Raw genomic sequence first — 56,212 nt, forward strand, 5'->3', positions numbered from 1 at the left:
CAAGTCCCTCGCCGACTACCTCACCAAGGTCACTCCACCAGCCAACGAGAAACACACAGATACTTAGCCCTTGGATTTCAGGCGCATGACACTAGTGTGCCGACGTGAATCTTCATGTGGTCATAGGATTCGGGCCCGCCGGGGCGGCCACCGCCCGGCTGCTGGCCGAACAGGGTCACTCGGTACGGGTCGTCACCGCGTCGGGCCGCAGCCCGGAGCCGGGCATCGAGCACGTCGCACTCGACGCGGCGGACAGCGAGCGGCTGACCGAGGCCGTACGGGGCGCGGCGGCCATCTACAGCTGTGGCACGCCGCCCCTCCACCGCTGGGCACGTGACTGGCCGCCCCTGACCGCGTCGGTCCGTACGGCGGCCGAGGCGAGCGGGGCCCTCCTGGTCCTGCTGGACAACCTCTTCGGGTACGGCCCGGTGGACGGCCCCCTCACGGAGGATCTGCCACTCGCCGCCACGGGGGCCAAGGGCCGTGTGCGCGCCGCCGCCTGGGAGCAGGCGCGCATCCTGCACGAGCTGGGCCGCATCAGGGCGGTCGAGGTACGGGCCTCCGACTTCTTCGGGCCCGGAGTGACCGGCGGCGGCCACCTGGCGGCGCGGGTCGTGCCGCCGCTGCTGCGCGGCAAGCCCGTCTCCGCGCTCGGTGATCCGCGGGCCCCGCACAGCTGGACGTACATCCCCGACGTGGCCAGGGCCCTGGTCGAGGTCGCGGGCGAGGAGCGCGCCTGGGGCCGCGCCTGGCACGTCCCGACGGCACCGGCCCTGTCCGTCCGGCGGATGGTGGACCTCCTCGCCGCGGAGGCGGGGACGGGCCCGGTCACGGTGCGCGGGCTGCCGCCGGCGCTGTGGGCCGTCGCATCGGTGTTCTCTCCGCTGATGCGCGAACTGCGGGAGGTCCGCTACCAGTTCGACCGTCCGTTCGTCGTCGATTCGAGCGCCTACGAAGACGCGTTCGCCGTACGGGCGACCCCCGTGGAGGAGCAGGTCAAGGCGACGGTGGACTGGTGGCGTGAGCGACTGGGCGCTGCCGGGTGACCTCGCGTGCGGGGGGTTTTGCTCGGGGCGTATGCCCGGTGAATCGGGCAAGATAGCGATTTGATGTCGACACGGCAACGCCCGGTTGCCGGGACTCCCCCGGCCGCGTTGACCGGACATGAACCCGACTTCGTACGCCGGCCTGTACGACGCCTACTGGCTCAGCACCGACAGCGAGTGCCCGTACTGCGTCCGGCTCGCCCAGACCATCGGCCAGCAGCAGCCCACCGCCCCGCCGACGCGGTCGCGGGAGGGCGGTGACGGGAATCCGGCCGGGGAGCAGGTGGGCGGGATGCGGGCGGTGGCGCTCGTCGTCTCGTTGTACCTCGTGCTGGCCGCCGCGGTGGTCACCCTCGCCTGACGGGCGGCCGGACATCGCGCCCATCGCCGAGTGAGTCGGACACCGCCGACGCGCACCCTCCGGTGTCCGGCGGGGCGGCACTCGCGCTGCCGCAGGGACGCCGCCGTACGCCCCGCCTCCGCGTCATCCCCGGCCGGACGGGCCCGCCCAGCTCGCCGGGACATGGGCGAGGCGGACGCGCTGCGGGTGGTCCCCGACGGCAACCGACACAGTCTTCTTCCCGGTGGCGAAGTCGATTGCGGTGACCTGGTCACTGCCGCTCTCGGAGACGACGCACGACTTCCCGTCCCCGCTGACCGTGGCCCAGTACGGCTTGGACGCGGGGACCAGGGGCCCCGCCTCCAGTGTGGCCCGGTCGACGACGGTGGCGTAGTCGTCCATGGTCCCGGCCACGCAGAGTTTGTCGCCCCGGGGGCTCATCGACATGCCGTGGTGGCGCGAGTCGTTGACCCAGCTGGTGCGGTCCTCGTTGGTTCCGGGGTTCTTCGGAAGTGTCTTGACGCGGGTGATGCGGTCACCGGCGACGTCGTACTCCAGGAAGCCGTTGAAGAAGGAGACCTGGAAGTACAACGTGGACTGATCGGGGCTGAAGGCCACCGGGCGCACGGCGTCGCTGAGGTCCTTGCGCCCGAAGGCGTCCAGCCGTGCCCGCATGTCGACGACCTTCACCTGCTGGAAGGTCTCGGCGTCGACGACGGTGATTCTGCGGTCGCCCTTCGTCCAGTCCAGCCAGGGGGCGTCGGTGTCGGTGTTCACCTCGCCGATGGACATGTTCCAGAGGTACCTGCCGCCGTCGGTGAACACGTTCTCGTGCGGCTTGTCGCCCGTCTTGAACGACCCGGCCTCCTTCCCGGTGTCGATGTCGAGCACGTGGACGGTGTTCGAGGTGGACGCCGAAACGGCCACGCGCTTGCCGTCGGGAGACACGGCCATGTGGTCGGAGCGGTAACCGGACACGGGGAAGCGCCACTTGACGGCCCCGCTCGCCAGGTCGATGGAGACGACGTCGGCGAAGCTGGGGCGTGAGACGACCATGGCCGTCCCGTCGGGGGTGGAGTACATGTCGTCGACGAACTGGTCGTGGCCTTCCCCCGGTCCGTTGCGGATGCCGAGGAAGTAGACGAGCTTCACGGGGTTGGTGTAGATCTCCGCGAGGCGCTTCTGCTTGTCGGGGACGACGTTGATCCGCCCGATCTTCGAAAAGGCCCCGCGGGACTCGATCACGTCGGCGGTACCGTCCCAGTTGTTGCCGACGAACAGCACCTCCCGCAGGGCCGACCTGTCCCGGGCGGGGTCCGGCCCGACGGCCGACGCGCCGGTCGCGGTGACCGCGACGAGTATCCCCGCGACGGCGGCAGGCACGAGCCTGCGCCTGCGGCGCGGTGCGCGCGCGGTGTCCGTCGTCCGTGCCGCGGACGCCGGTGTGTGCGCGCGACGGTTCCTGGCTTCGAGCATGGCTTCCTCCGCGGGGCGACTGCTGGGGCGGGTACGGCTATTGCTGTTCTGGGCATGACAAAAGGTCGAAGCGGATCGAGGCGTCCAACCAGCCACCGCCCGCCGCTCAATGTGAAAACGCCGCTCTTCACTTTCGGCTACTTGAAAGTAACGACGGGGCCCAGGTTCCTCAACCCCCGCGACAGGAGAAGATGGCCGGGGGCGCGAGGGAGGGGCATCTGTGAGGGAGCGGCTCAGGCAGTCGACCGGTCGGTACGCGGGCAAGACGGCCGTCGAGCGGCACGCCGAGCGGCGGCAGAGGTTCCTCGACGCGGCGCTGGAGCTCTTCGGCGCAGCCCCGGGTTACCGGGCGTCGACCGTCGCCGCCCTCTGCCAGACGGCCGGCCTCTCGACCCGACAGTTCTACGAGGAGTTCGGCACCCTCGAAGACGTGCTCGCCGCGCTGCACCTCCAGGTCAACGACTGGGCCGAGGACGCCGTTCTGCGCGCCCTCGCCGAGACCGACGGCCTGCCGCTCGCCGAACGCCACGGAGCGGTGTTCCGCGCGTACGCGGCGAGCATCGCCGTGGATCCGCGGCGCATCCGCATGACGTTCACCGAAATCGTCGGCGTCAGCCCCCGCATGGACGAGCAGCGGCTGACCCGCCGGGCGCGCTGGATCGACCTGATGTGCGCCGAGGCGGCGTCGGCCGCCGCGCGGGGCGAGGCCGCGGACCGCGACTACCGCATCGCGGCGGCGGCCTTCATCGGCAGCGTCAACGGCCTGCTGCACGACTGGGCCGCCGGCTGGGTGGACGCCACACTCGACGAGGTCGTCGACGAACTCGTCGGCGTACTGCTGGCGTTGCTGCGCCCAGCCTCCTGACGACGGCGGCCCCCGCATCCGGCGTCCGGCGACACCGCCAGGGTCCCGGCACTTCCTGAACGAGGCGATGCCCGGCCGCCTCTCGGCCTTCCCGTGCGTCACATTGCCGCACTTTTCTAATCTATCAGTCAACGAACGCTCGCGGCACTTACGAACGTAACAGGCTCGATAGTAGAGTGGTGCCCAGCAGACGGAAGACCGCAGCCGAACGAGGAGAAGCGGCCATGACCACTGACTCGACCCCTGACAGGCCCCCGGCCGACGACAGGGACGGGAGCCTCACCGAAGTCGGACCGGTGACCATTCGGCGCGGTGTCCCGGAGGGCGCCGAGGAAGAGGTGGCCGGGCTGTACTGGGAGGCGTTCGGCCGGAAGCTGGGCGCGGCCCTCAACCCCCCGGACGCCGGACGGCGCTTCATCGCCGCGCATCTGCATTCCGACCGGGCCGTGGTGGCGGTCGCCGGCGGTCGGGTGGTGGCCGTCGCCGGTTACCAGATCGACGGCCGGGGCCTGACCGGCGGAGGTGCTGCCGACGTCCTCTCGACGTACGGCCTTTTCAAGGGGATGCCACGGCTCGCGCTGCTGGCCCTGCTCGAACGGACTCCGGCTCCGGGCCAGCTCGTCATGGACGGCATCGCCGTCGCCCAGGGCCTCCGGGGCGCCGGCATCGGCGGTGCGCTGCTGAACGAGGTCTTCCGTGTGGCCGCCGAGCACCGCTGCGAACAGATCCGGCTGGACGTCATCGACGTCAATCCACGGGCCCGCGCCCTGTACGAACGCCACGGCTTCCGCGCGGTCCACACCGAGCAGACGCCGTTCCTGCGCCGCCTGATGGGCTTCGGCGCCGTCACCACCATGCACCGCCCGGTCGCCCCGCAGCCGGGTGCCCGGCCGTGACCGGTCCCGGGGCGCGCCGGCACCGCGCCTATGCTGCGTCCATGCCGGAGACCGCCACAGAGACCACCCCCGAGATCCCCACCCGCGTGCTCGTCCATGCCCTGGTCCGCGAGGACGGCACCGTCGACACCGGTGAGCTGTACACCGTCGCGGGCGCTCTCGGCATGAGCGACCAGCAGGTACGGCTGTGCATCAAACGGCTCGTGGCCGAAGGCCGCTTCACCCACGAGGGCCGGGGCCGCAAGGCGCTGCTGCACGCCACCGCCGACGTCACCGGAGCGCCGGCCCCGGAAGTGGAGTACGTCCGCTACGCCTACGCGCAGGACAGCGGGCACGCGCCCTGGGACGGTGTGTGGCATCTCTTCGCCTTCGCCGTGCCCGAGTCGGCGCGCGCGGCGCGCGACACGTTCCGCGACACACTCCTGAGCCTCGGAGCCGCCGCCGTCCAGGGCGGCCTGTACGTCAGCGCCAACCCGATCGGTGAACAGGTGGAGGCCCAGGCGCGGCGCCTCGGAATCCGCGACGCCCTCACCACGTTCACCAGCGGCGACCTGCGTGTCGGAGCACACCGTGACGCCACCGACATGGCCCGCGCACTGTGGCCGCTGGCCGAGATCGCGGACCGCTACGAACGACTGGCGGCCCTCGCCCAGGCCCGACTCGACCGCCTCGAAGGCGCTGCCGCCACGAACGACACCGACCGGCTGACGATCGCTGTCGAACTGGCCGCGCAGTTCACCCGCGCCATGGAACCCGACCCTCTCCTCCCGCCCGAGCTGCTCCCCCGGCCCTGGGCCGGCGCGCACGCGCGCCGGCTCACCGCCCGATGCTGGACCCAACTCCTCGAACACAGCGCGGTGTCGGGCGGGAACACCGCGAAACCGCGCCTTTTCCGGCTGTACGCCGGCGTGTTCGATCAGGGAACGCGGTGAGTGCCGGGTTTCCCCGGAAACACACCACCCCGTAGGCTGCCGCGCAATGGTCACTGACCATGTCACACCAGCAGTGAACCAGAGAGCGGAAAGGCACCATGATGAATTCCACTGCCACCGGCACACCGGACAGCATCGAAGCCACCACAGCACTCCTTGAGGCGGAGCTTCCCCGCCTGGAGGAGCAGCAGCAGTCGCTGGAGAAGGAACTCGCGGTCGTCACCGAACGGTTGGAGTCCGTCCGTACCGCGCTCAGCGCACTGAAGGCCCTGTCCCTCGCCCCTCTGGCGACGGTCGCCGGCGACGCGCCGGAGACCAGGCCGGCGCCGTCGGCCAGCACCGAGGCCGAGCTCGTCACGGGTCCCAAGGCCGACGCGCTCAACGCCCCGGACGCCAGCGGTGCGCCCGCGGACGAGGCGGCCGCGGAAGCACCCGAGGCCACTGTGGCCCCCACCCGCCGCAAGGCCCGCAAGGCGCCGGCCGGCAGCGCGCGCAAGGAACCGGCGGCCAAGGCGCGCAAGGCCCGCCCCGCCGAGAAGACCGACCGGCCGAAGAGCGCCGCGAAGGCCGGGTCCGCGAAGAAGGCGAAGTCGCCCGCCGCACCGGCCAAGGAGAGCGGCGGCCTGACCGAGCAGGTCGTGGCGATCCTCGCCGAGTCCGGCCGCACCCCCGTGCGGGCCCGCGACGTCGCCCAGGCCCTCGGCCGTGACGAGTCGAGCGGCAGCATCAACGCCGTACGCAGCACACTCGACCGGCTCGTCGCCACCTCCAGGGCTCAGCGCGCCGGCCGCGGCCTCTACCGGGCGCCCGCCAACTGAGCCGCCCCCTCACCGCCGCGCGCCCCCCGTCAGGACCCGTCCGTGCGCGGCACCGCCGCGGCGATCCGGCCCCCGGCGGTGAAGTGGAGGTGGTCGAGGCTTTCGCCGTACGGCCAGTCCTCGGCCCGGTGGAAGCACAGATCGGTGGGGATCGGCGCCCGGCGCAGGTCCGCGACGTGGGAGCCGGCCGGAAGGCCGGCGACCGCGGCCCGCAGCGGGTCCGTGGTGTCCGCCCACTCGTCGACCGGCGCCGGTCGGGTCCAGGGCTCACCGGTGTTCGGGAAGAACCAGGTGGTGGCCCCTGCGAGCGCGCGGCCGAAGTCGGGCGCGCCGGCCGCGTCACGCGCGAGCCGGGCGACGGTCAGCAGCAGGTGCGGAAGCGACTCGGCCAGCAGGGTGAGTTCCGGAAACTCCCGCAGGCCGTGCGGGTCGGTGGGTACCGACACGGCGTAGCCCCACTCGCCGGTGTCCGGGTCGACGCGGATCTGGGCGAGTGCGGTGTCACGGCCGTACACGACCCGGGCGACGGGCCAGTACGTACCGTCGCCGCCCATCATCCGGTGGACCTCGGGGTCCACGGTGTGTTCGGGCACTCCGGGCAGCAGCCGCAGCTCGGGCAGGCCCGCCATGCGCACGCCGCCGATCTCCCGCAGTACCTCGCGGACGTCGGCGGGGACGGGCACCGGCCAGGTGTCCATCTCGGCGTCGTCGCACCCGTCGTGGAGGACGACGAGGCCGGGCAGTTCGGCGGCCAGTGCGCGCAGCTCGGCCACGGCACGCGGGCCGGCGTCGTCGGGGACCCGGTGCCGGCGTGCCCCGCCCCGCAGGAAGTCGCCGCTGACGATGCTGCGGATGAGCAGCGCCCTGCCGCCGCCGGCCAGCCGGAATTCGACTTCGCTGCTGCCGGTGTCGGCGGTGTTGAAGTCCGTCGAGTGGTACGGCTCCCAGCCGACCCCGCACGGGTGGGCGGGCAGCGAGCGCAGGTCGACCACGTCGGTGAGCGAGTCCCCCCGGCCGACGAGAGCCAGCAGTTCGGCGTCCGTCCCGCCGTCCTCGGCGACCGCGACGGTCGGAACGGCCGCGACGAAGACGGCGGGGCGGGTGCGGTCCTCCGCCGCGCCCCCGCCGAGGAGCCGTTCGGTGAGGCCGAGGAGCCAGCCGGTGAACGCCGCGGCCTCCACCGTGGCCTCCGGTTCGCCGTACGGCTGGACCGCGACCACCGGGCCCCAGTCGGAGCGTGCCTCGCCGTCCACACCGACGAGCAGCGAGCCCTCCCCCCGGTACGGTTCGCCCAGGGTCCAGTGACCGTCCGCGAAGGGCCGCCGGACACGGGCACCGCCGCGCGGTCCGAACACGTACGGCAGCCCGTCCGCCTCCAGGCCCCCCGCCTCACGCAGCACCACACGAACCGCCTCCGGTACGGCAACGGGCCACACGTCCATTTCGGCGTCCGTGAACCCGCCGAGCAGTACGACGCCGTCCGGCCGCCGCGCCGCCAGTGCCTTCAGCCCCCGTAGGGCCGCCCGTGCCCGCTCGCCGCTGTCGTCGCTCATGCCGTCCCCGCCCCGTGTTGCCTTCGTTCCCGTCCCGCCCATGATGTGCCGGTCGATGATCAACGCCGACCGCGTCCCCTGTCCAACGGCCACGGCCACCGGCGGCTGTTCCTTCCGGCCGGTGGGCGGTGGCGCTGTCCGACATGCTCAGGTGCGTTAGGCCGGAAAGTCGCTGTGCGAACGGATCGGCGGCCCGTAGAAATGGCTCCTCGGCCTGACTGGCCGCCCGCGATCAGAAGGAGTCACCACAGATGCGTCGCCTTCGTTCCACCTGCATGGCCCTCGCCGGCACGGCAGCGATGTTCGCCCTGACCGCCGCGCCCGCCCAGGCCGCCCCCGGTGACGTCACCACCTCCTGCGCGAGCGTCCTCACACCGGCCGGCTACGTCGACGTCAGCTGGGGCTACAGCAGCAGTTGTGGCACACAGAGCTTCAGTCCGAACATCAAGCAGATAAAGCAGCTCACCGGGCTGCCGATCGGCACCGTGGTGAGCGCGTGCGCCTCGACGTACCAGCCCGCCGGCTGGGTGCAGACCAGCTCGTACTACAGCAGCAGCTGCCGGTACTCCTCGACCCCCAGCTTCAGCAACAACGCCTGGCAGCTCAAGCGCGTCTCCTGATCCAGCAGGGTGGCGCGGCCGCGGCCGGGAGTGTCGTACGGACCGACAGCGCACGACGGTCCGTACGGTACGTCCCGGTGCCCGCGCCGGATTCTCCTGGGCGGCGAGCGACGAGTTTCGCGCTCCGGTCCGGTCCACACTGGTGACGGCCCCTGCCGGGGCTCCTCCCGCCGGGTGGCCGCCGGGCCGGCACGGCCCGCAAGCGCGACGACCGTCCAGGAGGCGATCATGTTCGGTACGACGAAGGCGTTCAGCGGCTTCTCCGTGGACGACATCGAGGCGGCCAAGGCGTTCTACGGCGAGACGCTCGGCATCGGCGTCTCGGAGGAGAACGGCCTGCTCACCCTGCATGTCGCGGGCGACCGGGACATCCTGGTCTACCCCAAGCCCGACCACCGGCCGGCGACGTACACGGTGCTCAACTTCCCCGTGGACGACATCGAGGCGGCCACCGACGAGCTCGCCGCCCGGGGAGTGACCTTCCTGCGCTATGACGACCTGCCGACGGACGAGAGGGGGATCTTCCGCGGCGGAGGCCCCCTGATCGCATGGTTCGCGGACCCCGCGGGCAACGTCCTGTCCGTGCTCCAGGCCCCTTCCTGAGCCCACCCCGGCACGGCGGGAAGAACACTGCCGGTACCGCCCGGCACGTGAGCCCCTATGGCGCGATTACGCCTGTGCCGTCGCCCTACCCGCCCCTATCATCACCCGGATGAGCCAGACGGCGGTTCCTCCCCAGTCGGCGCATGCCCCGGATCCGCACCTGCTCGGCAAGACGCCGGTCGACCCCGCCGTCAGCGAGGCGGGCCGGCTGCTGTGCGCGGGAACGTATCTCGACCCCCGTTTCCGCGACCGGGTCATCGACGAGTTGTACGTGCACGATGAACGCGTCGTCGCGCCCAGCTACGGCATCGACGCGGCCCGCGTCCTCGCCCACGCGCTGCGGGCCCGGCGCGGCGAACTGGGCTGGTCGGCGGCCGTGGTGGGCGTGTGGGCGGGCGCCGCGCTCGCCACCGACGGCTGGTTCCCCACCCGCTGGCTGGTGCCCTGTCTGCTGCTCAGTGCGGCCGCGTGGGCCGTCAGGGCGACCCGCGCCTCCCCGGTACTGCGCGCGCCGGCCCGGCTGCTCCAGTTGTACGCCCGCCTGCTCCTCGGCTCTCTCCTCCTGACCACGGCCATGGCTCCGTTGATCCGCGCCAATCAGGGCGCGGCCGACAACTGGTTCGTGGAGTTCGTCCACGAGACCGTCCGGACGCTCGACCTCCAGTACCGGCTGCTGCCACCGGAATGGCAGTACAGGCTCTACTTCGAGACGTACAGCGACACCTGGCTCCAGTCGTCCTACGCGACCCTCGGGCTGCTCCTGCTGCTCGCGGTGATCGTGGGGCTGCGGAACGAACGGACGGCCAGGACCATGGCGGGGCCGCTCTCCCGTGAGCACTACGCGGACCTCGCCCGCGACCCGGCCGAGCGGTCCGCCGGCCCGCGCCTGCGGCTGCTGCGGGAGCTCATCCGCGGTGAACAGCACTGGCCGCTGGTGATGTACGCGACGGCGAAACCATTCTGCGGCGCGGGTATGCCCTTCCGGCCGTGGCACCTCTCGGTCGAGCTGCGGCCCCGCAGCGACCTCGGTCCCGAAGAGCCGCAGGCCGTGGGCAACGAGGAGATCCTGCGCCGTGTCATCCCGCTGGTGGAGGCGTTGCGCGTACCCTCTCCGCACGGTTCCCCGCGGGCCGCGGCGGCGGTCCTCGACCGCTTGCGCGAACTCGCCGTCGACGAGTGCGTGTTCCTGCCGGTCAGCGGTCTGCGGCGGCGGGAGGACGTGCCGTTCGGCGCCGCGGAGTTCGAGGAGCACCGGGCCGGCGCCGTCGAGGAGGGCGGCGAGAAGCGCCGGCACTTCCTGCGCATCCGGGTCGGCGGGTGGGACGAGGACATCGTCGTCACCGTCTTCGTACGGGTGCACACCCAGGGCGGCATGCTGATGCTGGAGGTCGCGCCGCACGTGCTGCGCCCCGTGCACAGGAAGTTCCAGGAGGCGGACGACACCGCCCCGCCCTTCGGCCGGGACAACGCCGTCGCCCTGTCGCTCCGGGCCCTGGCGGACACGCCGCAGGCCCTGGCGGCGGCCGTGGCGGCGCTCGCGCGCGGGGTGGTCAGCGGCTGGCGCGCGTTGACCGCCGGGTCCGCCCGCAAGCGCCCGGCCGGCCCCGAGACCGCTGTGCGGGAGCTGGGCGCGGACCCGGACGCCTCGCTCTTCCAGGCGATGGACGTCGACCGCTACCTCAAGACCATTCAGGACCGGGTGGCCCGCGGAGTGCAGCTCGCCCTGGACGAAGCCGGCTGGCAGACCGCCGAGTTCGAGCAGAAGGCCGTGCACCTGGGGCAGGGCGCGGTGTACATCGGGTCGGTGCACCACAGTGCCGTCGGGATCGGTGACGGCAACAGTGTCAGTGCGTCGGCCGGTGGAGCGGACGGAGAGAGGGGTCCCAAGCGTGCGAAGACCTGACAGCGAGCGGTGCCCTGGGCGCATGGGCCGCGCGGGGGCCCGGGCCGGCGGCGTGCGCGCCGCCGGACACTCCGCCGTACGGGGCGGCTGACGTGCCGTCGGCGGCCCGGTGGAACGCGGGTGACCAGCGCTGGGAGTTCCACGACCAGGACTCGGCGGCGGAGGCCGGGGGTCCGCCGCCGCAGGACCTCGCCGAGAGCGCGGGCCAAGCTTCGGCACCGTTACCGTCACCGGGCGCGGACGGCGGCCCCTCAGGAGCACGGCGGTCCCTGACCCGGCCGCCCGTACCGTGGCAGCCGCCGCCTCCGGTGCCGACCGGCCTGCGCGCGAGGCTCCGCGTTCCGCGCCCCCCGTTCGCGCGCCTGCCGCTGGCGCTCGGCACGGCGGTCCTCCTCGTCGCCGCCGGGCTGTGGTTCGTGTCGGGCGACGGCGACGGCGACGGACCGGGCGAGGCCGCCGGCACCTCACCGACCGCCTCCCTCACGGCTCCCGGCGGCTACCGCCTCGCCGCCGGCCCCGACGGTTCCGCCATGGCCGTGCCGGCGGAGTGGACGTCACGGCTCAGGGACGACACCCATGTCCACGCGAGCCGGGACTTCGACGCGTACGTCGAAGTCGGCCGCACCTCGGGCCTCCTGAGCAACCTCGACATGGCACGGGCGTTCTCGCAGGGCGTCCGCTCGGTGTGGCCCGGGTACGTCGAGAGGTCGCTCGCACCCGTCGGTGAAGGCCCCCGGGCGGCCGCCGAGGTCGACTTCGAGTACGACGACACCACCTCGGGGAGCAGGCGGCGCGGTCTCTACCGCGTCTTCACCGCGCCCAACGGCACGGCGTACGAGGTGCAGGCGGCGGGTCCGAGCACCGAATGGCCCCGCCAGCGTCAGGTCATGGACACGCTGCTGTCGACGTTCCACCTGCCGGCGGCCTCCCCGTCGCCGTGAGCAGCGGCCTGCCGTGCGGGTGTCGTGCGGGGGCCCGCAGGCCCCCGGTCAGGACGCAGTCCCGCATCGACACGCCCAAGCCCCTCGCCCGGCCGGGACCCGGAACGGCGGGTGCGCGGCACGGCACGTCGTCCGGCCGCGCACCCTGTTCATCCGGTGACTCAGACCTTGTCGGCCGCGATCAGCAGGTACTGGAAGCTGCCGTCCTTGTACGCGTCGAGGAACGCCTTCTCGATGCCGGTCGCCAGCGGGGACTTGGCGCGCAGTTCCCAGTAGGGGATCGTCGCGGCGGTCAGGTCGACGACGCTGACCGGGACGAGGCGGTTGGCGGCCATCTCCTTGAAGTAGCTGCTGCGGGGGTGGATGTTGCAGATGTAGTGGGCGTTGATCTCGCTCACGGCCCGGGACGGCAGGCCGTAGGCGTCGTTGTAGCACCCGGTAATGGTGACGTAGCGGCCACCGTGCTTGAGGAGCCTGGCGTACTCGGGGAACAGGACGGCCAGGTCGACGTACATGGTGCTCTCGTTGTTCCAGATGGCCTGGAGACTGTCACTCTCGAAGCCGGTGTGCAGCATGTTCTTCAGGTGGAAACGCACCTTGTCGTCCACGCCGCGTTCCTTGGCCTGGCCGTTGGCGAAGGCGACCTGCGTTTCCGAGATGGAGACGCCGTCGACCTGGCACCCGAAGCGGCTGTGGGCGACGAAGCTGCTGCCGCCGCGGCCCGATCCGGAGTCCATGACGCGGTCCTCGGGGGTGAGGTCGCCGAGGTGGCTCATCAGCAGGTCGGCCTGGGCGCATTCGAGCCGGTGGAGTTCGGCGGTGAGGCGCTGCTGACGGGTCTCCTCGGGGCCGTCGAGGACGGACCAGTTGACGTCACCGATGCCGTAGTGGTGGTGGTAGATGCCGTCGACCTCGCCGAGGCGGAGGTTGACGGGGTTTTTCTCCTGGTTCCAGTAGTTGGCGACGGACTTCTGGTAGAGGCTGCGCAGGGGGTGCGGGGCGGTCTGCTGAACGGTCACAAGTGTTCTCCTTCGTTACGGAATGCAGGACATTGCACGGAATGCACGGAACGTATGGGCTGTACGGGCCGCCGGAGCCCGGACCGGCCGGACGGGCGGGCATCGCGGGCGCGGGTGGTGTGGTGACACACCGTCAGGTGGCTTGGGTGTAGCGGGGGCTGGTGGCGTGCCACTGCTTACTGCCGCCCATCCACGCCCACAGACCGGCCAGGTAGCGGCGCAGTTGGGGGGAGCCGGCCGCTGCCAGCACGGCGCAGTCGGCCTCGACGGTGTGCATGAGTTCGTCGTGGATGGCGGCGGTGCGGTCGACGGCTTCCTGGAGGGAGCAGCCGTCCTCGGCGGCGATGAGGTTGGGCAGGTTCGTGTCGCCCGGGTCCTCCTTGGCCATCGAGTACACGTCGTTGAGCAGCACATTGGCCATGCCCGCGTAGAGGTAGGTGCGGCGCACGGTGGGATCGGCGAACTCGTGGGCCGGCAGTTCGTAGCCGCCCACCGGGTCGATCAGCACCATGCAGGGGTAGAAGGCGTTCTCGTACCGGTGCAGCAGGTACTCCCACACGGCGGGCCTGCGCTCGCTGCTGCGCCATTCGGCTTCCTGCCCGTACCCGACGAACATGACGGCCAGTTCGTGGCGCAGCCGGGCCATCTGCGTGGTGCTGGCGATCTCCGACAGATGGGCGAGACTGGAACGGAAGGCACGCAGGACGGGCTGCTGCCGGACGACTTCCTCGAACTGCGCGAGGTAGCGGGCGGGCAGCCGTACGGGGTCGACCACCGCCTGGGCCATGGCGAGCCGGGAGCCCAGGAGTTCCGGCTCGGTGTCGTCGCCCTCGTCGACCCAGTGGTCGTCTACGGACCATTCGGCCAGTCCGCAGCGGGCAGCGGCCATCAGGCGGTCGGGATCGTCGCAGTCGGGGTGCGCCAGCATGAACAGCTGCCCGAACTGGTGCGAGCGCAGGCGTTCCAGGCGGCCGGTGAAGATGCCGATCTCCTCCGCCCAGTCGACCAGGCGGTTGTTGACCTCCTCCCCCAGGGCCGGGTCGTCCCGCACCGCGTCGGGGCAGTACAGGGCCGGGATCCGCACCGCCGCCCCGTCACCGTCCGGGGACTCCCGAGGGCCGGACTCGGAGGGCTCCTCCGGCCGGGCGGGCCGTGCCGTTTGAGGGGCGTCGGCCGGTGCGAGCGAGCGGAAGGCGCGGGCGGCGGCCGTACCCAGTCCCGCCGGTCCTGCCAGCAGGCGTTCGAGCTCCGTGGGCGAGGGCGGCGCCGTCGGGAGGTGCTCGGTCGTACGGGGCGCCGGTGCGGCGGGCAGGACCGGTGGGCGGGCGGCCGGGGGCCCGTTCCACGTCCACGGAGGGACACCGGCGCCACTGGTTCGGGGCATGCGGGGAGTGCCTTTCGGGTCGGGTGGGCGCGAGCGCCTGCGGGGGGGGTGGGTGAGGCGCGCGGGAGATACCCGGCGTGGGGTCGTTCCCGGGCGCGGTGCGAACCGGTGGCCGGGGTGCGAACCGGTGGCGTCGGCGGCGGGCCCCGGTCGGTGCCTGCCGGTTTCCGTCAGCGCCAGCGGCCGACTTCGACGTTCTCCAGGACGCCGAGGGCGTCGGGCACCAGGATCGCGGCGGAGTAGTAGGCGGTGACGAGGTAGGAGATGATCGCCTGCTCGTCGATGCCCATGAACCGCACGGACAGACTGGGTTCGATCTCGTCCGGGATGCCCGACTGGCGCAGCCCGATCACGCCCTGGTCGTCCTCGCCCGTGCGCATGCACAGGATCGAGGTCGTACGGGCCTCGCTGACAGGGATCTTCCCGCACGGGTAGATCGGCACACCGCGCCAGGAGGGGATCCGGTGGCCCCCTACGTCGACCGGCTCCAGGAGCAGGCCGCGCCTGCTGCACTCGCGGCCGAACGCGGCGATGGCCCGTGGGTGGGCGAGGAAGAACTTGTTGCCGCGCCGCCTGGAGAGCAGTTCGTCCATGTCGTCGGGGCTGGGCGCCCCGTCGTGGGGCTGGATGCGCTGCGCGTAGTCGCAGTTGCTGAGCAGACCGAACTCGCGGTTGTTGACGAGCTCGTACTCCTGACGCTCGCGCAGCGCCTCCAGTGTGAGGCGGAGCTGCTGCTCGGTCTGGTTCATCGGGTCGTTGTAGAGGTCGGCGACGCGGCTGTGGACCTTCAGGACGGTCTGGGCGATGGAGAGTTCGTACTCGCGCGGCTCGGGGTCGTAGTCGACGAACGTGTGCGGTACGCGCGGTTCGCCCACGTGTCCGGCCGCGAGGTCGATGGCCGCCTCGCCGTGCTGGTTGGTGCGCCGGCGCGGGAGCGCCGCGACCGCGCGCAGGTGGCCGCCGAGCGACGGGCTGCGCGCGGCGAGTTCGTCGATGTCGCTCTTGGGGAGCACCAGCACGGTGCAGGCGGTGGTGGCGCGGAACGTGCACTCCCAGGCCGGGTCCTGTTCGGTCAGGCACCGGTCACCGAAGTAGGCGCCGTCGGCCAGGAATCCGAGCACCGAGTCCGCGCCGTACGGTCCGCTGCCCACCTTGTCCACGCGCCCGTGAGCCAGCAGGAAGACGCGGTCCTGGCGTTCGCCGGCCCGGGCCAGCACGGTGCCGGGCGCGCAGTCGATCTGCTCGCAGCGGCCCGCCAGTTCACCGAGCACCGCGTCGTCGTCGTAGTCCCTGAGCGCCGGCAGTTCTCCCAGTTCGGCCGGGATGACGGCGACCCGCCCACCGGTCTGCACGAACGTCACCCGCCCGTCGCCCACGGCATGGCTCAGCCGCCGGTTCACCCGGTAGGTGCCGGCCTGCACGTCCACCCAGGGCAGCATCCGCAGCAGCCACCGCGAGGAGGTCTCCTGCATCTGGGGAACGGACTTGGTGGTCGTCGCCAGGTTCCGCGCGGCGGCCGTCGCGAGGCTCTGCTGCGCGGGCGCCTGTGCCGGTGCGGCATCACGGTCGGCTTCAACGGTCATGTGCGATCCTCTGCTCACCAGTGGGTACGCCGACTTACACTCCCTGGGCAGCACTTCGTTTGTCATCACACGAAAGAAGGCGAATGTCCCCTTCCGTGTGGGGTAGCCGCACCGCCGTGTCGTTTCTTCGCACACATGTCCAGGTGTCGAGGGCCTTCCAGTCACCGGCGCGGGCCCGGTCCCGCCGCGTCCGCCGTCGCTAACGGCACCTTCCGCCCGGCATCGGTCAGGGACGCGGCCCGGGGTCGCGGCGTACGCTCAGGAGGTCCTGGGTGTGGGCGATGGTGTACGTGCCGTCCGGCCCGGCGAAGTGCCTGTCGACGTACGCGGCGAGGGCGGCCCGGGAGGGCAGCGGATCGACGTCGCGCAGCGTGGGGACGTTGAGCATGAACTCGGCCACGTCCAGGGCCTCGGCCGGGTGCGAGGTCCGGTAGTGGACGCGGAGTGTCTCGATGGTGCAGTCGACCGCCTGGTCGCCTCCGTGCTCCCTCAGCCGGTGGGCCAGGGGCCGCAGGTCGAAGCGCGCGCCGGTGAAGTGCTCGACCATGCGCATGCATCCGCTGCCGGGGTTCTGCAGCATGACCAGCAGTGTGCCGCCGGGCGCCAGCCACCCCAGCACGCGCCGCACCGTGGGCAGCCAGCGGTCCTGGGGCAGGTAGTACAGGACGTGGGAGAGGAGCGCGAGGTCCGCCTCCTCCCGGAAGTCGGCCCTTTCGACGGTCTCGGGCACGACGTGGGCGTACGCGCACGTCTCACGGAGCTTCTCGCCGAGCGCCGGGTTCGGTTCGACGGCGACTGTCCGCTCGAAGTGCTGCCCCACGTGGGCGGTGGTCACCCCCTCGCCGGCGCCGACGTCGAGGAACAGCCGTCGCCGCTCCAGGCCGGCGATGATTCCGGCGAGCCGTGCGTGCGTACGGCTCTTCTCGTCCGTCCCCGCCAGGAACAGTTCGAACGCCCGACGGTACGCGGCACCCGACACGTCCAGCACGTTCACGGGACGGGAGTCCGCGGACAGCAACGACATCGCACCGGCCCTGTCGGTCGTCGGTCACCACCTGGAGGGCCCACACCACCCGATCGTGGGACCGCGACGGAGGATTAACGTTCCTGTTCGCGTGTCGCGGCGGGCGGTGTGTCCGGCGCCTCCGCGGTGGCCCCGTGCGACGGCGGGCGCAGGAGGTGTTCTCCGGCGAGCTGGACGGCTTCGAGCCGGGTGTGCCCCGGGTGGTCCACGACCATGAAGTGGCGTCCGATGGCGAGCCCGAAGGCCAGGACGCTGCGCGCCTCGATGTCGTCCGGGTCGGTGAGGAAGGTGCCGAACATCTGCCGCAGGAAGTCCATGCGCTCGTTGTCGATGCGCCGCAGGCGCGCCGCGACGGACGGGTCGTGGCGGGCCCAGGCCCGGACCGCGAGGTCGATCCGGTGGAACTCCTCCGAGAACGTCAGCCGGCCGACGCGCCGGATGCGGTCGGCCGCGTCGCCGCCTTCGGCCCCGACCTGGGCGAGGATCTCCCTGGTGCAGCGGCGTTCCCACTCGTCGAGCATCTCCGTGAGCAGGGCGGGCCGGCCGTCGAAGTAACCGTAGAAGCCGCCCTTGGTGACGCCCAGCCGGGTGGCGAGCGTCTCGACGCGCACCGCGTCGGGGCCGCCGTCGGCGAGGGCTTCGAGGCCCGCTTCCACCCAGCGGCCTCGTGGTGTGCGGGGCACGGCAGGAATCTCGCCACCTCCGGTGTTCGATCCGACGTTTGTACGTTACCGTACACATCAAATGTACGGTGGCGTACAAACGAGGGGGCCGACCGTGACACGACTGGCGACATCAACCCACACCGAGCTTCCGTGGCGTATCCACGCCCTCACGGAGGACTTCTCCGTCGCGGACGTGTGGTCGTTCCGCACTCCCGGGGCCGGGCCGGACGACTTCCGCACGATGCTCGCGGCGATGCGGGCCGCCGGGAAGACCTCGCAGCAACCCAGCCCGGTGCGGTTCCTGTTCGCCGTCAGGTGGAAGCTGGGTGCGCTCCTCGGCTGGGACAAGCCCGCCGCGGGCGTCGGCGGACGCGTCGCCTCCCTCCGCGAGCGCCTGCCCGACGACCTCCGTGACGCTCCCCGGGGCCCGGACGACGAGAACATGCCCCTGAAGGCGGTGTACGAGCTCCCCACGGAGGCGGCCCGCGAGCTGGCGAACAGCACCGTGCACACCGTGATGCACCTCGGCTGGGTCCGGGGGCCGCACGGCGCTCACGAGTTGCGGATGGCCGTCCTGGTCAAACCCAACGGACGGTTCGGGCGGCTCTACATGGCCGCCATCGCGCCCTTCCGCCACCTCGTCGTCTATCCGGCCCTGACCCGGCAGTGGGAGCGCGCCTGGCGCGACCGCGGCCGGGTGAACCAGCCCTCGCCGGCAGCAGGCGGGAACGAGCCCGTCTGAGTCAGCCCTCCCCCGGCCCCGACGGGTGGGAATCGCGACCGCCGGCAGGTATCGGGCGGGCCAGTACGTGGAACTCGTGCGATGCGCAGCAAGCGCCCAGGATCGAGGAGGCCCACGTGTCGCAGAGTTCGGATTCCCTGTACGCCCGCATCGGGGAGGAGGTGGCCGCTCGCGCGGACCGGCTCTGGGACGTGAGCCTCGCCCTGCACCGGGAACCGGAGACGGCCTACGAGGAGCACCGGGCGGCCTGTCTGCTGGCGGGCGAACTCGAACGGGAGGGGTTCGAGGTGGAGCGCGGGGCGGCGGGCCTGCCGACCGCGTTCGTCGCTCGTACGGGCACGGCCGCCGTGCCGGGCACGGGGCCCCGTGTGGCCCTGCTGATGGAGTACGACGCGTTGCCGCTGCTCGGGCACGCGTGCGGCCACAACCTGATCGCGTCGGCCGGCCTGGGAGCGGCACTCGCCGTACGGGCCGCCCTCGGTGAGGTCGACGGCACGCTGCTGGCCGTCGGGACGCCGGCGGAGGAGCGCGGCGGCGGCAAGGTCGTGGAGGTGCAGGCCGGACTGTTCGACGGCGTGGACGCGGCGCTGATGTTCCACCCGGGCGTCTACGACTGGTCCTGGGCCCCGCTGACCGCCAGCGCGCAGGTCCGCGTGGGCTTCCACGGGCGCGCCGCGCACCCCACCGGCAGCCCGACCGAGGGGATCGACGCGCTGGGGGCCCTGATCCAGCTCTTCAACACGCTCGGCGTACTGGACCGGCGGCTGCCCGGCGGATCCCACATCCAGGGCATCGTGACGGACGGCGGCCGGGCCACCAACATCGTGCCGGAGTACGCGGAGGGCCTGTTCGGGCTGCGCGGAGCGACCACGTCGGCGCTTGAAGTTTTGGTGGAGGAGTTGCGCTCGTGCGCGCGGGGGGTGGCGCTGGCCACCCGTACACGGGTCGAGGTGACCGATGTCGGCGGCCGGTACGAGCACTTCCGGGACAACGACGTGCTGTCCGGACTGTTCACCCGCCACCTGGGCCGGGCCGGCATCCGGTTGTCGGAGCCCGAACCGGGTGTGTACCTGGGGTCGTCGGACATCGGGAACGTCAGCACGCGGGCGCCGGCGATCCACCCGTTCGTGGCGATCATGGGTGCGGACGGGTCCGACCACACCCCCGAGTTCGCGGAGGCGGCCGGCGGGCCCCGGGGGCGTCAGGTGATGCTGGCCGCCGCACAGGCCCTGGCGTGCACCGCGGCGGATGTCCTGCTGCGCCCGGACGTGCGGGAAACGGCCTGGGACTCGTTCCGGCGGAAGGCCGCCGCCGGGTTGTGACGACCGTACGCGCGGCCCGCCGCTGCCCGGGCCCCGGGCCGGCGGGCGTCAGTCCTCCGTCGAGACCCGGACGGTCTTGACCTCCGTGTCGGCCGCGTCCGGTACGACCATGCCGGCGTCGACGCCGCTGCGCAGATACCTCAGCACCTCGGAGTTGAGCTTCTCTCCGGGCAGCACCGCCGGGATGCCGGGCGGGTAGGGCGTGAGCATCTCCGCGCTGACGCGTCCGACGGCCTGCTCCACCGGCACCTGCTCGGCCCGCCCGAAGAAGGCGTCGCGCGGCAGCAGCACCTGCTCCAGGCGGAGTTCGGCCGGGTCCGGAACCTCGACCGGGGACGCGGGCCGCAGCTCGTCGGCGTGCTCGGCCACGTCGCGGAGCGCGGCGATCAGGGCCTCGGCGCTGCGGGCGTCGTCCGCGTGGGTGAGCTGGGCGCTGGTGCGCCGGTGGTCGGACAGGTGCAGGTTGATGTGGTGGTGCTCGCGGATCCAGTCGGCGATCCGGTAGCCCGTGGTGCCCAGACCGGTGACGTCCACGATGACCTGGAGCGGGTCGAGGTCGGCCGCGCGGCCCGGCCCGCAGAAGTCGTCGCGCCCGTGGACGTGCAGGCCGTCGATCTCGGCGATCTGCGCCCGTACGGTCTTGGCCAGGGCGAGCGCGTCGTCGTAGAGGGCGTGGCCGTGCTGCACCATCTGGCGGCGCCAGCCGTCGAGAGCCGCGTACACGAGCACGGAGGGGCTGGTGGTGCCCAGCAGGTCCTCGCGGTTCTTGAGCACCTCGGGCTGGATGAGGTCGCCCTGGAGGTGGAAGACCGAGCTCTGTTCGAGTCCGGAGCCCATCTTGTGCACGGAGGTGACGCAGACGTCCGCGCCGGCGTCCATGGCCCAGGTCGGCAGGTCCGGGTGGAACGGCAGGTGCGCGCCCCACGCCTCGTCCACGATGAGCGGCACGCCGTGTTCGTGGCACGCCTCGGCGATGGCGGGCAGGTCGGAGCAGGTGCCGTACGGCGTCGGGGTGGTGACCAGGGCGCCCCGCGCGTCGGGGTGCCGGGCGAAGGCGGCGCGGAAGGCGTCGGCGGACGGCGGGTGGGCGAGGTGGCGTTCCGCGTCCCACTGGGGGTCCACCCAGATCGGCACGATGCCGGCGAGCACGAGGCCGGACACGACCGACTTGTGGGCGTCGCGCCCCACGAGCAGCTTCTCGTGCGGCCCGGCCACCGACAGCATGGCCGCCTTGACCGACAGGGAGCTGCCGCAGGTCGAGAAGAAGGTGTGCTCGGCCCCCACGGCGTCGGCCATCAGCTCCTGGGCCCGGGCGAGGATGCCCTTGGACGACATCCGGTCGTCCAGGCCGCTGGTGGCGAGTACGTCGGAGCGGAACACGTCGTCGCCGAGGACCGCGCGCACGCGCGGGTCGGCGCCGCGCCCCTGCTTGTGACCGGGCGGGGTGAAGGGGGTCTGCTTCTCTGCGTGGTACGCGGCCAGCGCGTCGAGCACGGGTGCCTGTGAGTGGTCCATGGCACACCGGGTTCCCCCGGAATCGGGGCAAAAAACCCCGGTCGGCTGCTCGGGCGATGCCGTCGGCGCTTCGGCGTCAGTACCGCTGCGCCTTGGCGACCCGGGCGCGCAGGTCCAGGTCGGCGGGCTTGCGGCTGATGGCGAGCGGTTGCGCCTTCTCACCGGGTTCCAGCTCCCGCGCCCCGACAATCCTGCTCTCCCGCACCTCGCCGGAGGGGTCGGTGAAGTCGACCTGGACGGCGTACGACGCCTGCCGGTCGGAGCGGTTGGTGATGGTGACGACGACCGCGAGCAGGCCGCCGGTCTCGGCTCGCGGCTTGCCCCTGAGGGAGACGTCGGCCATCGCGTTGCCGCCGCCCTCGACCTTCTTCAGTTCGGCGGTGGCCTCCTGGTTCGCACGGGCCGTCTCGGCCGAGACGGACGCCTCGAAGGACGAGGCCGCAGCCGACGCGGACGACGCCGCCGCGGACGCCGAAGCGCGCGCGGACGCGTCGGCCGAGGCGAGGGCGGAGGGCGGTGTGCCCGTGAAGGAGGCGGTGTCCGGTGGCGTCGGGCGGGGGCTCGTACTCGTGTCTCCGCCTCCGCCGTCGGAGCCGCATGCCACCAGAGCGGTCGTGCCGCCTGCCGCCAGGAGCAGCACCAGAACGACCGACATGAGCCGCCGCCTGCCCGGCCTGCCTTGCGTACGCACGGTCATGGTGCTCGGTCCTTTCCGGGACTGCCTGGAAAAGGGACGTTATGCGCCGTGCCGAGTGTCGCCCGGCGTGACACACCGCCCGGGCCCGTCCGGGGCCGCCGGGATGCCGGCACCGCGCCGGGCACCGGGGCGGGGGCCGCACGGCCCGCCGTTCCGCCGCGCGCATGCGGCCGGTACGCCGGGGCATGTGGCCAGCACACCCTCGAACCAAGGAGCTCCCATGATGATCGCGGGCATTGTCGCCGTATGTGTCGTCCTCGCCGTTCTCGCTTTCCTCGTTCCCCGCCTTTCCCGCCATCCCGAACGCGGCACCCAGCGCACGCTCGGAGCCGGTTCGCGCGCCGGCGGAAAGGCTCCCGGAGTTCTGGGCCGGATATTCAAGAAGCCCTTTCGCAGCAGTTCCCAGGCCGTCGGCCGCAGCGGCTCCGCCGGCCGCCGGGCCCGGGGTCGCCTGCCCTTCTGATCCGGTTCCGGCAAGACGGCATCATGGAGTGGGGAAACGGCTCGACGGGCCACTTCGGGTAATTCCGGCGACGCGGCGAGTCACCGATTCCGTGAGCGGGAGCGGGCGAGCGCGGTGGTGATCCAGAGGCACGTCATAGGGGAACCCGGTGGCGTCGGCCATGGCTGACATCAGTGCGGATCGGCTCGTTCCGCCGGTCAACGCGCACAACGAGTGGGATCCGCTGGAGGAAGTCGTCGTCGGGCGTCTCGAAGGCTCGGCGATCCCCTCCGACCATCCCGTGGTGGCGTGCAACATCCCGCCCTGGGCGGCACGTCTTCAGGGGCTCGCCGCGGGCTTCTCCTACCCGCGCCGGCTGGTCGAGCCCGCACAGGAGGAGCTCGACCGGTTCATCGCCCTGCTCGGCTCCCTCGGCATCACGGTCAGACGCCCGGACCCGGTCGACCACAGACGCCGCTTCGACACTCCCGACTGGTCGTCGCGCGGGTTCTGCAACAGCTGCCCTCGGGACAGCCTGCTGCTGATCGGCGACGAGATCATCGAAACCCCCATGGCGTGGCCGTGCCGGTATTTCGAGACCCACTCCTACCGCCCGATCCTGAAGGACTACTTCCGGCGCGGCGCGCGCTGGACCGCGGCGCCCAAGCCGCAGCTCACCGACGAGCTGTACGAGAAAAACTTCCGCGTCCCCCGGGCCAATGAGCCGATGCGCTACATCCTCACCGATTTCGAACCCGTCTTCGACGCGGCGGATTTCGTGCGCGCGGGGCGCGACCTGTTCGTCACCCGCAGCAATGTCACCAATCCGATGGGCATCGAGTGGGTGCGCCGCCACCTCGGATCCGGCTACCGCGTGCACGAGATTCACAGCAGCTGCCGCACCCCCATGCACATCGACACGACGTTTCTCGTGCTCGCCCCCGGAAAGGCACTGATCAATCCCGAATACGTCGACGTAAACCGGCTGCCCGACGTCCTGAAGGGCTGGGACATCCTTGTCGCCCCGGAGCCCGATCCGATCGACGAGCGCCTGCTGCGGACGACTTCGATCTGCGGCAAGTGGCTCAACATGAACGTGCTCATGGTCGACGAGAAGCGGGTGATAGCGGAGCGGCACCACACCGGCATGCTGCGCGCGCTCCAGAGCTGGGGCTTCGAGCCCGTCCCCTGCGACCTGCTGCACTACGCGCCGTTCGGCGGCTCGTTCCACTGCGCGACGCTCGATGTCCGCCGTCGCGGCACGCTCGAGTCGTACGTCGGCTGAGCGGACCGCCGGGCGGGCGGACCCCGCTCACCAGGGCAGGAAGACGTGCACGGTCTTGCCGTCGGCCTCGGGGACGGTGATGGTCTGCTCCGCGAGCGCGTTGATGAGATGCCAGCCCACCCCGCCACGGCCGGCCAGGGAGACGGGGCGGGGGCTCGGGTGTGCGGGGTTGGTGTCGCGGAGGGCGACGCGCAGGGTTCCCCCCACCGTCAGCTCCACCGAGAGGACGAAGGGCCCGGGGGCGAAGGCGAACGCGTTGGAGGCCAGCTCGGTGGCGACGAGCAGCGCGTCGTCGTGTGCGTCCGGTGTCGCGGGCGGGCGCACGCGAGCGAGTTCGTACAGAAACGCTGAAGCCCGGTCGCGAGCGCCGGAGACATCGCTCAGCCGGCCCTCGAAGCGCCAGCTCCGCGCGCCGCCGACAGCGGTCAGCAGGCCCTCGTCCGAATCGTCCGGGTCGGCAGCCACATCTGCTCCTTCGTTCCTTGAGACGTGGAGTCTTAGCGGCTTCCCGGTCTCGCGGCACTCATGCACGACACCGTTCGCCCGTCTCCGCCGGTCGCACCCCCGTGGACGCGACCGGGGAGGCCGCGGCCGCACGCCCCGCACCTGGGCGAACGGCCCGCGCGCGGCACGTACGGACGTCCCTCGCCCGGGGTGGCACCCCGGACGCCAGATGGCGGAATGGTTAATGCCGCCTGTCGGGCGGACCACGAATGACAGAACCCCGGGTGTCCCAAACGCCCTGGCGTGGACCGTCGTTGACACTCTCCGTGTCCGGAAGCTAACTTCACGGCGTTGTCGCCACACCAGGAGCACGAGGCTCCTTTGGGACTAGCGACACGAAGGACCCCTTCAGTTGACGACTGAGACCGTCTTCGAGATTCAGCCCTTCACCGCGCCGGCCACCGCCGCCGAACTCTTCCAAGTCCAGCCCTACACCGCCCACTGCCAGGTGATCTGCGCCGAGGGCGCCCACGCCGTCATCGGCGTCTCACCCGGCAACAGCTACTTCTCCGCCCAGCGCGTCATCGACCTGGCCCGCTGGGGCGTCGCGCACTTCGACCGGGTGGACTTCGTCTACACCGACCTCCACGTGGCCGAAATGTATGAGGCGTCCGGCTATCCCGCCGACGACGCCCGGCGCAAGGCCGTGAAGAACCTCCGCGGCGTACGGGCCAAGGTGACCAACGCCGTGCAGACCGTCGACCCCGACGGCAGCCGGCTGCGGGCCCATCCCATGTCGGCCTTCACCACCAATCCCGCGTACCGCGAGATCCACGACCACCTCCAGAACCGTCTGCGTACGGATGCGGATTTCCGCGCCACGTGCGAAGCGCTCGTCGACGCGTTCCTCTCCTCCAAGGTCCTGGACGGGAAGCCGGCCACGGAGCGACAGCGCACGGTGTGCATGGAGTACGTCTGCGCCGAAGCACCCCTGTTCCTGGACACCCCGGCGATCCTGGGCGTCCCGTCCTCGCTCAACTGCTACCACCAGCTACTGCCGATGGCCGAGCTGCTCTACTCGCGCGGCTCCGGCCTGCGCGCCTCCCGCAACCAGGGCCACGCCATCGTCACCCCCGCACAAGGAGCCACCGATGTCCGTTGAGACGCTGACCGACGAGCTGATCGACTTCCCGTTCTCCTGGCGCGGCGACCAACTGCCCGACGAGATCGAGGTGTTGCGCAAGGAGCCCGTCAAGCGGGTGCGGACGATCGCCGGTGACGAGGCCTGGCTGGTTTCGTCCCACGCGCTGTGCAGACAGGTGCTGGAGGACCGGCGGTTCAGCCTCAAGGACACCTCCGCGCCGGGCGTACCGCGGCAGTACGCCCTGACGATCCCGCCCGAGGTCGTCAACAACATGGGCAACATCACGGGAGCCGGCCTGCGCAAGGCGGTGCTCAAGGCGCTGAACCCGAAGGCGCCGGGCCGCGTCGAGTGGATGCGGTCCCACGCGGCCCAACTGGTCGACAGCCTCATGGCGGAGGGCGCGCCGGCCGACCTGCGAGCGCAGTTCGCCGACCCGTACTCGGCCGGCATGCACTGCCACCTCCTCGGCATCCCGCAGGAGGACGCGCCGCGCCTGATGCGGAGCCTGGACATCGCGTTCATGAACTCCGCCTGCCCCGTCTCCGGCGCGAAGCTGAACTGGGACCGCGACATCGCGTACATGGTGGAGCGCCTCGACGACCCGGCCACCACCGGGCTGATGGCCGAGCTGGCGGCCCTGCGGCAGGACCCGGAGTACGACCACCTCACCGACGAGATGCTGGCGACGGTCGGCGTCACGATGTTCGGCGCGGGCGTGATCTCCACGTCCGGCTTCCTGACCATGGCCCTCGTCTCCCTCATCCAGCACCCCGAGCTGACGGCCGAGCTCCTCGCCGACCGCACCAAGGTCCCGGCCGCCGTCGACGAACTGCTGCGCATCAACCTGTCCATCGGCGACGGGCTGCCGCGCCTCGCCCTGGAGGACGTCACGCTCGGGGATGTGGAGGTGAAGAAGGGCGAGCTCGTACTGGTCCTGGTCGAGGGCGCCAACTTCGACGCCGAGGTGTTCGCCGACCCGCACAAGGTGGATCTCGCGCGGGAGAACAACACCGCGCACCTGTCCTTCGGGGGCGGTCAGCACTACTGCCCGGCCACCGCTCTGGGCAAGAAGCACGCGGAGATCGCGCTGGAGACGCTGCTGGAGGGGATGCCGGACTTCCGGTTGGCGGTGCCCGTCGAACAGCTCGTGTGGCGGACCCGGTTCATGAAGCGGATGCCGGAGCGGCTTCCCGTGATGTGGTAGCCGCCCGACGCCAGTCGCCCGGACGCTGCCCCGCACGGGCCGGCGGACATCACGACGGCCCCGTTCGTACGGGTTCGCGCCGCGCGCCCCGGATCAGGCCGGGGTCTCAGTGGCGTGTGCCCTTCTCCTGGCGGTGCTTGGGCTTCGTACGGGCCTTCTCGCGCGGCTCGTGGCCGTCGCGCGGTGCGAGGCCCGGACGGGCGTCGGCGCGGCTTCCGGTCTCCGTGGCCTCGTCCGTCCGTGTCCGTACGGCGGTGCTCCCGGCGCCCGGCCGCTCGGCCGGCGCACTGCCGCCGGCCGTGCGCACGGTGGCGGCGGGTACGGGAGAAGCGGTGGCGGGGGCCGGTCCGGCGGGGGTCGCGGCAGGTCGCCGTCCCACCGCCGGGGCGCCCTCGGTGGACGCGTCGGCGGGGGGCGGGCCCGCCGTGGCGGCTTCGGTCGGAGGCGGGGCGGAACGTTCGGAGGAGTGCCCGGCGCCGTCCGAGGCGACGAGGCTGGCGCCGAGGACGGCCGTGAGCACGGCGGTGCCCGTGCCGACGAGCAACTGACGGGCACGGCCGCGCCCTTCCGGTCGGCGCGGTCGCGCCGCGGCAGCCGCGGTCCGCCGTGTGTCCGGGCCGGCTCCGTTGCCGCCCGCCGCATGCGTGCCGGCGGCGGGGACCCGGCCCGCGGGGACGACGGGGGTGGACGCGACGGCCGGGCGCGGCGGTGCGAGGGCCGGGTCGTCGCGCAACGCCGACAACGCGTCCGCGCACTGGCCGGCGTCCGGGCGGTCCTCCGCCTCGAGAGCGGTCATCGCCCGTACGAGGTCGGCGAGTTGCGCCGGAACGGAGTCGGGCACCTCGGGCCTGCGGTGCATGCGGGCCACGGCCGCCTCCAAGGGGGCCCCGTCGTACTCGACCTCCCCCTTGAGGCACTCCAGCAGCAGGAGTCCGAGCGCGTAGACGTCGGCGGCCGGCCCGGCTCCCCTGCCCAGGACCTGCTCGGGCGCGAGGTAGGCGGCGGTTCCTATCAGGGCGCCCGAGGCGGTGTTGCGGGTCGAGTTGATCAGCCGTGAGATGCCGAAGTCGGTCAGGTGGGGACGGCCGGCGTCGTCCAGCAGCACGTTCGACGGCTTGACGTCCCGGTGCACGATGCCGGCGGCGTGCACGTGCGCGAGGGCGCGCGCCAGGCCGGCGCCGATCGCGACGACCTCCGGCGGCGCCATGGGACCGGTCGCGAGGCGGCGGCGGAGCGTCGGCCCCGACACCAGTTCCATGACGAGGAAGCCGCAGTCCTTGTGGCGGCCCGTGTCGTACACGGTGACCAGCCCGGGGTGCTGCATACGCGCGAGCAGCACGGCCTCGTCGGCGAAGCGTTCCTCCATCTCGGGGTCCGCGCCGGGCCGGAAGATCTTCACCGCGACGGGCCGCCTGAGGCGCAGGTCGAGGCCGCCGTACACGTCGGCGACGCCTCCCCTGCCGATCTGGCGGTCCAACCGGTAACGCCCGGCCACCACTTCGGCGGAAAGCCGGAACGCCGGAGCGAAAGGCGACTGGCGGACCCTCATGTGATCTCCCGTAACTCTCACGACGAGTGGGGGCGCGGACATCGGCGACGCTGCGGACCGCCTACCCACTGGGCAGTACACCATCCGCCGTACGTCACTCCCGTCGCGTGCCGGCCGTCGTCTCCCGGTCGGCCGCGCCGGTGCCCGGCGCGCGGCGCATGGTGGCGATCGCGGCGAGCACCACCGCCACGGCGAGTACCAGGAGACCGCGAAGCCACACCTGCGCTTCGATCCTTGTGGCGAGCAGGACGCAGGACAGGGCGCCGAGCACCGGCAGCGCGGTCGGCGCGCGGAAGTGGTCCGCCCGGCCCCGGTCGCGGCGCAGTACCAGAACGGCGGCGTTGACGATGAGGAACACGACGAGCAGGAGCAGGACGAGAGTGGACGCCAGGGTGGCGACGCTGCCTGTGAGGGCGAGCAGCGCCGCGGGCGCGGTGGTGGCCGCGATCGCCACCCAGGGGGTACGGCGGCCGGGAAGCACCCGGGCCAGTCCGGCGGGCAGCAGCCCGTCCCGTGCCATGCCGTAGGCGAGCCGGGACGACATGATGCCGGTGAGCAGCGCGCCGTTGGCCACGGCGACGAGGGCGACTGCGCTGAAGAGCCAGGTCGGCACGGTGCCCGCCGCCCTGACCACTTCGAGCAGGGGCCCGCTGGACGCGGCGAGCCGGTCGGTGGGCACGGCGGCCGAGGCGGCGACGCCGACGAGTACGTACACGGCGCCGGCTGTCGCGAGGGCGCCGAAGAGGGCGCGCGGGTAGGAGCGCCGCGGGTCGCGGGTCTCCTCGGCGACGTTCACGGACGTCTCGAAACCGACGAACGAGTAGTAGGCGAGTACGGAGCCGCTCAGGACCGCGGCGGCCGGGCCCGTGTCGGCCGTGCCGAGCCGGGTGAGCCGCCCGGGGTCGCCGTCGCCGCGCAGGAGCAGCCACGCGCCGAGGGCGACGACGACGAGCAGACCGCCGACCTCGACGACGGTGGCGACGACGTTGGCGCGGGTCGACTCCTTGATGCCCCGCGCGTTGAGCAGGGCGAGCGCGAGCAGGAAGCCCACCGCGACGAGGCCGACCGGCAGTGTCACGAACTCCGTCAGGTAGTCGCCGGCGAAGCCCCTGGCGAGCGCGGCCACCGAGACGATCCCCGCCGCGAGCATGCAGAAGCCGGCGACGAAGCCGGCGAAGGGCCCGAACGCCCTGGTGGCGTAGTGGGACGCGCCGCCCGCCCTCGGGTACTTGGTCGCCAGTTCCGCGTAGGAGGCGGCGGTCAGCACGGCCAGCAGGAGGGCCACGACGAGGGGCGCCCATACGGCCCCGCCCGAGTGGGCGGCGACCTGGCCCACCAGGACGTACACACCGGCGCCCAGGACGTCACCCAGGATGAAGAAGTAGAGCAGCGCGGTGGTGAGGGACGGCTGGAGAGCGGGGCCGGACGCGGACGCGGGCGGGTGGTGTTCGACTGTCGACATGCCGCTTCATGTCCCCGGAATCCTTACCGCCACGCACCCCGGGGGCCGTGGCGGTACCTCGCGCGGCGAGCGCCCCCTGTGGCCGGGGCGAGCCGCCGCGTCGCTGGTCACGGCGGTGCGGGCGCAGTGGTACGAACCGGCGGCCTCCTTCGGCGTCGCTTCGTGGCGGCTCCCGAAGTCCACCCGTGTGAGGTGAGCCGTCGGCCTGCTGGGTGACGGGAGGCCGTTCTCCGATCCTCACGGGCCGGGGGCGTGACAGCACGATTGCCGGGCAGCAGAGAAGGAGACACGCGGTCGCCGTCCCGCCGCAGGGGCGGCCCCCGGTGGCGGCGGGGCGGAACGGAGTGATGGGCATGGCGGTCGGTGTCCCCGCGAGCGCGTCGGCGCACCGCGGCGAGCGCGGTGTGCACCGCAGAGCCCTGGCCCGTACGCCGGTCGCCCTGTGGGAGGACGACGTCACGGACTGGGCGGCCGCATTGACGTACTACGCGGTGCTGGCGGTCTTCCCCTCTCTCTTGGTGATCGTCTTCGCCATCGCCCTGCTCGGCACGGGTTCACCCCACGAGGTCATCGCGCAGCTCGGCGCCTTCGTGCCGGAGACGGCACGCCCGGTGCTCGAACAGGCTCTGGGCAGCCGGCAGGAGGGATCGTCGGGCCCCTGGCTGCTGATGGTGCTGACCGGCGGGGCCGCGCTGTGGTCGGCCTCCAGCTATCTGGCGGTGTTCCGGCGCGCGCTGCACGCGATGTACGGCGTGGCGGACTGCCGTCCGGCGTGGCGGACGTTTCCCGCCACTCTGCTCAGGGCGCTGACCGTACTGGCGCTGCTGGTCAGTGGTGTGCTGACGCTGACCGCCACCGGACGGATCGCCCGGGCGATCGGCCGCGGGACGGGAACGGACCATCAGGCGGCTCTGGTGTGGGCGGGACTGAAGTGGCCGCTGCTGTTCCTGGTGGTCATCGCGCTGGTCCTGCTCCTCTTCCGGTCCGGGCCCGCCGAGGCGGGCGGGCTGCGGCAGACGGTGGCCGGCGGGGCGTTGGCGGTGGTGCTCTGGCTCCTCGCCTCGGCGGCCTTCGCGTTCTACGCCTCGCACATCGCCACGTACAACCGACTCTACGGTTCCCTGGCGGGTGTGGTGGCGTTCCTCGTCTGGCTGTGGGTCTCGCACGTCGTGCTGCTGGCGGGGGCGCAGTTCAACGCGGAACTGTCCCGGGACGCACGGCCGAGGAGGCCCGATCCGTGCTCTTCTCCCGCGTGAATCGCGCGCCGGCACGATTCGCGCGGCCGGACGGGGCAACACGGTGCCCATGACGACGACGGGTAGCGGCGAGGCCGCCAGACGGATCAGTCCCCTGCTGTTGCTGCCGGCCCTGGGGGCGATGATGGCCGGGGTGGGTCTGTTCATCACGGGCCCGGGCGGCGCGAGTTGGCCCCTTTCGGCCGAGGAAGGCGTGAACGCCTGGTTCGCCCGGCACCGCACCGGCCCGGCCACTGCCGTGTCCGAGTGGCTGACGCTTCTCGCCTCCACCGAATGCGTCATCGGCGTGACCCTCCTGTGTGTCACAGCGCTGGTCGTACTGCCCCGTGCGCCCCGGTGGTGGGACGCGCTGTTCCTCGGCGGAACGGTCGCCGCCCAGTCGGCGCTCTTCCTCCTCGTCACCCTGTGCGTGGAGCGCCCGCGCCCCGACGTTCACCGGCTCGACCCGGCCCCGCCGACATCGAGTTTCCCCTCCGGGCACGTCGGAGCGTCGACCGCGCTCTACGGCGCGCTCGCCATGCTCGCGGTCAGCCGGCTGCGCGGCCCCTGGCGGTACGTCGCGGCCGTGGTGCTGCTGGTGGTCCCGTCGGCCGTGGCGGTGTCCCGCGTGTACCGGGGGATGCACCATCCCAGCGATGTGGTGGGCGGCCTCATCACCGGCGCGTGCACCCTGCTCGTCATGGTGTACGCGCTGTCGTCACCGCGCGGGCGCCCGTCCGCGACGGCCTCCGTTCACGACGCCGCCCGCCCGCCGGCCCCGGTCCGCCCGGCCGGCGGTCCCGGCCGCGACCGCGTCGTCGTGGTACGCCATCCCCTGGCGTGCGGCGAGCAGCTGACGGACCGCGTACGGGACATCCTGGCCCGCCACGGCCGCACCGACGTGCGGTGGACGTCGACGACGCCGGAAAGCCCCTGCGGCGACCTGGCCGCGTACGCCGCGGCCGGGCGGATCGACCTCGTCGTGGTGTGCGGAGGAGACGGCACCGTACGCGCCTGCGCGGACGAACTGGCCGGCACGGGCGCCGCGTTGGCGGTCGTCCCCTGCGGCACGGGCAACCTGCTGGCTCGCAACCTGGGGCTGCCCATCGACCCCGCCTGTGCGCTGGACGAGGCGCTGGGCGGCGACCGCGTCCGTATCGACGTCGGGCGGGTCAGCGGCGACGGGCTGGCACCGACCCGCTTCACCGTCATGGCCGGTGCCGGCTTCGACGCGGTGATGGTGCGGGACGCCTCGGTGCGGCTCAAGGCGTCGCTCGGCTGGTTCGCGTACGTCGTCTCGGCCGTCCGTCATCTCGGTGATCCCCCGATGCGGCTGTCGATCCGGCTCGACACGGGTGACGCGCTCACCCGTCGCGCGCGCATGGTCGTGATCGGCAACGTCGGCGCCCTCCAGGGCGGCGTGCCGCTCCTGCCCGACGCCCGGCCGGACAGCGGGCGGCTGGAGGTCGTGCTGCTCGATCCCCGCGGCATGGCCGGCTGGCTCGCGGTGGTGGCGTACCTGGTGCGCGGCATGCTGCCCGGCCGCCGCACCGCGCGTACGGCAGGGCCCTGTGAGAAGGGCGCGGGGCGGGAGCCGGGGGAACGGCTCGTGGCGCGCGGCGCCCTGGAGTACTTCAGCGCGACGCGGGTCGACATCCGCTTCGCCGCCCGGCAGGCCCGCGAGGTCGACGGGGACTGCGCCGTGGAGGGCACCCGCCTGGTCGCGGAGGTGGAACCGGGCGCTCTGCTGGTCCAGTTGCCCGGCGGAGCACACGCGGGCATCGGCCGGCAGGCCCGACCGACCTCCCCGGTTCCGGTGCCCTCCCCGGCGGGCGAGGCCGTGGCTGGGCCGACCGGACGTCCGGGGCGGGACACGCCGGCTTCGCCCGAGCCCTTGGGCCGGCCTTCGTGAGAGCCGGTGCCCGTAGCGCGCCCGTGGCCGCCCCGGGCGGCCGACCGGAACGTCTGTGAGAGGAGGCGCACCGCGCCATGGCCCTACGACCCGAGCGGCGGCGCCCCGCCGGTCCGCGACGACTCGCCGGACCCCTGATCGCCCGCCACTGGGGGCCCGACGCCAGGTTCGGCATGCGGCTGGCGGGAACCGCCGCCGTCACAGCCGTGGCGACCGTACCGGTGGCCCTCGCTCTGGTGCTGGTGCAGGCCCCGTGGGCGCCGTTGCGCCGGATCGACCAGGGCGCGGCCGACTCGCTGCACCAGTACGCCCTCGCGCACCCGGGGCTCGTACGGGCCCTCCGGTTCCTCACGGACGTCGTCTGGGGCCCGCTGACCATGCGTCTGTTGGTGGTCGTGCTCGTCCTGTGGCTGCTGAGCCGCCGCGCCTGGCGGCTGGCGGCGTGGGCGGCCGTCACCGCGACGGCCGGCGGGGTGGCGGGACTCGTCGCCAAGAACACCGTCGAGCGGGCCCGACCGCACCTTCCGGACCCGGTGGCGTACGGGCCCGGCTTCTCGTTCCCCTCCGGCCACGCGATGACGGCGACGACCTCGTGCGCCGTCCTGCTCCTGGTACTGCTGCCCCTGGTGCCCCGGCGGTGGCGCCCGCTGCCCTGGGCGCTCGCCGTCGTCACGGTCCTGGGCGTCAGTGGGACGCGTGTGGCGCTGGGCGTCCACTGGGTCAGCGACGTGGTCGGCGGCTGGCTGCTGGGCCTCGCCGTGGTCACCGCGACCGCCCTGGCCTTCGAGGCATGGCGGACGGACATCGGCCGACCGCGCACCACACCCGCGCAGGGACTGGACCCGGAAATCGCCGACGGCGACCACGACTGAGCCCGCTGGCCCGCCGGTTCCGTCGCGCCGGGCCGGCCGACGCCCGACATGGCGCAGGGCCACCTCCATGCCCGAAGGAGTTCAACGAGCGGGGATCTGCGGAGATTCTCTGGCCATGCGCATGATTCTTTACGGAGTCCCCCTTCGCGGCGTCCGCCGCCAATTCGCTGTCGCCGCCGGGGGTCCCTGGCCGGTGGACGGCCGATCCGACGACGCGGGCGCGCGACGGCGGTGCCCGGGGTGCGGATTGCCGAGTCGGCGGTGCGCGGGCGGACGGGGCCGGGGCGTCGGGAGAGCTGTCCGCCGTACGCCGTTTCGCGCCCCGCCTCTCGTTCGATTTCCGTGCACGGCTCCGGCCCTTGGAGCGGAATAGCGACGAATTGCAGAACCGGCGTACTGGAAAGTGAAATTCCGCCCTGGAATACGGGCCGACTACGGGCCGGCGGAGAAGACAAAGGCGCAGCCCAAGGGCTTGCGCGGCCGCGCATTACGGAGAAGACTTGCGTCGCGGTGTTGCTTTTTCGGCCCACACCGCGCCGACTCTATCTGGAAGGGAAAATCTCCGTGAGCATGAAAGCACATGCGACGATCATCTGGAACGCGGACGTATTGCAATGGGTCCGCGTGATCAAGGTCGTCGTCGTCACGGTCCTGGTCGTACTGGTCCTGGTCGACGAAGGGATCGCGCCCCTGATGTGATCAGTCGTCGTCCAGCCGTTTCATTGCGCTTGAGGGGTTGCCCGTTGCCGCGGGCGGCCCCTCAAGTCTTTTCTGTGCGCGCATCGAGCATAGCGTTCGACGCAGTCCGGGGAAACCCTTGTCCGGGAATTAACGTGAAACCGATCGGTAGGCGGGTGCCGCGGTGCCCGGCGTCGGGCAATTCGAAGCAACCTTTCATATTCACCGCCTCCGACGGCTGCGCGTGGGAGCGCTCGCACGATCCACTCGGGGGCGATATGGAAAGCGGTCGGAAGTCGAATCGCACCATGGGAAGAACACGGTCGCGGGCCGGCCTTCATGATGAAGAGATCGGTGCGCCGTGCGGCGCTCAGAGCATCAGCACCCGTCGGTACGACACCCGGTCGTCGTCCTCGGGATGCGTGACGGTCTCCCCGGCGACCTCCACCCAGGCGTGGAACCGGTACGGGTCGTCGGCGCTGCCCAGGCACCAGTCCGCCGTGCGTCCGGTGAGCGCGAGCCCCAGCACGGTGCCGAGCGAGTGCTCCAGACAGGCGGCTCGCCCGGGGTAGCCGTCCGCCGCCCGCCGCACCGCCGCGAGCACCGACTCGGCCTCGCGCATCGTGGCCGGGCGCCGCCGCGACCGCTTCAGTGCGCCGACGGTGTGCACGGGGGCGCCGAAGGGAAGCCGCAACAGCAGCAGGGCGAGGACCAGCCCGGCCCAGCCGGCGGCCCTGAGGCACCGGACGCCGTCGGCCGGCGACGCGGCGCCGGCCACCTGTTCGTTCCCGCCGGCCTCTCCTGCCTTCGCGGCCGTCCCCGCGACAGGCGCCGGCTTCTCCTCGGTGGCCACGAGGCCGCGTTCCGCCAGATCCCCGGCGAGCTTCTCGGCGTCCAGCCGCACATGGTCGTAGCGCACGGCGGGGTAACGGTCGGCGACGGCCCGCACGCCGGTGTCGAAGTCACCGGTGCGGTGCCACTCCTCCCACAGCGCGCGCGCGGTGCCGTTCATCGCGTACCACTGCCCCGACCGGGCGTTGAAGAGGACCGTGCCGCCGTGCGGCGCCTCGCCGGCATGAACGTGCGGGGGAATCCGGAGATCGGTCACGAGCTGCCTCCATCACTGCGGGTCGCCTGGCCATGACGTGTTTCTCAGCCACAACTCGACGCCGAGGAAACGGTTGAGAGCGGGGAAGGGGGCCCGCAGCCCCATCAGTGCGCGGTCCAGGGAATCGGCGATCGCGTGCGGATCGACGACGTCGAGGGCGGCGAGGTGCGACGTACCGAGGAGGTCGCGCAGGGCTCCGGAGGCGAGCCGGGCGCCCCGGTAGTCCTCGTCGGAGTAGTCGCCCTTCGTCCGCCGGTCCAGTACGGGGGCGGGGACGGCGTCGGCCAGCGCCGAGCCCAGCAGCGGTTTGAACACCGGCGGAGCGCACCGCAGGTGCGCCGGGAGCCGGAGACAGGCCCGGACGACGTCGTTGTCGAGGAACGGGGCCTGCGGCCAGATGCCGAACGGCGCCGCCGCGTGCGCCAGTTGGCGCTGCGCGTCGGCCGACGTACGGACCTCGTGGAGGGTCGTGCGCAGGTCCGGCGTGGGCCCTGCCCCCCGCTCGGCCGCGCCGCGTCGCCCGGGGACGCGGGCGCGGGCCAGCTCCGCGAGGTCCTGGCGGGCGGTTCCCGTGAGCCATGCCGCCTCGGGGCCCGGCGGTACCCACCAGTACAGCGTGTCGAGCCAGTGCGGATCGCGCGCCCCCGGCGATTCCAGTTGTTCGGCCGTCCGCCTCAGCGCGGTGGCCAGCGGCGTACGGGCCAAGCGGGCGGCCCGGCCGACGACGCGCAGGGGCGAGGTGTGTCGTGATCGCGCCAGTACGCGCCCGTCATGGACCAGCCGTCGCAGCCCGCCGGGCCGCGCCAGGCCCGCGAGATAGGAGGGCGGTGGGCTCAGCAGTGCGTCGCCGCCCTCACCGCCGAGGTGGATGTCCGCGCCGTGCCGGGCGATGTGTTCGAGGCGCAGCCGCGTCCGGGCCGCTCCCGCCGCCGCCGCGTTGGGCTCGCCGTCGCAGCCCGCGTCGTTCAGCCCCTGGTAGGGCAGGGATGCGGCGGTGGCCCCGGTCACCACTTCGAGGCGGAGCCGTTCGTCGAGCCGTGCGTGGGCGCGGGCGTACTCGAGGTCGTCGCACGCCGTGTCCGTCCGGTGATAGGTGAACACCGGCACGGGGCCCGCTCTGTGGCGCAATGCCAGGAACGCCACCGACGTGGAGTCGAGCCCGCCGCTGAAGTCCGCGGTCAGTGTGCGGGCCCGCGCGGCGCGCAGCCGGACCGACTCGTCGAGTGCCGCTCCGAGCGCCTCGGCCGCCGACGCGGCGGACGCGTCCGCCTGGGGCCGGAGGTCCTCGTACTCCCACGCGACGGCCGTGCCGTCGGCGGTGATCCGCAGGGCGTGCCCGCCGCCCAGCCGCTCGACTCCGGCCACCACGGAGCGGTTGCCGGGCAGGAGGGGCACGCCGGGGCAGAACGTCCAGGCCGCCAGGACCTGGGGGTCAGGGCGGCAGCCGCCGCCCGCCGCGGCCGCCACGTCCACCGGCCGTGATCCGATCCAGGTACGGCCGGCGCGGGAACGGTAGAACAGCGGGTACTGTCCGGCCAGGTCGGTGAAGACGGTGAGTTCCCCGGGGCGTACGACGAGGCACAGGTAACTGCCCGCCCACCGGGTCAGGGCGGTGAGCCGGCCGGTGGCGAGCGCCCGCTCGGAGTCCGTCGCGAACTGCCGCTCTCCGGCGAGACACTGACCGACGACGACTACCGTGCCCCCAGCGGACCGGTGGGTGCGCAGTTCACCCTCCCGCCAGTGTCCGGTCAGGTGCGTGAGGGGAGCGGACGAGCCGGCGGGGGGCGGGAAGCATCCGACGAAGTCCGGGTGTATCAGCCGGTCGGTGCTGTGGCCCGAACCGATCGCGTTCGTCACCGGGGTCACCAGTAGTAATGAGAGTTGGCGTCGGCCGTGCCGCTGCTGGAGCTGCCCAGGGTCACCTCCCGTACGTGACCGAGATCGACCACTGCCGGCGGGGCGTAGGCGTCGTCGCAGTCCGCACGCGCCGCGCGGCTGTGGACTGTGTCCGCGTTCTCCTGCGCACCGGTGTCGGAAACAGACGGCCGGGCCTCCGACCGACGGGCGTATTTTCTCAGCAAGGTCATAAATCCACCTGATGTTGACTCAAAAGGCGCATGCAATTGCACAACTGAACACGTTTGGACAGAGTCTGCTATTCGACTTTAGCCGCATACCGCGTTTTCGCACCCCTGGCGTGCGGCCCACCATGGCAGGCGGGAGGAGCCGCTGTCCATGTGCGCCAACTGGCGTTCGACCGGGCGGGGACAGGGCCGAAGCAACTGCTGCGGACAGGCAGCAAGGGGCCCCGCGCCAATTCGCAACAAAGGGAGTCGACCGCGCGGGGCAGCAAGTTCAGCTCGTCGGTAAATGGCCCGCCGAAAGGGCCCGGAGCTTCATCACTCGGTCATTCCTTCTCGACGTCCGTCCTCCGCAGGGAGGTCAGACCGAGCACCAGTGCCCCTTTGGCCTCGGACAGCCGGTTCAGCGAGCTCGGCTTCAGGACGAGTCCGCTCTGCGGACTCACCGCGCCCCGCAGCCCGTAGCGCGCGAGGGACTCCCGGCAGGGGTCGAGGACCAGATGCTGGGCGGCGGCGAGTTGACCGCCGAGAACGATCAGGTCCGGATTCAGGAGGTTGCAGACGAGCGCCAGTGCCTGGCCGAGCACGCGTCCGGCGTCCCGCATCACCCGCTCGCACACGGCGTCCCCCGCGTGCGCGCGTTCGATCAGCGACGCGAGGGAGTAGGGCACGTCCGCCACACCGCCGGCCAGGGCCTCACGGGCCTGCCGGACGAGCGCGTCGGCCCCGATGATCGTCTCCAGGCAACCGCGCCCACCGCAGCGGCACACCATCCCGTCCGGGTCCAGCACGAGATGGCCTATCTCCCCGGCCATCCCGCGTCCGCGGATGGGGTTGCTGCTGATGACCAGACCGGCGCCGATGCCGGTGGAGCCCTTGACGTAGACGACGATCTCCGCGTCGCCCTCGGCGCTGTACGTCTGCTCCGCCAGCGCGCCGAGGTTGGCGTCGTTGTCGAGCGCGCCCCTGACACCGAGCCACTCCCCCAAGTCCTCCGACGGATCGTCCCCCTCACTCCACGGCGGCAGTACGGGCGTACGGAACTTGCCGGTGCGGGGGTCGACCATGCGCGGGACCGCCACGCCGAGGGACACGACGTCCTCCAGCTCACGGCCGGTCTTGCCGACCGCCTCCCGTACGGCCTTCTTCAGCGAGGGGAGGATCTCGGCCAGCCCCCTGTTCGCACCGCTGCCCACGTGCTCCGACTGCGTTTCCGTGTCGGGGCGGTCGACGCGCCGGGCCACCACCGTCGCCTCGTTGAAGCCCAGGTGCACGCCGACCGCGACATTGCGGGACGGAACGAGGCGGACCTCCGTTCGGCGCGCTTGTCCGCGCCCGGACTCCGAAACGGCGAGGACTTCGGCCTCCTGCAACTCCTTCACGATGTTCGAAACGGTGGACTGCGCGAGTCCGGTGCGCCGGGCCAGGCCGACCTGACTGTCGCTCCTGATCAATACGGAGAGAAGGAGGCGCTTGGCGTTGATCGCTTTCGTGCCCCGGGCCGCAACCAGATGAGGACGTAACTGGAGCATCGGCGACCCCCCGCAATTCAGCGTTTCAGTCTTTCGACATTAGCATGGTGATCTTCAAATTGAACGAGGGCTGTTATCAAATGAATAGAAGTCAATAACTTCGCCCGACCGCGCGAGAAGGACGGGGAAGTTGGTGCCCGTGGGGGGCCGACACCGGGTCGCGACGGCACGGACGGGCGGAAGGGCCCCCGGGGGCAGGCCGTGACGCGCCCCGGAAGCCTCGCCGACCGTTCTATTGACGTGCCCATGGCGCTCTCCTAGCGTAGCAAGCGCTTTCTACCCGCTCGTGTCAGGTCCCGCACCGCCATGCCGTCCATGCCCGCACGCATGGGCGCGCCCACGGAGAAGAACGAGGCCCCCATGAAACGCAGATCCTCGCTGTCCCTGCTCGCCTGCTCCGCCCTGACGGCCGGCGCCCTCGCGCTGCCCGCGGGGCAGGCCGCCGCCGCCTCCACCCGCTACGAGGCCGAAAGCGCCCCGGCGGTCTGCACCGGCAGCATCGAATCCGACTGGGCCGGCTATTCCGGCACCGGCTTCTGCAACGGCAGCAACGCCGTGGGCGCCCACACCCAGTTCACCGTGAACGCGCCCGCCCCCGGTACGGCGACGCTGAAGGTCCGCTTCGCCAACGGAAGCACCACCGCGCGCCCCGCCACCCTCACGGCGAACAACTCGGCGGCCGTGCAGGCGTCGTTCGAGACGACCGGCACGTGGTCCGGCTGGACCACGAAGACGCTCACCGTGCCGGTCGTGGCGGGCAGCAACACCGTCCGGCTGAGCCCCACGACGTCCGCCGGCCTGCCCAACGTCGACGCACTCGACGTCGAGACGGCCGGGGGCGACACCCCGCCGCCGCCCGGCACCGCGCTGTACGTGGCGCCGAACGGCACCGACGGCGCGGCCGGTACGCAGACGGCCCCGACGACGCTCACCTCGGCGATCAGCCGTGTCACCGCCGGCGGGACCATCTACCTGCGCGGCGGCACCTACCGCCACGCGCAGACCGTCACCGTCCCGCAGGGCAACAACGGCACGGCGGGCGCCCGTACGAAGCTGTCCGCGTACCCCGGAGAGACTCCGGTGCTGAACTTCTCGGCGATGACCGAGGATCCGGCGAACCGGGGACTGGCCGTCAACGGTTCGTACTGGCACGTGAGCGGCATCGTCGTCGAGCGCGCCGGCGACAACGGCATCTTCGTCGGCGGCAGCAACAACGTGTTCGAGCGCACGGTGACGCGCTTCAACCGCGACACGGGCCTGCAACTCTCACGGGCCGCCTCCACCACACCGCGCGACCAGTGGCCGTCCAACAACCTCGTGCTGAGCGCGCGGTCGCACGACAACGCCGACTCGGACGGCGAGGACGCCGACGGCTTCGCGGCGAAGCTCACCGTCGGCTCGGGGAACGTGTTCCGTTACGCCGTCGCCCACAACAACATCGACGACGGCTGGGACCTCTACACCAAGACGGACACCGGACCCATCGGCGCGGTGACCATCGAGGACTCCCTCGCCCACGACAACGGGACCCTCTCGGACGGCACGGTGAACTCCAACGGCGACCGCAACGGCTACAAGCTCGGCGGCGAGGACATCAAGGTGAACCACGTCGTCCGGCGCAGCATCGCCCACCACAACGGCAAGCACGGGTTCACCTACAACAGCAACCCGGGCACGATGTCCGTCACCGGCAACATCAGCGTCGACAACGCGCAGCGCAACTACTCGTTCGACGCCGGCACGTCGGTGTTCCGCGACAACGTCTCGTGCCGCAGTGGGAGCGGGACGAACGACCGGATCGTCGGGGACGCGGACGGCACGAACCAGTTCTGGTCCGGCTCCAACGGCTCCCGTTGCTCCTCGTACACCGGCGCGCTGGCTTGGTCGTTCGCTTCCGACGGCCGCCTCGCCGTGACCTTCGGAGGCAGAGCGGTGACACCGTAGGCCACCCGGGGCCGAGAGCGCCCCGAGTGACGGCCCCCGGCCGCCCGTCCGGCCCGTCCGGTTCCTCCGGACGGGCCGGTGGCGCTGCCGCCCGGACACCCGATACGTACGAGGCACACGAGGGTCAGGGGTCGGCGCCTCGGCTCAGTGCGTCACTCGGACGCCGCGATGACCTTGCGTACGTTCTCCAGGCTTCCGCAGCCCTCCTTGATCAGCCGCTCGCGCTCACGGGCGAACGCCTCCCCCAGCTCGGCCCGCCGCTCGTCCGCGACGAGTTCCCTGGCGTGGTTGAGGAGCGTGCGCTCCTCCTCGTCCAGATGGTGGGTGATGGCCTCGGAGAGCTCCTCCAGCTTCTCGTCCCAGTCCTGCGAGCCCACCTCGGACACCTCCAGGAGCGCCGCCAGGGCCTTGTTGCCCTCGGTGTGCTCCTCCTTGCCGTGGTCGACCTCTTCGTCGTCGACCTTCCGGTAGCGGCGCAGGGCGGGGTAGACCTCCGCCTCCTCGGCCTCGCCGTGGGCTATCAGCAGGTCCGCGAACTCCCGCAGCGCGGCGGCCCGGTCCTCCTCCACACTGCGCATCGCCCGGAAGAGGTCCTCCATCCGGCGGTGGTCCCGCGTGATCAGCTCCACCACGTCGGTCACGTCGTCGCCTCCTGTGTCGTACGGGTACGTAGACCGGACGCCTTCCCCGCAATCCGCGCCTCACCCACCCGGGGCGCACCGTGCGTCGGCACCCCCGGCTCTCGTTCCCGGGCGTCGCGCGGACGCCGCACTCACGCCTTCGCCGGTACCGGCCTGCGGAGCAGGTACAGCGCGGCGGTCGAGACGAGGACGGCCATGCACGCGATGAACACCAGCCCCGCACCTTCCAGGCCGATGGGATCGGCCAGGACGCCCACGCCGATCACCGGAACCGAGATGCCGGTGTACGCCACGACGAAAAGGGTGGAGATCACCGCAGCCCGGGAGCCGGCCGGAGAGGCCGCGGCCACCGCGGACAGCGCTCCGCGGAACGCCAGACCCTGCCCGGCCCCGCCGACGAGCGCGCTCAGTACGACCAGGGGCAGCAGGTTCCAGTACAGCGCGCCCGCCAGCAGCGCGAGCCCGGCGAGGAGCCCTGCGCAGCCCAGGGGCAGGGACCGCCGGGCGCCCACCCGGGCGACCGCCGACTGCCCTGCGACCGAGGCGAAGAAGGCCAGGGCCACCACCGAACCGCTGACGGCGTGATTGGTCACGTGCAGGGACTGTGCGAGGAACGCCGGACTGACCGACGTGAACACCCCGAACAGGGCGAACCCCACGAACGACGCGATCGCCGCGGGCACGAACACCGCCCGCACCCGCGCCGGCAGGCCGGGCCGCTGCGGCCTTGCGGTGTTCAGCGGCCGCCGCTCCCGTACGGACTCCGGAAGGCCCAGCAGGACGGCGGCCGAGCAGGCGACAAGGCCGAGGTGCACGACGAACGGCAGGTGGAGCGGCCAGGGCGCGTACTGCGCGAGCAGTCCGGCGAGCAGCGGGCCGCAGCCCAGCCCGCCCATGTTGGCGGCCGTCGCCACGAACGTGGCCCGGGCGGCGCCCTGTCGCGGTGCGAGCTCCATGACGTACGCCGTGGCAGCCCCGGTGAACAGGCCGGCGGACAGGCCGGACAGCAGCCGGCCGGCGTACAGCCAGCCCAGACCGGTGGCGCACAGGAAGCAGACGGCGCTCGCCGCGGCCAGCGCAAGGCCGCACAGCAGCACCGGGCGCCTGCCCACGGTGTCCGAGGCGTTGCCCGCCAGCAGCAGTACGCCGATGACCCCGAAGGCGTACACGGCGTACACGACGGTCACCGTCAGCTCGGAGAAGCCGAACTTCTGCTGGTAGAGGCCGTAGAGGGGGGTCGGCAGTGTGGTGCCGATCATGCACACGGCGAACACGACCCCACTGAGCCGGCACTGGCGCCACCCTCGGCGATCATCGTCCATGCCCCGACGGTAGACGGCCCGTCGTCCCGATCCGGCCGGGCGCCGCCCGGCGCGCCGCCACGGTGTGCCGCTCGATGCGCCGGGCGGTGTGGAGAAGGCGTGGGCGATCGTTCATACGTGGGAGTGAGGGCCGCGATCTTGGGAGCGGGCACGAGGTCCGGCGCGTTAGCTTGAGGCGACGGTACGGCCGACACCGGAGCGGCGGGTTGTCTCGGGCTTGGGGGCCGGCATGGCGTCAGAGGCTACGTCCCGCCGGCGGCGGCTGCGGTACCGGGTCGACAACCTGGTGGGCGGCGGCACTGCCCCGCTCATCGGCTGGCTCTCCCTGGCCTGCCTGTTCGTCGTCGTCCCGGCCAGCGTGGTGCTGGTCTGGGCCGACCGCGACGCGCCCGTCACCCTTTCCGGCCGGCTCATCGCCGTGTGGGCGAGCGTGGGTCAGACGCTCAAGATCGGCGGCGCGGTCGGCCCGCCCCTGTACGTACTGGCGTCGGTGTCGCTCGCCCTGGTCGCGCTCCTGTTCGTGTCGACGCTGGTCAGCCTGATCACCACGGGCATCAACCAGCGGATCATGGCGCTGCGGCTGGGGCACTCGACCGTCGTGGAGGAGCAGCACACCGTCGTACTGGGCTGGAGCGACCAGGTCTTCCCCGTCGTCATGGAGCTGGTGGCGGCCAACGCCAACCGGCGCCGGGCGGCCGTCGCCGTTCTCGCGCCGAAGGACAAGGTGGAGATGGAGGAGGAGATCGCCGCCCAGGTACCGCGCGCGGGCGTCACCCGGATCATCTGCCGCAACGGCCGCACCACCGACCCCACGGCGCTGGCCCGGGTCAGCCCGCGGACGGCGAAAGCCGTGCTGGTCCTTCCGTCGGACGGCGACGAAGGGGACACCGGCGACCTCCACGTCGTGAAGACGTTGCTGGCGCTCAACTCGCCCGCGTCGCAGACGGGCAGTGCCGTGGTGGTGGCGGCCGTCCGCGAGGCCGGCAACCACGTCACGGCCACCCTGGCCGCGCCGCCCGGCGCACACGTGGTGAACATCGACGACATCGTCGCCCGGCTGCTCGTGCAGACCTCCCGCCAGCCCGGTCTCTCGCTCGTGTACCAGGAGCTGCTGAACTTCGACGGCGACGAGATCTACACCGTCGCCGCACCTTCGCTCACCGGCCGCACCTTCGGCGAGGCGCTCCTGTCGTTCACCGGGTCCTCGGTGATCGGCCTGCTGCGTGACGGTGACGCGGTCGCGCTCAACCCGGACCCGGACACCGTGATCGGGCACACCGACCGGATCGTCGTCGTCTCGCGCGACGACGACACCGCCGCCGTCGCGGACACCCCACCGGCGGTGGACGAGGACGCGATCGTCTCGGACCGCTCCCCGACGCCCCGCGCCGAGCGCCTGCTGCTGTTGGGCTGGAACCGCCGCGCCGCACTGGTCGTCGAGCAGCTGGACCACTACGTGAGCCCGGGAACGACCCTGGACGTGGTCGCCCTCGGCGACGGCCCGACGATGCGGGGCGCGTACGACGTCGCTGGGTCGGGGCGGCACCTCGAAGTGAGCGTGCGCAGCGGTGACATCACCGACCCGCGCACCCTGACCGCGCTGGACGTGCCGTCGTACGACAGCGTGATCGTCGTCGGTGACAAGGGGGTGCGCACGGGCTCCGGGGCGACCGGGCAGGCGGTGGAGGCGGACGACAGGACGCTGGTCACACTGCTGCACCTGCGGGCCGTCGAGGAGGCCACGCGCCGCGAGCTCTCCGTCACCACCGAGCTGTCCGACGACCGCAACCGGCTCCTCGCGCCCGTCCGGGAGGGCGCCGACTTCATCGTGAGCAGCCGGCTCATCAGCCAGTTGATGACGCAGATCTCCGAAGGCCGGCATCTGGCCGGTCTCTTCGACGAGCTGTTCAGCGCCGCCGGGAGCGAGATCTACCTCAGGCCCGCCGCGCAGTACGTGCTGCCCGGCCGCGAGGTCGCCTTCGCCACGGTCGTCGAGTCCGCGCGCCGCCGCCGTGAGTGCGCCCTGGGATACCGGCTGCACGCCCGGTCGTCGAGTGGCCCCGACTACGGCGTGCGGATCAACCCGGACAAGCGGCACCGCGTGCGGTTCACCGCCGGCGACCGGGTGATCGTGCTGGCGCGGTGACGGCCGGCGCGGGCCCGTGCCCCGCCGCCGGGGGGTGGCGAAGGGGCACGGACGTCCGAGCGCGGAGCTGCCGCCGTGCGACGTGGGACATGCGCGTCCCGGCCGGGCAGCGGTGTTCACGCCGCGTTCGGGCCGACGTCCGACACCACGAGGGGACGGCGGACAGGGGCGAGCGGCGAGTACTCGTCGGCCCCGACGTCACGGGCGCCACTGCGCGCGTGGCCGTCGATGTCGTCGGCCACGGCCGGGCTCGCGAGGGTCGCCGCGTCGATCGCCGGGCTGCCCGCCGACAGCCGGAACGCCCCGTCCGCCGCCTGCTGGAGGCGGGGATCCGTCCGGGTGAAGGTGCCGGAGGGGATGTTCCCGTCGGACGCGGCGCCCCACAGGATGTTGCCCTGCCAGGTGAAGCCGGTGGTCCTGCCCATCGCGACCAGGTTCCCGGCATCGCCGGCCAGCAGGTTGTCGGCGACGACGACGTCCCTCGGCTCGTACTCCCGGGTCTCCCCCGTGACGGTACGGGCGTTGCCGACCAGGGTGTTGTGCGCGATCACGGCACGGTCGCAGGCGTCGTTGCCGCGCCTCTGCTCCGTCGTCTCGCCCGGGTGGTGATCGCGGGTGGTGCCGCTGCCGATCGTCAGGGCCCGGCCTGTCAGCCCGCTGAGGCAGTTGTTCACGACGAGGTGGTCGTTGCCGTACAGGCGCACACCGTCGGTGCCCCCGAGCAGGTAATTGCCGTCGACCGTCGAGCGGTTGCCGTGCCGCAGCACGATGCCGCCGAGGCTGTCGCGGATCGTGTTGTACCGGATGGTGTTGTCGGAGGACTTCACCGAGATGGTCTCGTGGTCCCCGTCACACCGCTCGAACAGGTTGGACTCCACGACCGCGTGGGCGCTGGACAGCGCGCGGCTGCTGACCCCGAGCCGGATCGGCTCGCCGCCGTTGGCGCCGGCGAAGCTGTGGTCGGAGAAGTGGTTCCTGTAGACGTGCAGGCGCTGGGCGACGGCGGTCGACCCGGGGCCGTCCACGACGACGAAGATGCCCTCGGTCGTCTTGTGGTGGAAGCGGTTGCGGTCGATCTTGGCGTCGTCGCCCCGTACGACGACCCAGTCGAGCCCGCTGATGTCCGCGAACCGGAAGTCGTTGCGGGTCAGCCGTATGCGCTGACAGCTCGCGGGGATCTCCAGGGTGGTGCTCTGCCGGAAGGCGAAGCCGCTGACCGTGATGTTGCTCGCGTCGGCGAACAGGAAGCCGCGCTCGCCCTGGAGCACCGCGCCGCCGCGGGATTCCGCGGTGATGGTGATCGGCGCGCCGGTGGTGCCGTGCCTGCCCGACACGCGGACGGCGCTTCCCGCCGGAACGGTGTACGTGCCGTTGGCCAGCACGATCCGGTCGCCGGGTACCGCGCGGTCGATCTCACTCTGGAGGGCGCCCAGGGAGCTGACCCTCCGCTCGGCCGCCGACGCGCCGGCCGCCGGCATCGCCGCGGCGAGCGCTGTGCCCAGCAGGGCGCCCGAGAGAAACGTACGTCGTTGCATGAAGCCTCCTGTAGGAGCGGGGGTGGGCCGCCGCCGCCACTTTCGGGTCGCGGAGTGTTGTCGACGGTCGTACCGGCACACGGCCCCGTGTGCCGGTACGACGATCCGTCGGCGCTGCCGGGACTCAGAAGTCGTCGGCGCCGTTGCGCAGTTCGTACGTCCAGTAGCCGGTCCTGGCGACGGCGTCGTCGACCGCGATGCCGCCCTGGGGCGCGGCCACGGTCTTGCTGCCCTCGGCGGGTCCGTCGGCGGCGAAGAGGATCACGTAGAAGGAGGTGACGACGTGGTTCTTCTCGTCGACCCCGCCGTTGTTGACGCGTACGGCCGCGTAGGCCGGCGTACCCGCGTTCAGCACGACGGGAGCGGCCGGCTTGCTCTTGGCGACGGGCGGCACGTCCTTGGCGGTCTGCGGCACGTCGCCGAACGCGAGCAGCGGGTACTGGAGCAGCGTGCAGGCGCGGCCCGAGACGTTCGTCGCCGTCAGCGTGATGTGCGTGGTCGGCACGCCGTCGTTCTTCTTCGCGGTGACGCGCACGTCGTCCACGGAACAGGCCGGGGCCTTGACGCCGGCCTTCTGCTGGGAACCGGCCTGCGTGGCGGAGCCGGACGTACCCGAACCGGTGGAACCCGACGTACCGGAACCGGTGGAGCCGGACGTCCCCGAACCGGTGGAGCCCGTGTCGCCGCCGGTCGTCGCGGCGTTGCCGGCCTTGCCTTCCGGCTTGGTGACCGAGACCGACTCGGCGGACCCCCGGTCCTTCGCGCTGTCGGCGCCGCCGCAGGCGGTCACCGTGAGGCCGAGGGCGGCTACGGCTGAGACGGCCAGTACGGCGGGACGGTGGATGAAGGTACGCATGTGAAGCTCCCCGTGTGATGCGGTCGGTGCGGTGGATGCCTGCTGCCGGCATCCGGTCTGCTCACAGCTTGGGCTTCCGCGCTGGCGTTCCGCTGACGTCCCCCTGACGTACCGCTGACGCGTCCCGCACGGCCGGTTGAGCGTCACGCCGGCCCAACGTCCGGAGTGCGGGCGCCGCGGTCCCGGGGACAGCCCTCCATGCGCCGATTTGTTGCCTTGTAATGAACTTGTAATGCCCATGCTCATCTTTGGCATGCTCAGAACGCGTACGCTCCGTAAGCCTCGCCCCGACAGCCGCAAAAGCTCGAACGCGAGGCGACACACTCATCACTCCCTGCCCCCGTGGGGTGGCTCAGCCAGAACGGGCGGCAGGAAGCACAGCAAGCAAGTGGGGAATTTGATGTCCACCGACGTCCGCTCGTCCGCGCCCGCCGGCGCTCCCGCCAGCCCGGTTGTCACCTGGCTGCTCACCATCGTGACCTTCGGCATCTACTGGCTCGTCTGGTACTACAAGGTCAACAAGCAGGTGAAGGCGATCGACCCGACCATCGAGGTCAACCCCGGCATGGCGGTCGTCGCCCTCACGCTCGGTTCGTTCCTGATCGTCCCGCCGTTCGTCTCGATCGTGAAGACCGGCTCCCGCATCGCCCAGGCGCAGCGCGCCGCCGGCGTGACCGCCGACTGCTCCGGCGGCGTCGGTCTGCTGCTCGCCTTCGTGCTCGGCCTGACGCCGCTCTACTACCAGAGCAAGCTCAACACCGTGTGGGCCGACCGCGCCTGATTTGCCGCCACACACCGCGACACCGCATGCGGGGAAGGGGCGGGGAGAGCATCGCGCCCTCCCCGCCCCTTCCCCGTTCCGCCCGACGCCTCAGAAATTCAGACCGCGTTCCTCGATGAGCGCCATGGTGGCCTCCATGTCCACCGAGCAGCCGTACGTCCCCGCCTTCCGCTCCAGTTCCTCGGGACTCAGCTCGTCACTCAGCCGGTCGAGCCACCGGAACAGTTCCTCCAGGCCGCCGGGTGAGATGATCTCCAGCAGCCGGGCCGGCGTGCGGCCGGCGTTCCAGAACGTGTGCCATTCGTCCCGCGGCTTGAACACCAGGTCACCCGGTTCGCCCACGACTTCCTCGTCACCGAACCGGGCTCCCACCGCTCCTTCGAGGATGAAGCTGAACTCGTCCTCACGGGTGTGCTTGTGCACGGGGGCCGCGAGCACGTGGGGAGGCAGCCGATGCTCGACCAGCGCGAACCGGCCGCCACACGCAAGGCTGTTGATGAGAAACCGGTCCCCGGCAGCCCCCGCGGGCTGATAGAGCTCCCCTTCTTCGGGACCCAGGATCCGACGCTCGACCACCGCACTCACCGCCCTCCGGGGTCGCCCAGACGGTCCACCTCCGACGATACGCCCGAGGGCCCGAGCCCGCGCTGCCGATGCGAGGCGACGGGGCCGCGGCCCCGTCGCCCGCCGGGGAACCGGCGGCCGAGGCGGGACCGCCGCCGGGGTCACCGACCGTGGACGTCAGGGGACCCTGGTGCCGGTCGGCACCAGGGTCCCAGGGGTTCAACACCATCTGCCGGCCACAGCGTGGCCGGGTTTATGTGTCCGCATCTCCGCCGGGGTGACGGGCGGGATACGGGGATCGCGGATGCGTGACCGGTGACCACCTTTCGTTCCGGGGCCTTCGGTACCCGGGCGGACGTGTCCTCACCCGGGCGATCCTGATGGCGTCTACCTCCTTCTTCCTTGCTGTTGATCTGTCCTGCTACGTGGAACCGCGGGACCGCTCGCGACCCCTGTGGGCCGCCGGCCCGGCAATCAGCGACAGGACCCCTTGATGCGTCCGGCCCTGCCACTCCACTGCCGTGCCACAACTCGCTCGAACCCGCATGCGCGGCAGTTCATCCCTGCCGCGCCTCACTCGTTGTCCTGGCTACGAGCAAAACCCTACCCGATGAAGCGCCAATGTCTACTACCGTCACGACAGATTTATTTCCGGCCCCGGAAGCGGGATTCTGTCGCACCCAAGGACGGCGGCGGCCGGGTGCGGCCCACGCCGAGGGCGCGGCGGGCGAAGCGGCACCTGAGGGCGATCCGTGGCCGGACGTTGGCTAAGGTCTCGCCTGGCATGTCTGTGGACGAACGACGGGGGACGGTATGCCGACAGGTGATGACGCGCGGGGAGTCCGCCCGTGCATGTGGTGCGGCCGGCCGTTCCGGCCGACGGCCCGACGCGGCTGGTCCCGCCGCTACTGCCGGCGCGGCCATCGGTGGCGGCAGCGGGTGTCCGACTTCTTCGAGATGGTGCTGGGCGCCAACTAGCCCACCGGGAGCCGGCGCCGTAGGCCGTGCCGCTGCCGATGCCGATGCCGGGCAAGGACGGCGCCGCGCGTGGCGGCCGGCGTTGACAAGTCCCAGCGCAGGTACGTCTAATGGGCACGTGCCGCGTGGCACCGGCCAAAGAGCAGTGGGCCGGTCGGTGACCGGGCGAGCACCTCGCAGTCAAAGGGTCCGTCATGAGTCCGTACTCCGCACCCTGTACCTGATCCGGAGCAGCCGCACGCCGTCTGCCGCCTCCAAGCCCCGGCACCCTCGCCCGGGCCCGGAGCATCGGCGCCCGGACTCCGCCCCGCGCTGACACACCGCCGCCGTGACGCCTCGCTGCGATCACGCGGCCCCGTGCCGCCGCGCCGGCCGGCGGTCGTCCCGGAGCCTGGACGCCCGCGGCCGCTTCCGCCCGCGTACACCACCACCAGCCGTCTGCCGCGATCACGCGGACACACCTGTCTCCGGAGACACCACCCCAACATGCTCACGTCATACAACCAGTCGGTCATCGAAGAGTTCCGTGCCAACGAGGGGAAGGTAGGTGGCCCCTTCGCGGGCACGGACCTGCTCCTGCTGACCACCACCGGCGCCAGGTCGGGTGCCCGGCGGACCACTCCGCTCGGTTACGTCCGCCACGGCGACGCGCTCCTCGTCGTCGGGTCGAACCTGGGCGCCGCCCAGCACCCCGACTGGTACCACAACCTGCTCGCCCATCCCCTGGTCGAGGTCGAGATCGGCGCCCGGTCCTTCGAGGCGCTGGCGGTGCCCGCGGAGGAGGAGCGGCGCGAGGAACTGTTCGCGCACGTTCTGCGCGCGGCGCCGGGCTACGCCGACTACCAGGCCCGCACCGCCCGGCCGCTGCCGGTCGTCGTGCTGGAGCGCGCCGAGCCCGACGCCTGGGACGGGCCGCGCGAGGTCGGGAACCTCGCCGACAAGCTCCTGGAGGTCCACACCTGGCTGCGGGCGCAGCTCCGCCACGTACGCGCCGAGGTCGAGGATCATTTCGCCGCTCGCGCCGCGCACGACGGCACGGGCACGCCGCCGGCGCCGGGCCTCGGTCTTCAGATCCGCCAACGGTGCCTGGCCTTCTGCCAGACGCTGGAGTTCCACCACACCAGCGAGGACGCCCACCTGTTCCCGGGCATCGCTCACCACCATCCCCACTTGTCCGCCACCCTCGAGCGGCTGAGGGACGAGCATCGTACGGTCGCGCGCGTCCAGGGGGAGCTGGTGGCCCTGCTGTCCGACATCGCCGTCACCGAGCCCGAGCGCTTCCGCAGTGAACTCGACCGCATGTCGGCCGAGTTGAACGCACACCTGGACTACGAGGAGGAGGCGCTCCTCCCCCTGCTGGCCGATGTTCCGTGGCCACCCGTTCCCCCGGCGCAGCCGCCGGAGGGCAGCCGCCCCTGACCGGAGCGGTCCTGCCGCCGTCGAGCGTGCTCGTACCCCTGAGCGGAGCCGCTCCGGTCAGGGGTGCTCACGCCCGGCCGGGTGGCGTGTCAGGCTGTAGTCGCGGGTGCGTCGGGTTCTTCCTCCAGCGGAGGCAACCCGTCGTGCACCCGGGCCAGTTGGCGGCGTACCGAAGTGATGGCGCCGGACCAGGCTTCGCTCACGCCTTCGACGGACGGGTCACGGTCGGGCGGCGCGGGCGGCGCATCGTGCCCGCCGGCGAGCTCCTGGTCGTCGTTCATGGCTGTCGTCTGCCCGCTCCGCCGGTCGGCACGCACAGCGCATAAACTCTTTTGAGTACCCGCATTGACCTTCACCAGTCATTCAAATGTTGATGCAGTTGATGAAGAAGTCGGGGATCCGACCTGCGGGCACCTTAACGCCGGGTGCCGTGCGGGGCGGGGCCGCGGCGGGAATGACGGGGCGCGCCGGGGTGTTGCGACGTCCATGACCTTCTCCGTCGACGTGACAGTGCGTGGCTACGAGCTCGACACGCAGGGACACGTGAACCAGGCCGTCTACCTCCAGTACGCCGAGCACGCCCGCTGGGAGCTGCTGCGCGCCGCGGGGCTCCCCCAGGAGAAGCTGCTGGCCAGTGGTGTGGGGCCGGTGGCGCTCGAAGTGACGGTGAAGTACGCGCGTGAGTTGCGCGGCGGTGAGCGGGTGCGCGTGACCTGCCAGTTCGTCTACGGCGCGGGGAAGACGTTCGAGATCGTGCAGCGGATCGTCAAGGAGGACGGCACAGTGGCGGCGGAGATCACCGGTGTGGGCGGGATGCTGGATCTGTCCGCGCGGAAGCTGATCACCGACCCGGCGGGCCGTCTCGCCGCCCTGGCCGACAACCCGGACCTCCTGAGGGGCTGACGCCGCCGGGCTCACGGGCCGCCGTGAGGGCGGAGCGGATGGGGGTACCCGATCGGCAGCCACTGATGGACGAGGATCAGGGAGCATGCCATGAGCGTCAAGGCTACCGGGTGGGCCCGTACCTTTCCTGCGGGCGAAGGGGTGCGCACGGCGCGTGACTGGACACGTCGGCAACTGAGTTCCCTCCCCTGGGCCGCCGAGGCGCCCGAGACGGTGGACGAGATCGTCCTCGCGGTCTCCGAACTTCTCGCCAATGCCCACGTGCACGCGCACAGCGACGCACAGCTCGTCCTGACCTGGGACAACAGCTGCCTGCACGTGAGCGTCCACGACGAGGCGGCGGCGCTGCCCTCGCCCAGGAAGCCGGACGCCGGCGCGGTTTCGGGCAGGGGGGTCGGCATCGTGCAGTCGCTCGCGGACAGCTGGCAGACCCACTCGCAGCAGCACGGGAAGACCGTGACCGCCTGCTTCAAGCCCCACCTGCCCGAACGAACAGCGCACCCCTGACGGGCGGCGCGCGCTGTTCGTCTCGTCCGGCCGGCCCGGTCAGTTGGTGAGGCGGTCCCCGAAGTAGGAGAGGCCGGCGGGGCCTCCGAGGGAGGTCGCGCCGAAACTGGTCGATCCGGTGGCCGTGATCCCGCTCGCGCCGGCCTTGAAGAGCCAGACCGCGCCCGCGCCGTCGTTCTCGGCGAAGGCCCCCGCGGTGAGTTCGGCGCGGCCGTCGGCGTTGCTGTCCGTGAGGTGTACGGAGGCGCCGAACTGGTCGTGGGATTCGGCGGCGCCGGGAACCCCGGTGGTGTCCTGGGAGAAGCTCTTGGAGCCGGTGCCGGTCAGGCCCGTGGCGGAGCCGCGCAGGACGGTGACGGCGCCGGCCGCCGCCTTGCCGCTGAGGGCTTCGGACGAGGCGCCGACCGCGATGTCGGCGTACCCGTCCTCGTCGGTGTCACCGGCGGACAGGCTCCAGCCGAAGCGGTCGCCCTTCTCCGCCGTACCGGGGACGCCGGCGGTGTCCTGGGTGATGCGGACAGGGGTGCGGGTGGACAGTCCGGTGGCGCTTCCGTACGTGACGGTCAGCGCGCCGCCGAGGCCGCCGTTCGGCTCGTCGGTGGACTTCTCCATGAAGTTGCCGGTGACGATGTCGCCGTGACCGTCCTTGTCGACGTCGGCGATGGCCGCCGCGTAACCGCCGGCGAGCTTGCCGGACGCCTTGAGGCCGGTGGCGCCGCCCTTGTAGAGGACGCTGCGGGTGATCTGGCCGTCGCCGCTCGCCTGCTGCCCCATGACGACCAGGTCGTCGGCGCCGTCGCCGGTGACGTCGCCGGCGACGAGGCGTTCGGCGCCGATGCCGGTCTGGGCCTGGGTGTCGATGCCGGTGAGGGCCGCCGCCGTGCCGGTGCGGGTGAGAGGGCCCTTGAAGACGTTGAGGCCGGGACCCGCCATGTTGGCGGCGGCGAGGTCGGTCTTGCCGTCGCCGTCGAAGTCGCCCGCGGCGACGTCCCAGCCGAACGCGTACCGGTTCTCGGGCAGCGGCGACGCGATGTCGGTGCCGGAGGTGAGACCGGTGGCGCCGCCCCAGACGACGGTGACGGCGCCGTAGTCGTCGGTGCTGCCTATCCGCTCGGCGTGCACGCCGACGACGAGGTCGGTGTAGCCGTCGCCGTCGAGGTCGCCGGCGGTGAGGCGGTCGCCGAAGCCGTCGCCGGTCTCCGGGACGCCCGGGATGCCGGGCGTGGCCTGGCTGATCAGGGTGCGCTTCGACTTGTCGAGGCCGCTGCTGGTGCCGTACACCACGGCGACGTACCCGGCGTTGGACTTGCCGTCGACCTTGGCGATGGGTGCGGCGATCGCCAGGTCCCGGTAGCCGTCGCCGTTGAAGTCGCCCTGCAGCCCGGAGGGTGCGGCGGCGGCGCTGCCGGTACCGGCGACGATCAGGCCGCCGGTGAGGGCCGCCGCGACGGCGGTGGCGAGGGTGGTGCTCAAGTGCTTGCGCATGCGGGTCTTCGTCTCCTGCGGGATGCCGGATGCCGGGAGGCGTCCGACGTTGACGGGTCGATCGGCCGCTTCCGGGGGGCGGGCCCCGGCAGATGTGCCGATCGGTGCAGATGACCATCGGGGACGAAGGAAGGTTGTACGCGCGCCGCAGGTCGTCGCCCGGCCGGCGACGCACCGCACCGGCTCCCTCGGCGGGGGCCGGTGCGGTGGTCGGCCGGGGTGTGCCGCCGGTGTGCGTCCGCGTTACGGCAGGTTTCGTACCGTGCCGGTGACCACCGGTCCGGGACGCGGTTCCCAGGACTCGTCGTACGTCGTCACACGGGCCTTCAGCAGCTCCTTCGGCTCGCGCACGCGGTCCTTGACCGTGGGGACCGTCACCTCGGTGCTCCGCGCGCCCGCCGGCACGGCGACCGTCAGGTACGGGCCTTCCACCGTCTTGGACAGCGGCCGGGCCGGGGCCGGCGACGTGCCGAAGTACTCGTCCAGCCAGGACCGGCGGACATCCTTGGTGGAGAGTTCGGCGCCGCGGGTGACGGGCAGGAAGGCGAACTCGCCCATGATGTCCGTGTCGGCGACGGCGGAGAGCGACACCCGCCAGGCCAGATCGCGGCCTTCGCCGACGTCGTCCGCGACCGGTTCGACCCGGAACGCGGGCATCGCGTCGTCGTTCCGTGCGGTCACACCGCCCTGGTGGGAGCCCACCGCCGCGCCGCTCACGGCCTTGACGTACACGTTGTGCCTGATGTCGTCGCCGTAACGGGTGTTGCCGTGCACGAGGACCGGCAGGTGCACGGTGTCGCTGCCCGCTCGTACCGTCACCGTGCGGTGCGTGACCTCGTCGGTGCCGGCCCTGGCCACGAACACCCGTATCCGGCCGCTCCCCTCACCGGAGACGCGCACCGGGACGCGGTAGGTCCGTATCCCGGAGTCGCCTTCCTTCACGGTCAGCCGGCCGACGTCGACGCGCGGCAGGGCGGCCGGGCGCACCTCCGGCGTGCCCGGGCTCCAGCCCCAGGCGTCCATCAGCCAGGCCCGCCCGGACCGGCTGCGGGGGGTCAGTTCCAGGGACTCCACCCGGGTCAGGTCGAGCCCGTCCCGGAGGGCGGCGGACAGGGGTACGCGCACCTCGCGCCCCCAGTGGGAGGCCGTGCGCCCGCTGCCCGGCAGGCCGTCGACGCGTGCGCCGCCGAGGGTGGACCGCCGGCCCGAGGCGTCGGTGAGCGTGACGTCGAGCCGTGTGCCGGTGGTGTTGGGCGGGACGATGATCCGCAGGGCCAGTGCTTCGGCGCCCGCCAGGGAGACCGGGCGTGCGGGGCGCACGGAGACCGCGGAGCCCGGGCTCGACCAGCGCATCGCGACGGCGTCGCGTCCCGGCTCCGGCGATGTCTCCCAGACGGCGAAGTGCGGCGACTGTCCGCCCGGGCCGCCGGGCGGCAGACAGGCGCGGGCCGAGTCGGGGTGGACCTGTGCGCAGAGCCGGCCGCCCGACACGGTCGTCGAGGCTCCCGGCAGGAAGGCCGTCGTGCGGTTGGCGCCGACCGCGTGGGTCAGGACCCGTGCCGGGTCGGCGGAGGGCGCGCGCCGGCCGCTGCCGTCGAGGAGGGGGCGCACCCGGTCGTCGGCGGCGACGAACAGCCGGGCCGCCGCCGCGATGTACGTGGCGCCCGCCGTCTGCTGCTGGGTGGCGGTCAGGCGGGTCGCCGTGCCCGGGGTGCAGACGGGGTCCCGTGTCTCGCCGGGCCAGAAGTCGTCGTCGGCCGGCGCCTTCGCCTGGCCGGGGGTCCACTCGCTGTTGAAGAAGTTGTGGTTGGCGCCGACCATGTACACGGCACTGTGCAGCGCCGCTCCCCGGCTGACGCCCCGCGTCCCGTCGACGTAGATCTCGCCCTGGAGGTCGGACACGTCACCGTCGCAGCCTGGCAGGATGGTGGTGGAGGGCACCTCGGGGGCGGGGTTCTGGCCGAAGACGGTGGGGCCGATCAGGACGGTGCCGCGGATGGTCCAGCGCACTTCGCCCCGGTGTCCGTCCTGGTCGGCGGGCGGCCGGTGCAGGCTGTCGAGGGCGGCCCGGTTGACGCCCTCTCCGCCGCGCGAGTGGCCGACGAGCAGCACCCGGGACAGGTCCGCGGGTGAGATCGCGCGCACGGCGGCCGGCGCTCCGGCCCCGCCGTCGGCCCAGTCGGCCCAGTGGGCCAGGTGCTGCCGTACGAGGGACGAGCGGGCCTGCGCGCCGCCGTCC

50 protein-coding genes (1 of these 50 cut by a window edge) are annotated in these 56,212 nt (G+C 72.1%); 26 read left to right on the top strand and 24 right to left on the bottom strand.

Going from position 1 to position 56,212, the window contains the following annotated elements:
- The first annotated feature begins 104 nt into the window (after window positions 1-104).
- Together ACWGH0_RS20445 and ACWGH0_RS20450 are read left to right on the top strand one after the other, a co-directional pair.
- Window positions 105-1,046, top strand: a complete 942-nt coding sequence (locus ACWGH0_RS20445; RefSeq protein WP_453405591.1) for an NAD-dependent epimerase/dehydratase family protein — start codon at window positions 105-107, stop codon at window positions 1,044-1,046.
- A gap of 118 nt (window positions 1,047-1,164) precedes the next feature.
- Window positions 1,165-1,407, top strand: coding sequence for a hypothetical protein (locus tag ACWGH0_RS20450; protein WP_453405592.1), 243 nt, complete (start codon window positions 1,165-1,167; stop codon window positions 1,405-1,407).
- Window positions 1,408-1,530: 123 nt separating this feature from the next.
- On the opposite strand, the gene ACWGH0_RS20455 is transcribed toward ACWGH0_RS20450, so the two are convergent.
- Window positions 1,531-2,862, bottom strand: coding sequence for a YncE family protein (locus tag ACWGH0_RS20455; protein WP_453405593.1), 1,332 nt, complete (start codon window positions 2,860-2,862; stop codon window positions 1,531-1,533).
- A 220-nt stretch (window positions 2,863-3,082) separates the two neighbouring features.
- Here ACWGH0_RS20455 and ACWGH0_RS20460 point away from each other — a divergent pair, with 220 nt between their 5' ends.
- The 4 genes from ACWGH0_RS20460 to ACWGH0_RS20475 all read left to right on the top strand — a co-directional run bounded on the left by ACWGH0_RS20460 (window position 3,083) and on the right by ACWGH0_RS20475 (window position 6,373).
- A complete protein-coding gene (locus ACWGH0_RS20460) occupies window positions 3,083-3,727 on the top strand; it encodes a TetR/AcrR family transcriptional regulator (protein ID WP_453405594.1) in 645 nt (214 codons plus the stop codon).
- Between the two features lie 224 nt (window positions 3,728-3,951).
- Window positions 3,952-4,623, top strand: a complete 672-nt coding sequence (locus ACWGH0_RS20465) for a GNAT family N-acetyltransferase (protein ID WP_453405595.1) — start codon at window positions 3,952-3,954, stop codon at window positions 4,621-4,623.
- A gap of 41 nt (window positions 4,624-4,664) precedes the next feature.
- Window positions 4,665-5,555: a PaaX family transcriptional regulator C-terminal domain-containing protein gene (locus ACWGH0_RS20470; RefSeq protein WP_453405596.1), complete on the top strand. Its 891-nt coding sequence runs from the start codon at window positions 4,665-4,667 to the stop codon at window positions 5,553-5,555.
- A gap of 98 nt (window positions 5,556-5,653) precedes the next feature.
- Window positions 5,654-6,373: a hypothetical protein gene (locus ACWGH0_RS20475; protein ID WP_453405597.1), complete on the top strand. Its 720-nt coding sequence runs from the start codon at window positions 5,654-5,656 to the stop codon at window positions 6,371-6,373.
- A gap of 29 nt (window positions 6,374-6,402) precedes the next feature.
- Here ACWGH0_RS20475 and ACWGH0_RS20480 read toward each other — a convergent pair whose 3' ends face one another.
- Window positions 6,403-7,926, bottom strand: a complete 1,524-nt coding sequence (locus ACWGH0_RS20480; protein WP_453405598.1) for a hypothetical protein — start codon at window positions 7,924-7,926, stop codon at window positions 6,403-6,405.
- Between the two features lie 251 nt (window positions 7,927-8,177).
- Between ACWGH0_RS20480 and ACWGH0_RS20485 the strand changes: the two genes are divergently transcribed.
- The 4 genes from ACWGH0_RS20485 to ACWGH0_RS20500 all read left to right on the top strand — a co-directional run bounded on the left by ACWGH0_RS20485 (window position 8,178) and on the right by ACWGH0_RS20500 (window position 11,993).
- Window positions 8,178-8,546, top strand: a complete 369-nt coding sequence (locus ACWGH0_RS20485) for a hypothetical protein (protein ID WP_453405599.1) — start codon at window positions 8,178-8,180, stop codon at window positions 8,544-8,546.
- A 228-nt stretch (window positions 8,547-8,774) separates the two neighbouring features.
- On the top strand, window positions 8,775-9,149 hold the full coding sequence (locus ACWGH0_RS20490; RefSeq protein WP_453405600.1) for a VOC family protein: 375 nt from the start codon (window positions 8,775-8,777) through the stop codon (window positions 9,147-9,149).
- A 109-nt stretch (window positions 9,150-9,258) separates the two neighbouring features.
- Window positions 9,259-11,052 (top strand): hypothetical protein, encoded by a 1,794-nt coding sequence (locus ACWGH0_RS20495; RefSeq protein WP_453405601.1) that lies wholly within the window; start codon window positions 9,259-9,261, stop codon window positions 11,050-11,052.
- A gap of 92 nt (window positions 11,053-11,144) precedes the next feature.
- The gene (locus ACWGH0_RS20500) at window positions 11,145-11,993 is read left to right on the top strand and encodes a hypothetical protein (RefSeq protein ID WP_453405602.1); all 849 of its coding nucleotides are present in this window, start codon (window positions 11,145-11,147) and stop codon (window positions 11,991-11,993) included.
- 161 nt (window positions 11,994-12,154) lie between these two features.
- On the opposite strand, the gene ACWGH0_RS20505 is transcribed toward ACWGH0_RS20500, so the two are convergent.
- The 5 genes from ACWGH0_RS20505 to ACWGH0_RS20525 all read right to left on the bottom strand — a co-directional run bounded on the left by ACWGH0_RS20505 (window position 12,155) and on the right by ACWGH0_RS20525 (window position 17,695).
- Window positions 12,155-13,012: a geranyl diphosphate 2-C-methyltransferase gene (locus ACWGH0_RS20505; protein ID WP_453405603.1), complete on the bottom strand. Its 858-nt coding sequence runs from the start codon at window positions 13,010-13,012 to the stop codon at window positions 12,155-12,157.
- Between the two features lie 133 nt (window positions 13,013-13,145).
- Complete coding sequence (locus ACWGH0_RS20510; RefSeq protein WP_453405604.1) at window positions 13,146-14,396, bottom strand: family 2 encapsulin nanocompartment cargo protein terpene cyclase; 1,251 nt, start codon at window positions 14,394-14,396, stop codon at window positions 13,146-13,148.
- A 170-nt stretch (window positions 14,397-14,566) separates the two neighbouring features.
- Window positions 14,567-15,979: a family 2B encapsulin nanocompartment shell protein gene (locus ACWGH0_RS20515; RefSeq protein ID WP_453405605.1), complete on the bottom strand. Its 1,413-nt coding sequence runs from the start codon at window positions 15,977-15,979 to the stop codon at window positions 14,567-14,569.
- 226 nt (window positions 15,980-16,205) lie between these two features.
- Window positions 16,206-17,003: a class I SAM-dependent methyltransferase gene (locus tag ACWGH0_RS20520; protein WP_453405606.1), complete on the bottom strand. Its 798-nt coding sequence runs from the start codon at window positions 17,001-17,003 to the stop codon at window positions 16,206-16,208.
- Between the two features lie 74 nt (window positions 17,004-17,077).
- Entirely contained in the window at window positions 17,078-17,695 is a 618-nt protein-coding gene (locus ACWGH0_RS20525; RefSeq protein ID WP_453405654.1) for a TetR/AcrR family transcriptional regulator, read from the bottom strand.
- 85 nt (window positions 17,696-17,780) lie between these two features.
- On the opposite strand from ACWGH0_RS20525, the gene ACWGH0_RS20530 reads away from it, so the two are divergent.
- Window positions 17,781-18,410: a DUF2867 domain-containing protein gene (locus ACWGH0_RS20530; RefSeq protein WP_453405607.1), complete on the top strand. Its 630-nt coding sequence runs from the start codon at window positions 17,781-17,783 to the stop codon at window positions 18,408-18,410.
- A gap of 116 nt (window positions 18,411-18,526) precedes the next feature.
- The gene (locus tag ACWGH0_RS20535; RefSeq protein WP_453405608.1) at window positions 18,527-19,732 is read left to right on the top strand and encodes an amidohydrolase; all 1,206 of its coding nucleotides are present in this window, start codon (window positions 18,527-18,529) and stop codon (window positions 19,730-19,732) included.
- A 48-nt stretch (window positions 19,733-19,780) separates the two neighbouring features.
- Here ACWGH0_RS20535 and ACWGH0_RS20540 read toward each other — a convergent pair whose 3' ends face one another.
- Together ACWGH0_RS20540 and ACWGH0_RS20545 are read right to left on the bottom strand one after the other, a co-directional pair.
- On the bottom strand, window positions 19,781-21,247 hold the full coding sequence (locus ACWGH0_RS20540) for an aminotransferase class I/II-fold pyridoxal phosphate-dependent enzyme (RefSeq protein WP_453405609.1): 1,467 nt from the start codon (window positions 21,245-21,247) through the stop codon (window positions 19,781-19,783).
- A gap of 76 nt (window positions 21,248-21,323) precedes the next feature.
- Window positions 21,324-21,944 carry a hypothetical protein gene (locus ACWGH0_RS20545; RefSeq protein WP_453405610.1) on the bottom strand — a complete coding sequence of 207 codons (621 nt, stop codon included), beginning with the start codon at window positions 21,942-21,944 and terminating at the stop codon, window positions 21,324-21,326.
- A gap of 220 nt (window positions 21,945-22,164) precedes the next feature.
- Between ACWGH0_RS20545 and ACWGH0_RS20550 the strand changes: the two genes are divergently transcribed.
- Both ACWGH0_RS20550 and ACWGH0_RS20555 read left to right on the top strand, forming a co-directional pair.
- Window positions 22,165-22,407, top strand: coding sequence for a DUF6411 family protein (locus ACWGH0_RS20550; RefSeq protein ID WP_453405611.1), 243 nt, complete (start codon window positions 22,165-22,167; stop codon window positions 22,405-22,407).
- Between the two features lie 160 nt (window positions 22,408-22,567).
- A complete protein-coding gene (locus ACWGH0_RS20555; protein ID WP_453405612.1) occupies window positions 22,568-23,671 on the top strand; it encodes an amidinotransferase in 1,104 nt (367 codons plus the stop codon).
- Between the two features lie 27 nt (window positions 23,672-23,698).
- On the opposite strand, the gene ACWGH0_RS20560 is transcribed toward ACWGH0_RS20555, so the two are convergent.
- On the bottom strand, window positions 23,699-24,136 hold the full coding sequence (locus ACWGH0_RS20560) for an ATP-binding protein (protein WP_453405613.1): 438 nt from the start codon (window positions 24,134-24,136) through the stop codon (window positions 23,699-23,701).
- 391 nt (window positions 24,137-24,527) lie between these two features.
- On the opposite strand from ACWGH0_RS20560, the gene ACWGH0_RS20565 reads away from it, so the two are divergent.
- Both ACWGH0_RS20565 and ACWGH0_RS20570 read left to right on the top strand, forming a co-directional pair.
- The gene (locus ACWGH0_RS20565; RefSeq protein WP_453405614.1) at window positions 24,528-25,277 is read left to right on the top strand and encodes a tRNA-dependent cyclodipeptide synthase; all 750 of its coding nucleotides are present in this window, start codon (window positions 24,528-24,530) and stop codon (window positions 25,275-25,277) included.
- Entirely contained in the window at window positions 25,267-26,463 is a 1,197-nt protein-coding gene (locus tag ACWGH0_RS20570; RefSeq protein WP_453405615.1) for a cytochrome P450, read from the top strand. Before ACWGH0_RS20565 ends, ACWGH0_RS20570 begins: the two co-directional genes overlap by 11 nt.
- A 106-nt stretch (window positions 26,464-26,569) precedes the next feature.
- Here ACWGH0_RS20570 and ACWGH0_RS20575 read toward each other — a convergent pair whose 3' ends face one another.
- Both ACWGH0_RS20575 and ACWGH0_RS20580 read right to left on the bottom strand, forming a co-directional pair.
- The gene (locus tag ACWGH0_RS20575; RefSeq protein ID WP_453405616.1) at window positions 26,570-28,012 is read right to left on the bottom strand and encodes a protein kinase domain-containing protein; all 1,443 of its coding nucleotides are present in this window, start codon (window positions 28,010-28,012) and stop codon (window positions 26,570-26,572) included.
- Between the two features lie 94 nt (window positions 28,013-28,106).
- Window positions 28,107-29,474: an APC family permease gene (locus ACWGH0_RS20580; protein WP_453405617.1), complete on the bottom strand. Its 1,368-nt coding sequence runs from the start codon at window positions 29,472-29,474 to the stop codon at window positions 28,107-28,109.
- Between the two features lie 353 nt (window positions 29,475-29,827).
- Here ACWGH0_RS20580 and ACWGH0_RS20585 point away from each other — a divergent pair, with 353 nt between their 5' ends.
- The 4 genes from ACWGH0_RS20585 to ACWGH0_RS20600 all read left to right on the top strand — a co-directional run bounded on the left by ACWGH0_RS20585 (window position 29,828) and on the right by ACWGH0_RS20600 (window position 34,192).
- Window positions 29,828-30,730 carry a YihY/virulence factor BrkB family protein gene (locus tag ACWGH0_RS20585; protein ID WP_453405618.1) on the top strand — a complete coding sequence of 301 codons (903 nt, stop codon included), beginning with the start codon at window positions 29,828-29,830 and terminating at the stop codon, window positions 30,728-30,730.
- Window positions 30,731-30,779: 49 nt separating this feature from the next.
- The gene (locus ACWGH0_RS20590) at window positions 30,780-32,621 is read left to right on the top strand and encodes a diacylglycerol kinase family protein (RefSeq protein ID WP_453405619.1); all 1,842 of its coding nucleotides are present in this window, start codon (window positions 30,780-30,782) and stop codon (window positions 32,619-32,621) included.
- A gap of 173 nt (window positions 32,622-32,794) precedes the next feature.
- Complete coding sequence (locus ACWGH0_RS20595; protein WP_453405655.1) at window positions 32,795-33,493, top strand: phosphatase PAP2 family protein; 699 nt, start codon at window positions 32,795-32,797, stop codon at window positions 33,491-33,493.
- Window positions 33,494-34,057: 564 nt separating this feature from the next.
- Window positions 34,058-34,192, top strand: a complete 135-nt coding sequence (locus tag ACWGH0_RS20600; RefSeq protein WP_453405620.1) for a hypothetical protein — start codon at window positions 34,058-34,060, stop codon at window positions 34,190-34,192.
- 349 nt (window positions 34,193-34,541) lie between these two features.
- Here ACWGH0_RS20600 and ACWGH0_RS20605 read toward each other — a convergent pair whose 3' ends face one another.
- The 4 genes from ACWGH0_RS20605 to ACWGH0_RS20620 form a co-directional block, all read right to left on the bottom strand.
- On the bottom strand, window positions 34,542-35,279 hold the full coding sequence (locus ACWGH0_RS20605) for a lasso peptide biosynthesis B2 protein (protein WP_453405621.1): 738 nt from the start codon (window positions 35,277-35,279) through the stop codon (window positions 34,542-34,544).
- Between the two features lie 12 nt (window positions 35,280-35,291).
- Window positions 35,292-37,136, bottom strand: coding sequence for an albusnodin/ikarugamycin family macrolactam cyclase (locus tag ACWGH0_RS20610; protein ID WP_453405622.1), 1,845 nt, complete (start codon window positions 37,134-37,136; stop codon window positions 35,292-35,294).
- A gap of 5 nt (window positions 37,137-37,141) precedes the next feature.
- Window positions 37,142-37,366, bottom strand: a complete 225-nt coding sequence (locus tag ACWGH0_RS20615; RefSeq protein ID WP_453405623.1) for a lasso RiPP family leader peptide-containing protein — start codon at window positions 37,364-37,366, stop codon at window positions 37,142-37,144.
- 320 nt (window positions 37,367-37,686) lie between these two features.
- Window positions 37,687-38,892, bottom strand: coding sequence for an ROK family transcriptional regulator (locus tag ACWGH0_RS20620; RefSeq protein WP_453405624.1), 1,206 nt, complete (start codon window positions 38,890-38,892; stop codon window positions 37,687-37,689).
- A 360-nt stretch (window positions 38,893-39,252) separates the two neighbouring features.
- Here ACWGH0_RS20620 and ACWGH0_RS20625 point away from each other — a divergent pair, with 360 nt between their 5' ends.
- Complete coding sequence (locus ACWGH0_RS20625) at window positions 39,253-40,836, top strand: carbohydrate-binding protein (protein WP_453405625.1); 1,584 nt, start codon at window positions 39,253-39,255, stop codon at window positions 40,834-40,836.
- Window positions 40,837-40,988: 152 nt separating this feature from the next.
- On the opposite strand, the gene ACWGH0_RS20630 is transcribed toward ACWGH0_RS20625, so the two are convergent.
- Together ACWGH0_RS20630 and ACWGH0_RS20635 are read right to left on the bottom strand one after the other, a co-directional pair.
- A complete protein-coding gene (locus ACWGH0_RS20630; protein ID WP_453405626.1) occupies window positions 40,989-41,477 on the bottom strand; it encodes a hemerythrin domain-containing protein in 489 nt (162 codons plus the stop codon).
- A gap of 131 nt (window positions 41,478-41,608) precedes the next feature.
- The gene (locus ACWGH0_RS20635; protein ID WP_453405627.1) at window positions 41,609-42,799 is read right to left on the bottom strand and encodes an MFS transporter; all 1,191 of its coding nucleotides are present in this window, start codon (window positions 42,797-42,799) and stop codon (window positions 41,609-41,611) included.
- Window positions 42,800-43,028: 229 nt separating this feature from the next.
- Here ACWGH0_RS20635 and ACWGH0_RS20640 point away from each other — a divergent pair, with 229 nt between their 5' ends.
- Window positions 43,029-44,945, top strand: coding sequence for a CASTOR/POLLUX-related putative ion channel (locus ACWGH0_RS20640; RefSeq protein ID WP_453405628.1), 1,917 nt, complete (start codon window positions 43,029-43,031; stop codon window positions 44,943-44,945).
- A 116-nt stretch (window positions 44,946-45,061) separates the two neighbouring features.
- Here the strand turns inward: ACWGH0_RS20640 and ACWGH0_RS20645 are convergent, their stop codons facing one another.
- Both ACWGH0_RS20645 and ACWGH0_RS20650 read right to left on the bottom strand, forming a co-directional pair.
- A complete protein-coding gene (locus tag ACWGH0_RS20645) occupies window positions 45,062-46,480 on the bottom strand; it encodes a chondroitinase-B domain-containing protein (protein ID WP_453405629.1) in 1,419 nt (472 codons plus the stop codon).
- 124 nt (window positions 46,481-46,604) lie between these two features.
- Window positions 46,605-47,336: a DUF4232 domain-containing protein gene (locus ACWGH0_RS20650; RefSeq protein WP_453405630.1), complete on the bottom strand. Its 732-nt coding sequence runs from the start codon at window positions 47,334-47,336 to the stop codon at window positions 46,605-46,607.
- 400 nt (window positions 47,337-47,736) lie between these two features.
- Here ACWGH0_RS20650 and ACWGH0_RS20655 point away from each other — a divergent pair, with 400 nt between their 5' ends.
- Window positions 47,737-48,117, top strand: coding sequence for a DUF4234 domain-containing protein (locus tag ACWGH0_RS20655; RefSeq protein WP_453405631.1), 381 nt, complete (start codon window positions 47,737-47,739; stop codon window positions 48,115-48,117).
- 90 nt (window positions 48,118-48,207) lie between these two features.
- Here ACWGH0_RS20655 and ACWGH0_RS20660 read toward each other — a convergent pair whose 3' ends face one another.
- Window positions 48,208-48,846, bottom strand: a complete 639-nt coding sequence (locus tag ACWGH0_RS20660) for a cupin domain-containing protein (RefSeq protein ID WP_453405632.1) — start codon at window positions 48,844-48,846, stop codon at window positions 48,208-48,210.
- A gap of 1,299 nt (window positions 48,847-50,145) precedes the next feature.
- Between ACWGH0_RS20660 and ACWGH0_RS20665 the strand changes: the two genes are divergently transcribed.
- Window positions 50,146-51,078 carry a nitroreductase/quinone reductase family protein gene (locus ACWGH0_RS20665; protein WP_453405633.1) on the top strand — a complete coding sequence of 311 codons (933 nt, stop codon included), beginning with the start codon at window positions 50,146-50,148 and terminating at the stop codon, window positions 51,076-51,078.
- A gap of 89 nt (window positions 51,079-51,167) precedes the next feature.
- On the opposite strand, the gene ACWGH0_RS20670 is transcribed toward ACWGH0_RS20665, so the two are convergent.
- Window positions 51,168-51,359, bottom strand: coding sequence for a hypothetical protein (locus ACWGH0_RS20670; protein WP_453405634.1), 192 nt, complete (start codon window positions 51,357-51,359; stop codon window positions 51,168-51,170).
- Window positions 51,360-51,564: 205 nt separating this feature from the next.
- On the opposite strand from ACWGH0_RS20670, the gene ACWGH0_RS20675 reads away from it, so the two are divergent.
- Both ACWGH0_RS20675 and ACWGH0_RS20680 read left to right on the top strand, forming a co-directional pair.
- Entirely contained in the window at window positions 51,565-51,981 is a 417-nt protein-coding gene (locus ACWGH0_RS20675; RefSeq protein WP_453405635.1) for an acyl-CoA thioesterase, read from the top strand.
- Between the two features lie 90 nt (window positions 51,982-52,071).
- On the top strand, window positions 52,072-52,488 hold the full coding sequence (locus ACWGH0_RS20680; RefSeq protein ID WP_453405636.1) for an ATP-binding protein: 417 nt from the start codon (window positions 52,072-52,074) through the stop codon (window positions 52,486-52,488).
- A gap of 39 nt (window positions 52,489-52,527) precedes the next feature.
- Here ACWGH0_RS20680 and ACWGH0_RS20685 read toward each other — a convergent pair whose 3' ends face one another.
- Window positions 52,528-53,973 carry an FG-GAP and VCBS repeat-containing protein gene (locus ACWGH0_RS20685; RefSeq protein ID WP_453405637.1) on the bottom strand — a complete coding sequence of 482 codons (1,446 nt, stop codon included), beginning with the start codon at window positions 53,971-53,973 and terminating at the stop codon, window positions 52,528-52,530.
- A gap of 243 nt (window positions 53,974-54,216) precedes the next feature.
- A protein-coding gene (locus ACWGH0_RS20690) for a hypothetical protein (RefSeq protein ID WP_453405638.1) crosses the window boundary here: on the bottom strand, window positions 54,217-56,212 show its 3' portion. The gene runs 791 nt beyond the window's last position; 1,996 of the gene's 2,787 nt are visible here — the last part of the coding sequence; its start codon lies beyond the right edge, outside the window; the stop codon is at window positions 54,217-54,219.

This window comes from Streptomyces sp. NPDC054887, assembly GCF_053610585.1.

Coding starts and splice junctions, on each gene's coding strand:
- ACWGH0_RS20450 (WP_453405592.1), top strand. CDS start 1,165: ATGAACCCGACTTCGTACGCCGGCCTGTACGACGCCTACTGGCTCAGC.
- ACWGH0_RS20455 (WP_453405593.1), bottom strand. CDS start 2,862: ATGCTCGAAGCCAGGAACCGTCGCGCGCACACACCGGCGTCCGCGGCA.
- ACWGH0_RS20465 (WP_453405595.1), top strand. CDS start 3,952: ATGACCACTGACTCGACCCCTGACAGGCCCCCGGCCGACGACAGGGAC.
- ACWGH0_RS20470 (WP_453405596.1), top strand. CDS start 4,665: ATGCCGGAGACCGCCACAGAGACCACCCCCGAGATCCCCACCCGCGTG.
- ACWGH0_RS20475 (WP_453405597.1), top strand. CDS start 5,654: ATGATGAATTCCACTGCCACCGGCACACCGGACAGCATCGAAGCCACC.
- ACWGH0_RS20480 (WP_453405598.1), bottom strand. CDS start 7,926: ATGAGCGACGACAGCGGCGAGCGGGCACGGGCGGCCCTACGGGGGCTG.
- ACWGH0_RS20485 (WP_453405599.1), top strand. CDS start 8,178: ATGCGTCGCCTTCGTTCCACCTGCATGGCCCTCGCCGGCACGGCAGCG.
- ACWGH0_RS20490 (WP_453405600.1), top strand. CDS start 8,775: ATGTTCGGTACGACGAAGGCGTTCAGCGGCTTCTCCGTGGACGACATC.
- ACWGH0_RS20495 (WP_453405601.1), top strand. CDS start 9,259: ATGAGCCAGACGGCGGTTCCTCCCCAGTCGGCGCATGCCCCGGATCCG.
- ACWGH0_RS20510 (WP_453405604.1), bottom strand. CDS start 14,396: ATGCCCCGAACCAGTGGCGCCGGTGTCCCTCCGTGGACGTGGAACGGG.
- ACWGH0_RS20515 (WP_453405605.1), bottom strand. CDS start 15,979: ATGACCGTTGAAGCCGACCGTGATGCCGCACCGGCACAGGCGCCCGCG.
- ACWGH0_RS20520 (WP_453405606.1), bottom strand. CDS start 17,003: ATGTCGTTGCTGTCCGCGGACTCCCGTCCCGTGAACGTGCTGGACGTG.
- ACWGH0_RS20540 (WP_453405609.1), bottom strand. CDS start 21,247: ATGGACCACTCACAGGCACCCGTGCTCGACGCGCTGGCCGCGTACCAC.
- ACWGH0_RS20545 (WP_453405610.1), bottom strand. CDS start 21,944: ATGACCGTGCGTACGCAAGGCAGGCCGGGCAGGCGGCGGCTCATGTCG.
- ACWGH0_RS20550 (WP_453405611.1), top strand. CDS start 22,165: ATGATGATCGCGGGCATTGTCGCCGTATGTGTCGTCCTCGCCGTTCTC.
- ACWGH0_RS20555 (WP_453405612.1), top strand. CDS start 22,568: ATGGCTGACATCAGTGCGGATCGGCTCGTTCCGCCGGTCAACGCGCAC.
- ACWGH0_RS20570 (WP_453405615.1), top strand. CDS start 25,267: ATGTCCGTTGAGACGCTGACCGACGAGCTGATCGACTTCCCGTTCTCC.
- ACWGH0_RS20575 (WP_453405616.1), bottom strand. CDS start 28,012: ATGAGGGTCCGCCAGTCGCCTTTCGCTCCGGCGTTCCGGCTTTCCGCC.
- ACWGH0_RS20580 (WP_453405617.1), bottom strand. CDS start 29,474: ATGTCGACAGTCGAACACCACCCGCCCGCGTCCGCGTCCGGCCCCGCT.
- ACWGH0_RS20585 (WP_453405618.1), top strand. CDS start 29,828: ATGGCGGTCGGTGTCCCCGCGAGCGCGTCGGCGCACCGCGGCGAGCGC.
- ACWGH0_RS20590 (WP_453405619.1), top strand. CDS start 30,780: ATGACGACGACGGGTAGCGGCGAGGCCGCCAGACGGATCAGTCCCCTG.
- ACWGH0_RS20595 (WP_453405655.1), top strand. CDS start 32,795: ATGCGGCTGGCGGGAACCGCCGCCGTCACAGCCGTGGCGACCGTACCG.
- ACWGH0_RS20615 (WP_453405623.1), bottom strand. CDS start 37,366: ATGACCTTGCTGAGAAAATACGCCCGTCGGTCGGAGGCCCGGCCGTCT.
- ACWGH0_RS20620 (WP_453405624.1), bottom strand. CDS start 38,892: ATGCTCCAGTTACGTCCTCATCTGGTTGCGGCCCGGGGCACGAAAGCG.
- ACWGH0_RS20625 (WP_453405625.1), top strand. CDS start 39,253: ATGAAACGCAGATCCTCGCTGTCCCTGCTCGCCTGCTCCGCCCTGACG.
- ACWGH0_RS20635 (WP_453405627.1), bottom strand. CDS start 42,799: ATGGACGATGATCGCCGAGGGTGGCGCCAGTGCCGGCTCAGTGGGGTC.
- ACWGH0_RS20640 (WP_453405628.1), top strand. CDS start 43,029: ATGGCGTCAGAGGCTACGTCCCGCCGGCGGCGGCTGCGGTACCGGGTC.
- ACWGH0_RS20645 (WP_453405629.1), bottom strand. CDS start 46,480: ATGCAACGACGTACGTTTCTCTCGGGCGCCCTGCTGGGCACAGCGCTC.
- ACWGH0_RS20650 (WP_453405630.1), bottom strand. CDS start 47,336: ATGCGTACCTTCATCCACCGTCCCGCCGTACTGGCCGTCTCAGCCGTA.
- ACWGH0_RS20655 (WP_453405631.1), top strand. CDS start 47,737: ATGTCCACCGACGTCCGCTCGTCCGCGCCCGCCGGCGCTCCCGCCAGC.
- ACWGH0_RS20665 (WP_453405633.1), top strand. CDS start 50,146: ATGCTCACGTCATACAACCAGTCGGTCATCGAAGAGTTCCGTGCCAAC.
- ACWGH0_RS20670 (WP_453405634.1), bottom strand. CDS start 51,359: ATGAACGACGACCAGGAGCTCGCCGGCGGGCACGATGCGCCGCCCGCG.
- ACWGH0_RS20675 (WP_453405635.1), top strand. CDS start 51,565: ATGACCTTCTCCGTCGACGTGACAGTGCGTGGCTACGAGCTCGACACG.
- ACWGH0_RS20680 (WP_453405636.1), top strand. CDS start 52,072: ATGAGCGTCAAGGCTACCGGGTGGGCCCGTACCTTTCCTGCGGGCGAA.
- ACWGH0_RS20685 (WP_453405637.1), bottom strand. CDS start 53,973: ATGCGCAAGCACTTGAGCACCACCCTCGCCACCGCCGTCGCGGCGGCC.